A 54,490-nucleotide genomic window follows, 5' to 3' on the forward strand; every position below is an offset into this window, starting at 1 on the left:
CCCAAGGCCGGCGGCCCGCACGCGCTGCTGCGCTACGCCGTGGAGCGGGCCGTCAGCGTCAACATCACGGCCCAGGGCGGCGACCCCGCGTTGCTCAACCTGGACGCCTGAGACCGAGCTCTCCCCCGAGGAGGCCATCCCGGACCTGACCGCGCGGGCGGACGGGGCCGGGACGGCCGTCGGCGGATCAGAGCAGCCGCGACGGGCCGAGGTCGGCGGCGGTGACGCCTTGCGCCTTCAGCGCCGCGTGGATGTCGCCGGTCGTGGCCAGCGCGGCGGCGGCCATGGCGAGGGCCGGGGCGGTCTGGATGCCGTAGCCGCCCTGGCCCGCGAGCCACAGGAAGGCGGGCTCGCGCGGGTCGGGGCCGACGACGGGGATGCGGTCGGGCGCGAAGGTGCGCAGGCCGGCCCAGCGGTGGGCCACGCGGCGCACGGTCTCGGTCGTGGCCTGCTCGAAGGCGTCGACGGCGATGGCGACGTCCATCTCGTCGGGCTGGGCGTCGCAGGGCTCGCTGGGCGTCTCGTCGGCGGGCGACAGCATCAGGCCGCCGCCGTCGGGCCGGAAGTAGAACGTCTCCTCCACGTCGATGACGAAGGGCCAGTCGGCGAGGCCGTCCTTCATCGCCGGCTCGATCTTGAGCGCGGTGCGGCGGAGCGGCGTGAGCCCCAGGTCGCCGAGCCCCGCCAGGCGGCCGACCTCCCCCGCCCAGGCGCCGGCAGCGTTCACGACGGCGTCGGCCCGGAACTCGCCTACGGGCGTGCGCACGCGCCAGCCTCCGGCGACGCGGTCGAGCCCCGTGACGCGGGCCCCCGTGACGAGCTGCGCCCCGCGGGCCTTCGCCAGGCGCAGGAAGCCCTGCAGCACGGCGTCCACGTCGATGTCGGCGGTGGCCTCGTTGATCGCGCCCGACCAGTCGATCCCGGGCCGCAGGATCGGCGAGAGCCGCAGGATCTCCTCGCGCCCTACGGGGCGCAGCGCCGAACCGTGCGTCTCCAGCATGGCCGCCAGCGCTTCGGCCTGCTCGGGCCGGGCGATCTCGAGCTCGGCGCGCGGGCGCACCAGCGGGTGCTCTGCGAAGCCGGCCGGCGGGTTCCAGAAGAAGTCGCGGCTGGCGCGGGTGGCGGCGCAGACGATGGGGTGGCCGTAGGTGTCGATGTAGCTCGCGGCCGAGCGGCCGGTGGTGTGATAGCCAGGCTGGTCCTCGGCCTCGAGGATCGCGACCGGCCCGTGCTCGGCCAGGAAGGCGGCGGCCGAGGCGCCGGCCAGGCCCGCGCCGATGACGATGAAACGGCTCTGCATCCGTCCCTTCTGCGGCGCCGGCGCGCCCGCGTCCACGCAGCCGAACGGCTCCGCTTGCGTTGAACAGGTCGGGATAGTCGAGGGACAGGGATCTTGACGCTTCAGCAGGCGCTGGCGTTCGCGCTGGTGGGCGCGACGATCGTCGGCTTCATCTGGGGCCGCTGGCGCTACGACGCGGTCGCGCTCGGGGCGTTGCTGGTCGGCGTGGCGCTGAACGTCGTGCCGGCGAAGGCGGCGTTCGACGGGTTCAGGAACGACATCACCGTGATCATCGCCTGCGCCCTGGTGGTGAGCGCGGCGTTCGCCAAGTCGGGCGTGGTGGAGGCGGTGCTGCGGCCGATCCTCGGCCGGCTGAAGGGCCAGGCCTCGCAGGTGGCGCTGTTCGCCGGCGCCGTGACCCTGCTCTCCATGGTGACCAAGAACGTGGGCGCGCTCGCGATCATGCTGCCCATCGCGCTGTCGGTGGCGAAGCGGACGGGCACGCCGCCGTCGCGGCTGCTGATGCCGATGTCGTTCGGGGCGCTGCTGGGCGGCACGGTCACGCTGGTCGGCACCTCGCCCAACATCATCGTCAGCCAGGTGCGCGAGGAGGTGCTGGGCCGGCCGTTCGGCATGTACGACTACGCGCCGGTGGGCCTGGGCGTGACGGCGGCCGGGCTCGCGTTCCTGGTGGTGGGCTTCCGGCTGCTGCCGAAGCACCGGCCGACGCCGGAGACGATGGACGCCGCACTGGCGGCCAACCCCTACGTGACCGAGGTGGAGATCCCGGGAAGCTGGGACATGACGCGGGCGACCACCGTGGCCAAGCTGGGGCGCATCGCGCAGGGCGACGTGCGCGTGCTGGCGCTGCTGCGCGAGGGGGAGCGCCACGCCCCGCCGCACCCCAACGTGCGGCCGCGGACCGGCGACGTGCTGCTGCTGGAGGGCGAGCACCAGGCGCTGGACGACCTGATCGCGCGGCTGAAGCTCCGGATCACCCGCGCCGACCGCCCCATCGTGATCGAGACCCCCACCGAGGAGGCGCGGGTGGTCGAGGCGGTGATCGGGCCGGACTCGCCGCTGGTGGGCCATTCGGTGCGCGAGGCCGACCTGCACACGGCGCACGGGCTGAAGCTGCTGGCGGTGAGCCGCACCGGCTATCGCATCTCGAGCGCGCTGCGGACCCTGAAGCTGCGCGCTGGCGACATCGTGGTGCTGGAGGGCTCGGAACGGACGCTGCCGGGCGCGATGAAGATGCTGGGCTTCCTGCCGCTGGCCGAGCGCGAGGTGCGGCTGGGCGGCATCCGCCACACCTGGGGCCCGCCGCTGATCCTGGCCGGCGCCATGGTGCTGGTGGCGTTCCAGGCCGTGCCGGTGGCCATCGCCTTCTTCGCCGCGGCCATGCTGATGATCGCCATCGGCGCGATCCGGATGCGCGAGGCCTATGCGGCGCTGGACGGGCCGCTGCTGGTGCTGATCGCCGCGCTGATCCCGGTCTCGGACGCGATCCGCGCGACCGGCGGGGCGGACCTGATCGCCCAGACGCTGGCCCACCTGTTCCAGGGGCGTCCGCCGATCCTGGCGCTGGGCGCGGTGATGGCGGTGGCGATGGCGGCGACCCCGTTCCTGAACAATGCCGCCACGGTGCTGATCGTGGCCCCCATCGGGGCCAGCCTCGCCAAGCTGCTGGGCCTCAACCCCGATCCGTTCCTGATGGCGGTGGCGATGGGCGCGGCCTGCGACTTCCTCACGCCCATCGGCCACCAGTGCAACACCCTGGTCATGGCGCCGGGCGGCTACCGCTTCGGGGACTATCCACGCCTCGGCGCGCCGCTGACGCTGCTGGTGCTCGTCGCCGGCACGGCGCTGATCGCGCTGGTATGGCCACTGGCGGGGTAGGTGTTCACAAGCTCGTGAATCGGGTCGCCGTTAAGGAATCCCGTCCGAGACGGGCGGGGTGCGCGTTAAGGTCTCGTTAGCGAAAAAGTCTGTGCGCGAGCGGGCCCCCTCATTGACGAGTCAAACGACCAATGGCCCCATATGTGGGTTGTCGCGGCGCAGGCCGACACAACATGTAGGGGCTGGAGGCGGGCTGGGGAGACGACCCCGCTTCCGACGAGAGCGGGTCGAGGGACATGAGCGAAGCGGCGAAGGTTGGGATTGCCGAGACTTCTGAGCGGGTTGCGCCGTCGCAGCCGGTGCGGCCGCAACTGCAACTGGTGCGCAAGGTCGAGGTCGACCGGTCGCGCGACGCGCTGCTGACCGACTTCGGCAAGACCACGCTGGAGGATCGCTACCTGCTGCCCGGCGAGAGCTACCAGGACATGTTCGCCCGCGTCGCGACCGCGTTCGCCGACGACGCCGACCACGCCCAGCGCATCTACGACTACATCTCGCGCCTGTGGTTCATGCCGGCGACGCCGGTGCTGTCGAACGGCGGCGCCCAGCGGGGCCTGCCGATCTCCTGCTTCCTGAACGCGGTGCCCGACAACCTCGAAGGCATCGTCGGCGTCTGGAACGAGAACGTGGCGCTGGCCTCGAACGGCGGCGGCATCGGCACCTACTGGGGCGGCGTCCGCTCGATCGGCGAGAAGGTGAAGGGCGCGGGCCAGACCAGCGGCATCATCCCCTTCATCCGCGTGATGGACTCGCTCACGCTGGCGATCAGCCAGGGCTCGCTACGCCGTGGCTCGGCGGCGGTCTACCTCGACGTCCACCACCCCGAGATCGAGGAGTTCCTCGAAATCCGCAAGCCCAGCGGCGACTTCAACCGCAAGAGCCTGAACCTCCACCACGGCCTCAACATCACCGACGAGTTCATGGAGGCGGTGCGCGACGGGGCCATGTTCGGCCTGCGCTCGCCCAAGACCGGCGAGGTGATCCGCGAGGTCGACGCCCGCTCGCTCTGGCAGAAGATCCTGGAGATCCGCCTGCAGACCGGCGAGCCCTACCTGATCTTCTCCGACACCGTGAACCGCATGATGCCGCAGCACCAGCGCGATCTCGGCCTCACGGTACGCCAGTCGAACCTGTGCAGCGAGATCATGCTGCACACCGGCAAGGACCACCAGGGCCTGGAGCGGACCGCCGTCTGCTGCCTCTCGTCGGTCAACGCCGAGACCTTCCTGGAATGGCGCGACCATCCGACGTTCGTCGAGGACGTCATGCGCTTCCTCGACAACGTGCTGGAGGACTTCATCGTCCGCGCGCCCCCCGAGATGAAGAACGCGGTCTACGCCGCGCGCCGGGAACGGTCCGTGGGCCTCGGCCTCATGGGTTTCCACTCGTTCCTGCAGAGCCAGAACGTGCCCTTCGAGAGCGCGATGGCCAAGAGCTGGAACATGCGCCTCTTCAAGACGCTGCGCCGCCAGTGCGACGCGGCCTCGCGCAAGCTGGCCGCCGAGCGCGGCCCGTGCCCGGACGCGGCCGATCGCGGCGTGATGGAGCGCTTTTCCCACAAGCTGGCGATCGCGCCGACCGCCTCGATCTCGATCATCTGCGGCGGGACCTCGGCCGGCATCGAGCCGATCCCGGCCAACATCTACACGCACAAGACGCTCAGCGGCACCTTCGCGGTGAAGAACCCCTACCTGGAGAAGATCCTCGACGGGGTGGGCCAGAACACGCCCGCGACCTGGGACTCGATCCTGGCCCACGAGGGCTCGGTGCAGCACCTCGACTTCCTCGGCCAGGACGACAAGGACGTCTACAAGACGGCCTTCGAGATCGACCAGCGCTGGGTGGTGGAGCTCGCCGCCGACCGCACGCCCGACATCTGCCAGAGCCAGTCGGTGAACGTCTTCCTGCCCGGCGACGTCGACAAGTGGGACCTGCACATGCTGCACTGGACGGCGTGGGAGCGCGGCTGCAAGTCGCTCTACTACCTGCGCTCCAAGTCGGTGCAGCGGGCCAGCCACGCGGGCGGCGAAGAGGTCGCCGCCGTCGAGATGCAGGTCGAAGGCAGGACCGACTACGAGGAATGCCTGGCCTGCCAGTAGGCCGGCGGGTTCGGAGCGCGGCGAGGACACGCGAACGCCGTAGCCCGGGCGGCGCCTGCATCGATATTCCACGGGCCGCCGCCGGGCCGGCGCGCTAGGTTGACGCCCCGCCCCGACGCAGCCGACTGACGCCCCGTGAGCAAGACCCCGCGCGCCGCCCCGAAAGCCGCGACGAAACAGGGCGGCCTGATCCGCTCGTCGGCGATCTTCGCCGGGCTGACGATGGTCAGCCGGGTCATGGGCCTAGTGCGCGACCTCGTGATCACCGCGCGCCTGGGCGCCAGCCAGACCATCGCGGCCGACGCCTACTATACCGCGCTGGCCTTCCCGAACCTCTTCCGCCGCATCTTCGCCGAGGGCGCCTTCGCCGCGGCCTTCGTGCCGATGTACTCGCGGAAGCTCGCGGGCGCCCAGGGTGAGAAGGGGGGCGAAGAGGACGCCGACCGCTTCGCCTCCGACGCCGCGGCCACGGTCGCCGTCGCCACCGTCGCGGTGATGCTGGCCGCCCAGCTCGCGATGCCGTGGCTGATGTACGTGATCAACCCGGGCTACGCGGACGACCCGGCCAAGTTCCGGCTGTCCTGGATGCTGACCCAGGTGACCATGCCCTACCTGCCCTGCATGGCGCTGGCGGCGCTCTACTCCGGCGTCCTGAACGCGCGGGGCCGCTTCATCGTCTCCGCCGCCTATCCGACCATCCTCAACCTCGTCATGCTGGCGATGGTGCTGCCGCAGCACGACCCGGTGCAGGCGGCGTGGTGGGCCTCGGCGGGCGTGGTGATCGCCGGGATCGGGCAGGCGGGCATCTGCTGGTGGGGCGCGCGGCGCACCGGCGCGCGGCTGCGCCTGGTCCGGCCCCGCCTGACGCCCGAGATGCGGAGCCTGATCAGGCTCGCGGTGCCGGCGGCCGTCGCCAACAGCGCCACCCAGATCAACATCTTCATCTCCGGCATCCTCGCCTCGCAGATCGCCGGCATGCGCGTCTGGATGACGGTGGCCGACCGCCTCTACCAGCTCCCCATGAGCCTGGTGGGCGTCGCCATCGGCGTGGCCCTGCTGCCGCGCCTCTCGCAGTCCCTGCAACGCGACGACCACGACGACGCCCAGGCCGCCATGGACCAGGGCGTGGTCTTCGCGCTCGCCCTCAGCCTGCCCGCCGCCGCGGCCCTGATGGCGCTGCCCGTCTGGCTGATCGACGGCTTCTTCACCCGCGGCGAGTTCACGCTGAAGGACGCCGAGGCGACCGGCGCGCTGCTCTTCCACTACGGCTGGGGCGTGCCCGCCTTCGTGCTGCTGCGCATCCTCCAGCCCGCCTTCTTCGCGCGGCAGGACACGAAGACGCCGATGCGATTCTCGCTGATCTCGGTGGCGGTGAACATCGGCCTGGGCGTCGGCCTCTTCTGGCTGCTGGGCTTCCAGGGCGTGGCGATCGCCACCTCCGTGGCCGCCTGGGTCACGGTCGCACAGATGTGGGTCACGCTCACCCGTCGCGACGTCTGGAGACCCTCGGCCCGCGCCGCCGGCAAGATCGTGCGCGTGGCCGTGGCCAGCGCGGCGCTGGGCGCCATCCTCTTCGCCGCCGCCCTCTTCCGCCCGCAGATCGAGGGCGTCATCGGCGGCGTCCTGCCCGGCGGCCACGGCGCCAAGGAGATCGCCATCCTGCTGGTCTCGGCCATGGGCCTCGCGCTCTACCCGGCCCTCCTCTTCGCCTCCGGCGGCATCACCCCCGCCGAAGCCCGCGCCGCCTTCCGCCGCCGCAAGGGCGACCCGGCCGCGACGCCGGCGGACATGGGGTAGCAACCTCCTCTCCCTCCCGCCCCCTTCCGGAACGTCATCCCCGGCCCTGTGCCGGGGATCCATGGTTCAGCCGACTAGGCGCCCGGTATTGGGCCGCGCCGCGCGGCCCAACCCCCAACTCAAGGCCAGCGGACGGATGGATCCCCGGCACAGGGCCGGGGATGACGTTCCTTGGGGGTGTGGGTTGTGATCCTGCCCTCGACCCGCTATCCACCGCCCATGGTTCTTCTCACCTGGCGATGGCGCTGATCGGCTGACCCGTCCATTCGGGCCTTGCGCCCGCACGTCCGTTCCCTAGAGAAGCCAGTCCCATGACCGACCAAGCCCCAGCCCCCTACGCGGGTCCTGAACGCGTGCTCTCGGGCGTCCAGCCCACGGGCGACCTGCACCTCGGCAACTACCTCGGCGCGCTGGTGAAGTTCGCGCGCCTGCAGCACGAGATCGAGACCTTCATCTTCGTGGCCGACATGCACGCCATCACCGAGTTCCAGGACCCGGCGAAGCTGAAGAACCAGGTACGCGAGATCGCCGCCGCCTACCTGGCCACCGGCCTCGACCCCAAGGTCGCCACCATCTTCGCCCAGTCGGCCGTGCCCGAGCACGCCGAGCTGGCGTGGGTGTTCAACTGCGTCGCCCGCCTCGGCTGGGTCGACCGCATGACCCAGTTCAAGGACAAGGCCGGCAAGCACAAGGAGCGCTCGTCGGTGGGCCTCTACACCTACCCGGTGCTCCAGGCGGCCGACATCCTGATCTACAAGGCCACCAAGGTGCCGGTGGGCGAGGACCAGCGTCAGCACCTCGAACTCACCCGCGACATCGCCCAGAAGTTCAACAACGACTTCGGGGCTCCCGGCTACTTCCCGCTCCCCGAGGCCCTGACCCAGGGCCCTGGCGCGAGGGTGATGAGCCTGCGCGACGGCACGGCCAAGATGAGCAAGTCCGACCCGTCGGACCAGTCGCGCATCAACCTGACCGACGACGCCGACGCCATCGCCGCCAAGGTCCGCAAGGCCCGCACCGACCCCGATCCGCTACCCGAGACGACCGAGGGCCTGGAAGGCCGCGCCGAGGCGAAGAACCTCGTGGCGATCTACGCCGCCCTGGCCGGGACCACCGAAGCCGCGGTGCTCACCGAGTTCGCCGGCCAGGGCTTCGGCGCCTTCAAGCCCAGGCTCGCCGACCTGGCCGTCTCGGTCATGGGCCCCATCGGCGGCGAGATGCGCCGACTGCTGGCCGACCCGGCCGAGATCGACCGCATCCTCGGCGCCGGCGCGGCGCGGGCGCGCGAGCTGGCGGCCCCGACCATGGCCGAGGTGCGGAAGCTCGTCGGCTTCTGGGCGGGCTAATCCCCACCGGACGAGTGGGCTTGCGCGCGAACGCCGTCCGGCGCACCGTCCGGCCATGAGCGTGCGGCGCAAGTTCCTCGTGGTGGCGGATGAGACCCCGGAGTTCCAGACGGCGCTCCGGTTCGCCTGCCGCCGCGCGCGCTCCACGGGCGGCTATGTGGCGCTGCTGAAGGTGATCACCCCGGCCGTCTTCGAGCACTGGTCGGGCGTGCGCGAGGAGATCGCGCGGCAACTGCGCCAGGAGGCCGAGGCCGAGCTGCAGCAGGTGGCCGAGTACGTCCAGGCCGAGACCGGCCTGCCGCCCGAGTTCCTGATCAAGGAGGCCGACTCGACGCGCGCGGCACTGAAGGCCGTGCTGACCGACGATCCGGACATCAAGATCATGGTGCTCGCCGCCGCGGTCGGCGGCCGCGGCCCGGGCGCACTGGTCGGCGCCATCGCCAAGGACGGCGTCACCTTCGGCGCCCGCAAGGTTCCCGTGACCATCGTCCCGGGCGACCTCACCGACGACGAGATCGCCGACCTCGCCTGATTCCCTCCCTTAATGGGGAGGGACAGGCCGCGCAGCGGCCAGGGTGGGGCAGTGTGGGCCGGAACTGGGCGGGTTGAGGTTAGCCAATCCCCAAACGCCGGCGCTCAGGGTCAGGCTTCCCCACCCTGGCGCCTGCGGCGCCTGTCCCTCCCCATTAAGGGAGGGAAGACTTGATGTAGGCGTCGACCCGCGTCTCCAGCACGTCCAGCGGCAGGGCGCCGGCGGCCAGGACCGCCTCGTGGAAGGCCTTGATGTCGAACTTCGGCCCCAGCGCCGTCTCCGCCCTGGCGCGCAGTTCCGAGATCTTGAGCTGCCCGATCTTGTAGCTGGTCGCCTGGCCCGGCCCGGTGAAGTAGCGGTCGACCTCGCGCACGGTGTCGATGTCGGAATTCAGCGTGTTGGCCTTCATGTAGGCGATGGCCTGCTCGCGGGTCCAATGCTTGGCGTGGATGCCGGTGTCGAGCACCAGCCGCACCGCCCGCCAGATCTCCAGCGAGAGGCGGCCGAAGTCGTCGTAGGGGTCCTGGTAGAAGCCCGCCTCCTTGCCCAGCTTCTCGGCGTAGAGGCCCCAGCCCTCGGTGTAGGCGCCGAAGTACGAGAGCCGGCGGAACAGCGGCAGGTCGGCCTGGGCCTGGGCGCGGGCGATCTGGAAGTGATGCCCCGGCGCGCCCTCGTGGTAGGCGATGGCCGGCAACTGCACCTTCTGCACCTGGTTCATGTCGGTCAGGTTCACGTAGAAGATCCCCGGCCGCGACCCGTCCTGCGCGCCCGGGCTGTAGAAGGCGGTGGACGCGGTCTTCTCGCGGAACGGCTCGACGGCGCGCACCTCCAGTTGCTGCTTCGGCAGCACCGAGAACTGCCTGTCGGCCACCGTCATGTAGTCGGCGATGATCTTCTTGGCGTCGGCCAGGTACTGCTGCTTGCCGGCCTCGGTGTTCGGGTAGTGTGTCCTGGGGTCCTTCTGCACGAAGGCGAAGAAGTCCTCGAGCGTGCCCTTGAAGCCGACCTTGGCCTTCACGGCCTCCATCTCGCGGCGGATGCGCGCCACTTCGGCGAGGCCCGTCTGGTGGATCTGGTCCGGCGTCAGCTCGGTGGTCGTGAAGAACCGCACGGTGTCGGCGTAGAAGGCGTCGCCGTCGGGCAGCGCCCAGACGCCGTGTACGGTGGTGGCCTTCTTCTGCATCGCCTGCAACGAGGCGATGTAGCGTTCGTAGCCGCGCTTCCACGGCCCCTTCAGCGCCGCTTCCCCGTCGGCGAGCAGCTTCTGCTTCGTGGCGTCGTCGGCCTTCAGCGCGGCGACCTTGCCCTTGAAGTCGGCCCAGACCGGGTGGTCGGCCCCGCCGTCGAACGGCGCGCCCCTGATCTGGTTCTGGGCGTCGGGGATCACCCGGCCGAACACGAACGACGGCGGCAGGAAGCCCTTGGCGGTGCGCTGGTCGATGTCGTCGCTGACCTCGCCCGCGACGCGCTCGACGGCCTTCAGGCGCGAGACGTAGGCCTCGGCGTCGGCGACGCTCGCCACCTTGTGCGCGTTGATCAGCAGGATCGGCACGCCGTCCAGCGCGCTGCCGTTCGAGGTGACCGCGTAGGCCTGCCAGTACCACTTCAGCAGGGTCTGCTGGACCAGCACGTTGCGCGCGAAGAGGTCGTAGCTGAGCTGGCTGGCCGGCGAGAGCTTCGCGCGGTCGAAGTCGGCCTTCATCTTCGCGAGCTGCTTCTCGGCCAGCGCCACCGCCTTGACGTTGCCCTCGCGGGTGTAGTCGCCGAGCTCGCCGTAGCGCATCTTCACCCCGAACTGGGTCATCTGCTCGGGGCTGAGCATGCCGGCCTCCAGGAACGAGGCCTGGAAGAAGGCGGCGAGGCGCGCGTCCTCTGACTGTGCGGCGGCGGGCGCGGCGGCGGGCTGGGCGACGGCGGCCGGCGCGGCGATCAGGGCCGTGGCGAGGGCCAGGGCGGAGCAGGCGGTGCGGAACATGCGGTCCCCAACTTGTTCAGGCCCGAAGGCTTAGGGCCCGCCCCGGCCCGGCGTAAAGGCCTGCTGCGACGCGCGGCCGCTTGCGCGCGTCGCAGCGAAGCGCCACATCTCGGAGCATGTTCATCCAGACCGAAGCGACGCCGAACCCCGAGGTCCTGAAGTTCCTGCCCGGCCGCACCGTGCTCGGCGAGGGCACGCGCGACTTCCGCTCGCCCGAGGAGGCCGCCGCCTCGCCGCTGGCGGCCGAGCTGTTCGGCGTCACCGGCGTGACCCGGGTGTTCTACGGCCCCGACTTCATCACCGTCGGCAAGCACGCCTCGGTCGACTGGCCGCTGGTGAAGGCGCCGATCCTGGCGGCCATCATGGACCACTTCACCGCGGGCCGGCCCCTGTTCGCGGAGGGCGCGGAAGCCTCGGCCGGCGACCACGACGGCGGCGAGTACGAGGGCGAGACCGCCCAGATCGTCGCCGAGATCAAGGACCTGCTCGACACCCGCATCCGCCCGGCCGTGGCGCAGGACGGCGGCGACATCCTCTTCAACCGTTTCGACGTGGCGACCGGCGTCGTCTGGCTGAACATGCGCGGCGCCTGCTCGGGTTGCCCGTCCTCCTCGGCGACGCTGAAGGCCGGCGTCGAGAACATGCTGAAGCACTACGTTCCCGAGGTCACCGCGGTCGAGCAGGCGCTTTGACGCCGCGGGCGAACCGGCTACCCACCCCCTGAATGATCGTCCTCGGGCTCGACACCTGCCTGAACGCCTGCTCGGTCGCCGTCCTCGACGGCGAGCGCGTGCTGGCGCATGCGTCGGAGGCCATGGCCCGGGGCCACCAGGAGCGGCTGGCCCCCATGGCGCAGGCGGTGATGGCGCAGGCGGGCCTTGCCTTCGACCGGCTGGACCGCATCGGCGCCACGGTCGGGCCGGGCTCGTTCACCGGTCTGCGGGTCGGCGTCGCCTTCGCCAAGGGGCTGGGCTCGGCGCTCGGCGTCCCCGCCGTCGGCGTCGACACGCTGGAGGCCCTGGCCGCCGAGACCCGCGGCCTCGTCGCCGCCGCCCTCGATGCGCGCCGCGACCAGGTCTACCTGCAGGTCTTCGAGGACGGCCACGCCCTGATGGCGCCCGACGTGCTGCCGGTGGGGACCGCCCACGCCCGCGTCGCCGAGCTCGCCGCCGGCCGCGACCTGACGCTGGTGGGCTCCGGCGCGCCGATCCTGGCGCGGTCCGGCGACGCGACCCTCATCCCCGAGGGCTGCGACGCCCGCCATGTGGCTCGCCTGGCCGCCGCGAAGGCCGCGACGCCGATCCGGCCGCTCTACCTGCGCGCGCCCGACGCCAGGCTGCCGGGCGGGATCGCCCCGCCTTGAAGCTGACCGCCGCCACGCCCGCCGACGCCCCGGCCATGGCCTCGGCCCACGCCCAGGCCTTCGATACGCCCTGGGACGAGATGGACTTCGAGGACCTGCTCGACGGCGAGGGCGTCTTCGGCTTCCTCGTCCGGGGCGAGGACCCCGCCGGCGTCCTGATCTGCCGCGCCATCGCCGGCGAGGCCGAGATCCTGACCGTGGGCGTGGCCCCCTGGGCGCGGCGCCAGGGCGTGGCGCAGGCGCTGATGGCCGCCGCCATCGGTGCGGCGCGCGGCGCCGGCGCGGCCGACATGTTCCTGGAGGTCGACGTCGACAACGCCCCGGCCGTGACCCTCTACGAACGCCTCGGATTCGTGCGTACGGGCCTGCGCAGGGACTACTACGACCGCGGCGCGGCGGGTCGCGCCGACGCGCTCGTGATGCGTCTCGACCTTACGTCACAGGCCCTCTAGACCTATTCTCTGCGACTGGAGGAATCGGCACGTGTCGGACCGCATCGAGAAACTCTGCCTCGAAAAGAACATGCGCATGACCGAGCAGCGCCGGGTCATCGCGCGCGTGCTCTCCTCGGCCGACGACCACCCCGACGTGGAGGAACTGCACCGCCGCTCCCACGCCGTGGACCCGCACATCTCCATCGCCACGGTCTACCGCACGGTGCGCCTGTTCGAAGAGGCCGGCATCATCGACCGCCTCGATTTCCGCGACGGCCGCTCCCGCTACGAGGAGCACACCGACGAGCACCACGACCACCTGATCGACATGAAGACGGGCAAGGTCATCGAGTTCGTCGATCCCGAGATCGAGGCGCTGCAAGAGGTCATCGCCAAGAAGCTCGGCTACAAGCTGGTGGATCACCGGCTGGAGCTCTACGGGCTGCCGATCGAGGACTAGGACGACTCCACATTCAACGACCAAACCTCGGTCACCCGCGCCACCTTCTCCCGCAGGGGGAGAAGGAAAGTAGCAACTCTCGCTGAAAATGGACGGGTGCTAGCGCCGCGACCTTAGCAGGCCGCGGATGGAGTAGACGGCGAATGCGATGAAGGCCGCGTCCAGCAGGCCAATCTGAACCTGGATCGGGTTACGCTCGAAAAGCGATCGGTCGAGCAATGAGCCGGCCAGAAAGAGCGTACAGAAGCCTGCCCCGATGACGGCGACTATGGCCGCATAGGTCCCGCTCAGGCGAACTAGCCATGCGCTCCGCCGCTTCTGTTCCGGTGTCATGTGCAGCAATCTACCTTAGTCGCAGCCTAGATTCTGCTTGGCTGGTCCGCATCGCAGACATTGCGCGCGTCCCTTCGCGTCCCCATAACCCCGCCATGTCCGAGCCCGCGCCCGCAAAGCGCCTCTACATCAAGACGTACGGCTGTCAGATGAACGTCTACGACAGCGAGCGCATGGCCGACGTCCTTGCGCCGCTGGGTTATGGGATGACGGACGATCCCACCGACGCCGACCTGGTGGTGCTCAACACCTGCCACATCCGCGAGAAGGCGACCGAGAAGGTCTATTCCGAGCTCGGCAAGATCCGCGAGATGCGCGACGAGCGCATCGCCGGCGGCGGCGCGCGCATGACCATCGCGGTCGCCGGCTGCGTCGCCCAGGCCGAGGGCGAGGAGATCATGCGCCGCCAGCCGGCCGTGGACCTGGTCGTGGGCCCGCAGGCCTACCACCAGCTTCCCGAGCTGATCGCCCGCGCGCACCGCGCCCGCGGCGAGCGGCTGGCCGCCGATTTCGCGCCCGACGAGAAGTTCGACGCGCTCCCGGCCACGCGCCGGCCGACCGGCGTCTCGGCGTTCCTGACCGTGCAGGAAGGCTGCGACAAGTTCTGCACCTTCTGTGTCGTGCCCTACACCCGCGGCGGCGAGTGGAGCCGCCCCGCCGACGCCATCGAGGCCGAGGCCCGCGCCCTGGCCGCCAAGGGCGTCCGCGAGGTCACCCTCCTGGGCCAGAACGTCAACGCCTATGACGGTGAAGGGGGCCTCGCCGCCCTGGTCCGCCGGCTGGCCAGGATCGAGGGCCTCGACCGCATCCGCTACACCACCAGCCACCCGCGCGACATGGACGACGCCCTGATCGCCGCCCACGCGGACGTGCCGGAACTGATGCCCTACCTGCATCTTCCGGTGCAGGCGGGGTCGGACAAGGTGCTGAAGGCCATGAACCGCGCGCACACGGCCGAGAGCTACGTGCGCCTGATCGAGAGGATCCGCCGCCACCGGCCCGACATCGCCATCAGCGGCGACTTCATCGTGGGCTTCCCCGGCGAGCGCGACGCGGATTTCGAGGCGACGCTGCAGCTCGTCCGCGAGGTCGGCTATGCGAGCTGCTTCTCGTTCAAGTATTCGCGCCGCCCCGGCACGCCCGCCGCCGCCATGCCGGGCCAGGTCGCCGACGCGGTGAAGGACGAGCGCCTCGCCCGTCTGAACACCCTGCTGGACGAACAGCGGATGGCCTTCAACGCCGCCACGGCGGGCCGCACCGTGAACGTCCTCTTCGAGAAGGCCGGCCGCCATCCGGGCCAGCTCATCGGCAAGAGCCCCTACCTCCAGGCCGTCCACGTGACCGCGCCGGATCGCATGCTGGGCCGGATCGTTCCGGTGAAGGTGGAGGCCGCCAACCCGAACAGCCTGGCCGGCGTGCTCGAGATGGAACCCGCGTGAGCCGCGCCCCTGAATTCATCCAGCTCAGCGACGTCGCCGCGCGCGCGGTGGCGGGCGCCAACAGCCGCCATGCCGCCCTGATCGAGGACGCCTTCGGCGTGCTGGTCGAGACGCCGGGCGGCGGTGTCTCGCTGTCGGGCGATGCGAAGTCGCGCGGGCAGGCGAAGAAGGCCGTGCAGGCCATCGCCGCGCGCGCCGACCGGGGCCTGGAGATCGGCGAGGCCGACGTGCGCGTGGCCATCGGCCAGGCGCGGACCGGCGGCCAAGGGGGCGTAGGCGGCGGTGTGGGCGACCCGCTGCCCATCGGCCGCCGCGGCCAGGTGGCGCCGAAGACGCCGACCCAGGCGAACTACCTGAAGGCCCTGACCGAGTGCGAGCTGGTGTTCGGCCTCGGCCCCGCCGGCACCGGCAAGACCTTCCTGGCCGTCGCGCACGGCGCGGGCATGCTGCTGCGCGGCGCCGTCGACCGCCTGATCGTCTCGCGGCCGGCCGTCGAGGCGGGCGAGCGCCTGGGCTTCCTGCCCGGCGACATGAACGAGAAGGTCGACCCCTACATGGCGCCCGTGTGGGAGGCGCTGACCGACATCCTGGGCGCCGAGCAGCTACGACGCCGCCGCGAGAAGGGCGAGATCGAGGTCGCGCCGATCGCCTTCCTGCGCGGCCGCACGCTCAGCCACGCCTTCGTCATCGTCGACGAGGCCCAGAACGCCAGCCGCGCGCAGATGAAGATGGTGCTGACCCGCCTGGGCGAAGGCGCCCGCATGGCGGTGACCGGCGACCCGACCCAGATCGACCTGCCGAACCCGCGCGACTCCGGCCTGGCCCACGCGGTGGACCTGCTGGAGGGCGTGAAGGGCATCGGCGTCGTCCGCTTCGGGGCCGAGGACGTGGTCCGCCACCCGCTCGTCGAGCGGATCGTGCGCGCCTACGACGAGGACGCGGCCAGGCGCGGGCGCACGGTTTGATCGACGTCGAGATCGAGGACGAGGCCTGGGCGGCGGCGCTCCCGAACGCCGAGGTGCTCGCGCGCGGCTCGGCGCTGGCGGCGCTCGACGCCGAAGACGCCGCGCACGAAGGCGTCACCATCCTGCTGACCGACGACGAGAGCGTGCGCGCCCTGAACGCGCGGTTCCGCCAGCAGGACAAGCCGACGAACGTGCTCAGCTTCCCGGCGCCGCGGAACCCCGAGCTCCATCTCGGCGACCTGGCCCTGGCGTATGGCGTCTGCGCCCGCGAGGCGGCCGAACAGGGCAAGACCCTCGCCCACCACCTGCAGCACCTGGTGGTCCACGGCGTGCTCCATCTATGCGGACACGATCACATGGGCGATGATGAGGCCGAGGTCATGGAAGACCTCGAACGTGCGGTGCTGGCCAGCCTGGGGGTTCCCGACCCCTATGGGGACGCCCAGCCCGGCTAAGGAGAGCATGAGCGACCCTGACCCTTCCAGTCGCAGCGGCCGCCGACGGGGCGGTCTCCTGGGGCTGTTCGACCTGTTCCGGCGCACCGCGGAGGCGGCCGCCGACGAGCTTCCTGAGCCCAGCACCGAGGGTGGCGGCGAGCTGATCACCCAGGCGCGCGCCTTCCAGGACCTGCGCGTCGAAGACGTCATGAAGCCCCGCGCCGACATGGTTTGCGTCGAGCGCGGCTGTTCCTTCGAGGAACTGGTCGCCCGCTTCGTCGAGGCCGAGCACAGCCGCATGCCGGTCTACAGGGAGACGCTGGACGAGCCCGTGGGCGTGGTCCACGTGAAGGACGTCTTCAAGCTGCTGGCGCGCAAGACCCGCCAGCCCAAGCCCGAGGACAAGGTGCTCACCGGCCGCCACAGCCTGGTGCGCGAGGTGCTCTACGTGCCGCCGTCGATGACGGCCGAGCGGCTACTCGCCACCATGCGCGCCAAGCGCATCCACATGGCCCTCGTCATGGACGAGTTCGGCGGCGTCGACGGCCTCGTCACCCTGGAGGACCTGCTGGAATCCCTGGTCGGCGACATCGAGGACGAGCACGACGAGGAAGGCGACCTGGCCTACACGCCGATCGTCAGCGACGACGACGGCTGGATCGTCGACGGCCGCGCGCCGCTGGAGGAGCTGGAGCAGGCCATCGGCGAGGGCGTCGACCTGGCCTCCGAGGACCTCGACGAGGAGATCGACACGGTCGCGGGCCTCGTGAACGCCCTGGCCGGCCGGGTGCCGCAGAAGCGCGAGCGGATCGACCACCCCGACGGCTACACGCTGGAAGTGCTGGCCGCCGACCCGCGGCGGGTGAAGCGGGTGCGCGTGCGCCGCGCCCCGGCCGCCGAACCCACCGAGGCCTGAGGCCTTTGGCCGGGGACGCCAACGCGCCGGTCGGCCCGACGCCGGTTCGGCGGCAGCGCCCCCTCCACCACTTCGTGGTCCCCCTCCCCCGTACACGGGGGAGGTTCGAGACGTCGACCCAGCGAACCTCCCCTGCGAAGCGGGGGAGGGGGACCGCTTGCGGTGGAGGGGGCGCTGCGGCCACACCGGCGCCGGGCGTCCAACCATGAGCCGCTCGCGCTGGTACGCGCCGCTGACCGCCCTGCTGGGCGGGCTGGCCGCGGGCGTCGCGCACCCGCCGTTCGGCATGATCCTGGGCCTCCTGGGCTACAGCCTGATCCTGCTGCGGCTGGAGACGATCCAGGGTCCGAAACCGCTGCGCGCGGCCTTCGGGCTCGGATGGCTGGCGGGCCTCGGCTACTTCGGCGTCTCCACCTGGTGGATCGGCGAGCCGTTCCTGGTGGATTCGCGCACCTACGGCTGGATGGCGCCGTTCGCGATCGTGCTGATGGGCGGCGGGCTGGCGCTGTTCTGGGGCGCCGCCGGGGCGGCCTACCGGGCGCTCAGGCCCCGCAGCGCCTGGAAGCCGCTGGTGTTCGCGGGCGTCTTCGCCGCCGCCGAGTGGCTGCGCGGGCATGTCCTCACGGGCTTCCCCTGGGACCTGGTCGGCGAGAGCTGGCGGGCCGGCAGCGCGCCGTCGCAGGCGGCGGCGCTGGTCGGCGCCTACGGCCTCGGCTGGATCACGCTGGCCATCGCCTCGGCGCCTGCGACCCTGATGCTGCCGGTGCGGCGGCTGGCCCAGGCGGGGCTGATGATCGTCGCGGGCGTGGCGCTGACGGCGCTCTACGCGGGCGGCGCGGGCCGGCTCGCCGCGGCGGCGCGGCCGATCTACGCCAGGGACGCCCCGGTGATCCGCGTCGTGCAGGCCGACATCGACCAGAAGGAGAAGTGGCGGCCCGACAACCTGAACGCCGTCTTCGCCGACTACGAGCGCCTGAGCCAGACGCCGGCCAGGGTCCGCCCCGACATCGTGATCTGGCCCGAGGGCGCGCTGCCCGCGGTGATCGACGACCTGATCGCCGACCCGGGCTGGAGCCGCCGCCTGCGCGAGGTGGTCCAGCCGGGGCAGACGCTCCTGATGGGCGCCAACCGCGCCGAGGCCCACGCGGGCCGCTACCGCTACTACAACACCCTGATCGCCTTCCGGCGCGACGCCGAGGCGCTGCGCGTCTCCGGCTTCTACGACAAGCACCGGCTGGTGCCGTTCGGCGAGTACATGCCGCTGGGCGACTTCGCCCGCGCCATCGGCTTCCGCAGCCTCGTCCACATGGAGGACGACTTCACCGCCGGGCCGAAGCCCCGGCCGCTCGCCGCGCCGGGCCTGCCCGCCGTACAGCCGCTGATCTGCTACGAGGCGCTGTTCCCGGGCTTCGGCGCCGGCGGCAGGCAGCGGCCCCGCTGGATCCTCAACGTCTCGAACGACGCCTGGTTCGGCCGCACCAGCGGGCCGTGGCAGCACCTCAACATCGCCAGCTACCGCGCCATCGAGCAGGGCCTGCCCATCGTGCGCGCCACGCCCACGGGCGTCTCGGCGGTCATCGACGCCCAGGGCCGGGTCATGTCGGGCAAGCAGCTCGGCCTGGGCGGGTTCGGCGTCATCGACGCGCGCCTGCCCGAACCCACCGCGCCGACGCCCTACAGCCGGCTGGGGGACTGGCCGTTCGCGGGACTCCTGGTCCTCTCGGGCCTCGCATGGCTCGCCGGACGCCGGCGTCGGCGCCGCGTGGCCGAGCCTGCGGCGGACCGCACGCTTGGCGCCACATAAGGATTTCTTTATAGGCGGGCGACCCACGCCCCCGCGTCGCGTGCCGACCTGACTCTCCCGGAGCCCCAGCCTTGAGCCGTTCCAGCTACATCTTCACCAGCGAAAGCGTGTCCGAAGGCCACCCCGACAAGGTCGCCGACCGCATCTCGGACACCGTCGTCGACGCCTTCCTGAGCGTGCAGCCCGAGGCGCGCGTCGCCTGCGAGACGCTGGTGACCACCAACCGCATCGTGCTGGCGGGCGAAGTGCGCGCCGGCCAGCCGGGCGCGTCGAAGGGCGAGAACAAGGCGCTCACGAAGGAGATCGTGAAGAGCCTGGAGCCCAAGGTCCGCGCCGCGATCAAGGATATCGGCTACGAGCAGAAGGGCTTCCACTGGAACAAGGCCAAGTTCGCCTGCCACCTGCACGAACAGTCGGCCCACATCGCCCAGGGCGTCGACGCCACCGACAAGAAGGACGAGGGCGCCGGCGACCAGGGCATCATGTTCGGCTACGCCTGCGACGAGACCCCGGCGCTGATGCCGGCCACCCTGCAGTACAGCCACGACATCCTGAAGAAGCTGTCGGAAGTGCGCCACTCGGGCGAGTGCCCGGTGCTGGAGCCCGACGCCAAGAGCCAGGTCACCGTCCGCTACGAGGACGGCCGCCCGGTGGAGATCCTGCAGATCGTGGTGTCGACCCAGCACAAGAAGCGCCTGGGCCTGCACATCGCCACGCCGAAGCGCCTGGAGGGCGTGATCAAGCCCTACGTCGAGAGCGTCATCCCGGCGGGCCTGATCACCCGCAAGACCAAATGGCACATCAACCCGACCGGCCGCTTCGAGATCGGCGGGCCCGACGGCGACGCCGGCGTCACCGGCCGCAAGATCATCGTCGACACCTACGGCGGCGCGGCCCCGCACGGCGGCGGCGCGTTCTCGGGCAAGGACCCGACCAAGGTGGACCGCTCGGCCGCCTACGCCTGCCGCTACCTGGCCAAGAACGTGGTCGCCGCGGGCCTGGCGAAGAAATGCACCATCCAGATCAGCTACGCGATCGGCGTGGCCCAGCCGCTCTCCTTCTACGTCGACCTGCACAACACCGGCGAGATCGACCCGGCGAAGCTGGAAGTGGCCCTGCCGGAGCTGATCGGCGGCGCCACGCCGCGGGCGATCCGCGAGCACCTGCAGCTCAACCGCCCGATCTACGCCCGCACCGCGGCCTACGGCCACTTCGGCCGCCAGCCCGACAACGAAGGCGGCTTCTCCTGGGAACGCGCCGACCTCGTCGCGGAACTCCAGAAGCTGGCGTAGCCCCTATCTCTTGAACGTCATCCCCGGGCTTGTCCCGGGGATCCAGACGCGCCGGCGGTCAGGTCATGATCGCCGGCGTCGGCGTTTCTGGATGGCCCCCGGGCCGTGCCGAAGGAACGGCCCGCCCGGGGCAGGCTCCCAGGCCCGGCCATGACGATCTAAAGGTTGAGCATGACCGACCACCACCCGCCGCTCCGGTCGTTCGGCCGGCTGAAGTCGCGGCCGATCAAGCCGCGCCAGGCCGCGCTGATGGCGGCGCGGCTGCCCGGCCTGCGCATCCCCGCAGGCCCCGTCGATCCCGCGGCCCTCATGCCCGGCGCGGCCGAGGCCTGGCTGGAGATCGGCTTCGGCGGCGGCGAGCACATGGCCGCCCAGGCCGGCCGCCACCCCGGCGTGCTGATCCTGGGCGCCGAGCCCTTCGTCAACGGCGTGGCCAGCGCCGTGCGCCACATCGACGAGCAGGGGCTGGAGAACGTCCGCCTGCACGACGGCGACGTCCGCGACCTCGTCGCGCGCCTGCCCGACGCCGGCCTGGCGCGGATCTTCATCCTGTTCCCTGACCCGTGGCCCAAGGCCCGCCAGCAGAAGCGCCGCCTGGTCCAGCCCGAGCTGGTGGCCGACCTCGCGCGCACGCTGAAGCCCGGCGGCCGCCTGCGGTTCGCCAGCGACGTGGCGAGCTACGTGGACCAGGCCCTGGAGCGCTTCCTGGCCAACCCCGCCTTCGCCTGGCCCGCCGAACGCGCCGACGACTGGCGCCGCCCGCCCGCCGACCACGTCACCACGCGCTACGAGGAGAAGCGCCTGGGAGACTGCGCGCCGGTGTTCCTGGACTTCGTGCGCCTTCCCTTCCCATGAAATGGGAAGGGGGGACCGCTCGCCGAGGCCGGCGCCAGCCGGCCGTAGAGCGAGGGGTGGGAAGGGCAAGCGGCCGGCAGGGCCGTGGCGCCTGCTCAGGCGAGGCTTTCCCTTTCCACCGTCCGCTCTACAGCCGGCTGGCGCCGGCTTCGGCGGACGGTCCCCCTTTCCCGCAAGCGGGAAAGGAAGGTCAGCCCTTGTAGCGCTCGATCGACTGGCGGATGATGTCGGCGGCTTCCTCGGGGTCGGCCCAGCGGATGATGTCGACCGACTTGCCCTTCTCCAGGTCCTTGTAGTGCTTGAAGAAGTGGGCGATCTGCTCGGTCAGGATCGCGGGCAGCGAACGCCACGAGTCCACGCCCGCGTAGAACGGGTGCAGGGCGTCCACCGGCACCGCCAGGATCTTCTCGTCGCCGCCGGCCTCGTCGCGCATGATCAGCGCGCCCACCGGCCGCGCGCGGATGATCGCGCCGGGCACCACCGGGGTCGGGCCCACCACGATGATGTCCATCGGGTCGCCGTCGTCGGCGAGCGTGTGCGGGATGAAGCCGTAGTTGCCCGGATAGAACATCGCGGTGTGCAGGAAGCGGTCGACGTAGATCGCGCCGCTCTCCTTGTCGATTTCGTACTTCACCGGCTCCCCGCCCTGCGGGATCTCGATGAGCGCGTTGACGTCGTACGGCGGGTTCTTGCCGACGGGGATCTTGGAGAGGTCCATGGGGGTCCTTCGGGGGGCACACACAAGAGTGGCGCGCTCTCTGGACCAAGCGCCCGGCGGATTCAACCGCTCACGCCGTCGCGGCGAGTGGTTGACTTATTCATAGCTCTGTAGTTATGGATCAATTCATAGCCTGAGAGTTATGAGTTGACCGCCCCACACGACGAGATCTTCCGGACCCTGGCCGACCCGACGCGCCGCGCGCTGTTCGAGCGCCTGTGCCGGGAGGGCGAGCAGACGGTGGGCGCGCTGACCGCCCGGGCCGGCGTCTCCCAGCCGGCGGTGTCGAAGCACCTGGCGGCGCTGAAGAAGGCCGGGCTGGTGCGCGGCCGGCCCGACGGCCGCCAGACCCACTACAGCGCCCGGATCGGCGCCCTGGCCCCGCTGATCGGCTGGACCAGCCAGCTCGCGGCGTTCTGGGAACGCAAGTTCGACGACCTCGAAGACCTGATGCGGAGGATGGACCAGTGAGCGAGCCCCAACTGCGCAGCGTCGTCGTCGAGCGCGACATGCCCTTCCCGGCCGAGCGGCTGTGGCGGGCGCTGACCCAGCCGCACCTGATGGAGGCATGGCTGATGAAGAACGACTTCCATCCGGCCGTCGGCCACAGGTTCCAGCTCAGGGGCGAGTGGGGCGGCGTGCTGGACTGCGAGGTCCTCGCCATCGAGGACGGCCGGTCGCTCTCCTACACCTGGGACTTCGCCAGCGAAGACCCGGCCTTCGCCCTGAAGAGCGTGGTCACCTTCACCCTGACGCCCACGGCCGCCGGCACGCACCTGCGCATGGAGCAGTCCGGTTTCCGGCCCGGCCAGAAGCAGGCCTACGGCGGCGCGCGCCTCGGCTGGACCAGGTTCTTCGACAACCTGGAACAGGTCCTGGCGCGGACCGACGAGGAGGACGGCCGATGAGCCCCCTGATGCGACGGATCCACCGCTGGCTCTCGATGGCCTTCACGGCCGGCTTCATCGCCGTCTCGGTGGCGATGATCCTGGCGAAGGGCGGCCAGCCGCCGCAATGGGTATATTTCCTGGCGGTCGTCCCCCTGTTCGGCCTCTTCGGCACGGGCCTCTACCTCTTCGCCCTGCCCTACCTGGCCAAGGCGCGGCGCGCGGGCGGATGACCGACAGGCCTCGGGGGCGGGCCTGAGGCTTCCGCGGCTCCCGCGGACATTGCGCTCTCGAAACATCGGTACGGTGCGATTGACGTGGCGACCGACCTGAGGTTGGCTTCCCAAAACGGCGCCCATCAGAAGGCGCGATGGAGGACCCCGACCCATGACCACCGCGCCCGCCGCGGCCGATCGTCTGCCGCTCCGAACCAAGGTGGCCTTCGGAATCGGGAGCTCGGCCGAGATCATCGCACTCTACGCGGTCTCGAGCTTCGCGCTCATCTACTACAATCAGGTCCTGGGCGTGCCCGCGCACTGGATCGGCATCGCCATCTCGGTCAGCCTGGTCCTCGACGGCCTGACGGAGCCCCTGGTGGGGTCGTGGTCCGACCGGACGAAGAACTCGAAGCTGGGCCGCCGGCATCCGTGGATGTACGCCGCGCCGATCCCGATCGCGCTCACCTTCTACTTCATCTTCAATCCACCGGCGGGCCTCAGCCCCCTTGCCCTCACGATCTGGTGCGGCGCCTTCGTCTCGCTGCTGCGCCAGGTGATGACCTTCTTCCACACGCCGCACCTGGCGCTCGGCGCCGAGCTGTCGCCCAACTACATCGAGCGCTCGAAGGTGATGGCCTACAACAGCTTCTTCACCTGGGCGGGCGGCGCGTCGATGTCGTGGATCGCCTACAGCTACTTCTTCCCGTCGACCCCGCAGTACCCGCGCGGCCTGCTGAATCCGGCGCCCTGGCCCACCTTCGCGCTCACGATGGCGGTGACCATCGTCCTGGTGCTGTTCGCCTCGGCCTGGTTCACCCGCGACCGCATCCCGTTCCTGCCGCAGCCGCAGGCGGACGTGAAGAAGTTCAGCATGACGGAGTTCTTCGCCGACGTCTGGAAGGCGCTCCGGAACCACAACTACGTCTGGCTGCTGGTCGGCATCTTCTTCCTGTCGATGATGATCGGGCTGAAGGAAGGCCTGCGCCTCTACACCGCGACCTTCTACTGGGGCCTCAACAGCGAGCAGTTGCGCCTGTTCGTGATCGGCAGCTTCGCCGGCTACGCCACCGCCTTCGTCTTCGCCGCGCGCATGCACGGCAGGTTCGACAAGCGCGCGACCATGGTCTGGGGCGCGATCGCCTATTCGGTCACCACCGCCGCGCCCCTGGTCGCCGGCATCATGGGTGTCCTGACGCCGCAGACGCCGGGCCTCGTCTGGATGCTGATCGCATGGTCGGCGCTGTCCTACGGGTCGATGAGCGTGCTGCAGATCGGCGCCATGTCGGCGCTGGCCGACATCGCCGACGAGAACGAGCTGCGCTTCGGCGTGCGGCAGGAGGGCATCCTCTATTCCACGCGCGCGCTGGCGGCGAAGATCGACCAGGCCATCGGCTCGCTGCTGGCCGGCTTCGTGCTCTTCATCATCGCCTTCCCGGAGAAGGCCAGGCCCGGGGCGGTGGCGCACGACACACTGGTCAACCTGGCGCTCTGGGACGGCGTGCTGGCGGCCGTACCCGGCGTGATCGCCGCCATCTGCTATGGCCGCTACGCGATCGACCGGGCCAGCTACGAGGCGACCCGGGCGGCCATCCTGGCGCGTCGCGCCGCGGGCGCGCAGCCGCCCGAAGCGCCGGCGGTGAAGGATCCGCCCGGCGTCGTGGCCGCGACCCCGGCCGGGTAGGGCTCAGCCCGGCCGCATCGCCTCGATGAGGCTGCCGGTGTAGGCCGCGTGGCCCACGTGGGTCAGGCGCGCCGAGACGTCGGCCCAGATCTCGCCGCCCAGGTCGCGCCAGCGGCGGCAGAAGGCGTAGTCCTCGGAGAGGTACGCGCCCGTCTCGGGCTCGATCATGGTGTCGAACACCATGACGGTCTCGGCTGCCTGGTTGTCGGCCATGTCGCGCATGTTGGCGCGCAGCTCGGGGTGGGCGTCGAACAGGCGCTGCATCGCGGGCCGGCCGATCATCAGGAAGCCCGTGCCGCCGTAGGCGACCTTCGCATAGCCGTCGACGACCTCGATCGAATGGTCGGGCGTCGGGATGAAGCGCACCACGTAGCCGATCGAGGCGGCCTGCAGGTCCCTCACGTCGGCCTTGGCCGCGGCGCGCACCTTCTCCCAGTCGATCTTCTTCAGCGGGCAGACCGCGGCGATCACGTCCTTGTCGGCGTCCAGCAGGCGGAAGACGTTCTCCGGCGCAAACCCGATGTCGGCGTCGATGTAGAGGATGTGCGTGGCCTCGGGGTGGGCCAGGAACTGCGCCGCCAGCCGCGAGCGGCCGCGGGTGATCAGCGCCTCGCCGCCCATCATGTCCACGTACAGGCCGACGCCCCTGATGCGGCAGGCGTCCTGCAGCCGCAGCAGCGACTCCACGAAATAGAGGTTCAACTGGCCGCCGTAGCAGGGGACGGCGAGGTAGATGTAGGGCTTGGCGGCGTCCGGCATGATGCGCGCGACCATAGTGGCCGTGTCAGGCGCGCGCCATACGCCGCGCCGCGAGGTAGCCGGCGACCGCCAGGGCCACGCCGACGGCGTCGGCGGCGAAGTCCAGCGGGTCGGAGTGGCGCCCCGTCGGGGTCAGGCCCTGGAGGATCTCGATGAAGACGCCGAAGACCAGCGCGTAGGCCGGGATCGCCAGCGCGCGCTTCGGCGCGAGCAGGTAGCCGGTGACGGTCAGCACGAACCAGGCCGCCGCATGCTCGAACCGGTCGCCCGTGCCGGGATCGGGCAGGTCGGCGGTCGGCAGCACGCACAGGACGAGCAGGATCGCCGTGGCGAGCGCGTAGAGTCCGAGCCGCAGGGGTCTCGGGAGGCGGTCCGGGCGCGGAAAGCGGTGCTGAGGCATCGGCCTTACTTGCACGTCCGATTGCGGCTCTCTAGCGTCCGCGCCGCTGAGAATTGGTGCAGGAGCGGTGCGTGGCGGTCGAAGCGGTGATCTGGGATTTCGGCGGGGTCTTCACCTCTTCGCCGTTCGAGGCCTTCAACCGGCTGGAGGCCGAGCGCGGCCTGCCGAAGGACCTGATCCGGACGGTCAACGCGACCAACCCGGACACCAACGCCTGGGCCCTGTTCGAGCGCAACGAGATCGACGCTGCGGGCTTCGACGCGCTGTTCCTCGAGGAGTCGACGGCGCTGGGCCATCCGCTGCGCGGCGCCGACGTGCTGCCGAAGCTGTCGGGGGAACTGCGGCCCCGCATGGTCGAGGCGCTGAAGGCCTGCAAGGCGGCCGGCTTCAGGGTCGGCTGCATCACCAACAACGTGGTCTCCGAGCACTCGCCCGGCCAGGACGGCGCCCAGAAGGCGGCCGGCGCCATGGGCCAGGTGATGCCGCTGTTCGAGGCGATCATCGAGAGCAGCAAGGCCGGCGTCCGCAAGCCCGACCCGCGCATCTACCTGATGATGTGCGACCTGCTGGCCGTGAAGCCCGAGGCCTGCGTCTACCTCGACGACCTCGGCATCAACTGCAAGCCGGCCGCGGGCCTGGGCATGAAGGCCATCAAGGTGCTGGACGTCGACCAGACCCTGGGCGAGCTCTCCGCCGTCACCGGGCTCGCGTTCGCATGACCCTCCTTCGCCAGGGCTTCGGAGGGTTCATCGGAGGGGCTATCCTTCGTAGCGCCGGTAGGAGCGAAGCAGGATGACCCGGCCCGCGAAGATCGGCGCCGACGCGGCGCTGAAGGACCTGCCCGGCTGGAGCAGGCTGGAGGGCGAGCGCGACGCCATCCAGCGGACGTTCAGGTTCAAGGACTTCAACGCGGCCTTCGGCTTCATGACCCGCGTGGCGATCCGGGCCGAGCAGCTCGACCACCACCCCGAGTGGTTCAACGTCTACAACCGCGTCGAGGTCACGCTCGCGACCCACGACGCCGACGGGGTCACGGCGCTGGACGTGACGCTGGCGACCTTCATGAACGAGGTGGCCCACCTCTCCCCCGAGGCGTAGCCCGAGGGGAGAGGGTAGGGAGAGGGGCGGCTGGGCTTGCCAGCCTGAGTGAACGGTTGGTCGAGGGCCCTCGCTGAACCACCCGATGCGTCATACCGATCGGAGCCGCCCCTCTCCCTACCCTCTCCCCTCCCACTACGTGTGGGGGGAGAGGAAGTCTCAGTTGACGACGATGGCGCCCAGGAGGATGCGGGCGCCGGGGCGGCCGAGGATCGCGTCGGTCTGCCGCTGGAGCTGCTGGGCGATGTAGTCGGCGCTGGGCAGGGCGCCCGAGGCGAGGCCGGCCGCATAGGCCTGGACGGTCTGCACATAGGCGGCGCGCAGGCGCGGGATCGACTGTTCGGCGCGGGTCCTGAGCGCCGCGTCCGGCACGTCGAGGCCGCAGTCCACCGCCAGCACGCCGCGCGCGCCGCCGGACTTGAACGTCGCGCCCAGCAGGGTCTGGATCGGAACGTAGCTGCCGCCGCCCGACTTCTTCTTCTCTTCCGCCGCGCCGGCGGCGGCCGGGGCGAGCGCGGCGAGGCCCGTCAGGGCGAGGAAGACGCGGCGGTCCATGACGCCCGCGAGCCTCGCCGATCATGGTTAGCGGTCTCTTTACGCGGGCCTGAAAGAACAGGCGGGAGATTCGCCACCCACGCGGAGCGCCCCTTGGGCCGATTTGCGCCGACCAACCTCGACCTCGACGGCAAGGTCATCCTCGTCACCGGCGGCACCGGCTCGTTCGGCCGCCGCTTCATCGAGACCGTGCTGACGCGCGCCCGGCCGCGCAAGCTGATCGTCTATTCCCGCGACGAGCTGAAGCAGAGCGAGATGCAGATCGACCTCGCCGAGCGCTTCAGCGCCGAGCAGTTGCACGCGATGCGCTTCTTCCTGGGCGACGTTCGCGACCGCGAGCGGCTGAGCCTCGCGCTGCGCGGCGTCGACGTCGTGATCCACGCCGCGGCGCTGAAGCAGGTGCCGGCGGCCGAGTACAACCCGTCCGAATGCATCCACACCAACGTGCTGGGCGCCGAGAACGTGGTCTGGGGCTGCCTCGCCAACCGGGTGAAGCAGGTGGTGGCGCTCTCCACCGACAAGGCCTGCAACCCGATCAACCTCTACGGTGCGACGAAGCTCGCGTCGGACAAGACCTTCGTGGCGGCCAACAACCTCTCGGGCGACATCGGCACTCGCTTTTCCGTGGTGCGCTACGGTAACGTGGTGGGCTCGCGCGGCTCGGTCATCCCGTTCTTCCAGCGGCTGATGCAGCGCGGCGCGGCCGAGCTGCCGATCACCGATCCGCGCATGACACGGTTCCTGATCACCCTGGGCGAGGGCGTGGACTTCGTGCTCTCGTCGCTGGACCGCATGCACGGCGGCGAGATCTTCGTGCCCAAGATCCCGTCGATGAGGATCACCGACATCGCCGAGACCCTGGCGCCGGGCATGGCCACCCGGATCGTCGGCATCCGCCCCGGCGAGAAGCTGCACGAGATGATGATCTCGGCCGACGACGCGCGGAACACCGTCGACCTCGGCGACCGCTACGCCATCGAGCCCGCGTTCGTGGAGTACACCCGCGCGCCGCTGGAGGGCGCGGCCATCGCCGACGACTTCAGCTACGTCAGCGACACCAACCCCGAGTGGCTGGACGGGCCGGGCCTCCTGCGCATGCTGGACGAGGACAAGCCGCGCGACCGCCGCCGCAGGTCGAACGACTGATGCCCCCCTTCGCATGACAGACGGCGTCCTCCCCTACGGCCGCCAGACCATCGACGACGACGACATCGCCGCCGTGGCCGAGGCCCTGCGCGGCGACTTCCTGACGACCGGGCCGACGGTCGAGCGCTTCGAGCGGGCCTTCGCCGAGACGGTCGGCGCCCGGCACGCCGTCGCCTGCGCCAACGGCACCGCGGCCCTGCACCTGGCCATGCTGGCGCTGAAGGTGCAGCCCGGCGAGGCGGTGGTCGTCCCCTCGATCACCTTCCTGGCCACCGCCAACTGCGCCCGCTACGTCGGCGCCGACGTGGTTTTCGCCGACGTCGATCCCGACAGCGGCCTGATGACGCCGGCCACGCTGAAGGCGGCCATCGGCAAGCTGGCCGGCCGCCGGCTCCGCGCCGTCCTGCCGGTCCACCTGCGCGGCGACGCCTGCGACCTGCCCGAGCTGGAGAAGCTGGCCTACCAGCACCGCGCCGTTCTCGTCGAAGACGCGCCGCACGCCCTCGGAACGACGGCGAGGTTCGGCAACAGGACCGAAACGATCGGCGATGTGCGCCATTCGGCCATGGCCACCTTCTCGTTCCATCCGGTGAAGACCATCGCGACGGGCGAGGGGGGCATGGTCACCACCAACGACGCGAAGCTGGCCGAGCGCCTGCGCCTGCTGCGCTCGCACGGCATGGTGCGGCCGCCGAAGGCCGATCCGTGGTGGTACGAGATGCCCGAGCCGGGCTTCAACTACCGCCTGCCGGACATCCTGTGCGCGCTGGGCCTGTCGCAGCTCGCCAAGTTGCCGCGGTTCGCGGAACGGCGCCGGGCGCTGGCCGCCGCGTACAGCGAGGCCCTGGCCCCGCTGGCCCCCCTCGTCCGCCAGGCCGCCCAGCCCGCCTACAGCGATCCGGTGCTGCACCTGATGACCGTGCTGATCGACTTCGCCGCCGCCGGGACCAGCCGGCGCGAGGTGGTCGAGGCGCTGAAGGCGCAGGGCGTGCTGACCCAGGTCCACTACATCCCGGTCCATCGCCAGCCCTACTACCGCGGCCTCTACGGCGACCAGGACCTGCCCGGCGCCGACGCCTGGTACGCGCGCTGCCTCTCGCTCCCCCTCTACCCCGGCATGGCGGACGAGGACGTGGGGCGAGTGGTCGGCGCCCTGAAGGCGGCGTTGGGCCTCTAGTTCCTCCCCCCCCTTCGTAGTAGGGCCATCGCATATGGATGTGGGCGGCTTGTCCGCCCGATTCATGAACCGCAGAGATCGCGGAGATACGCAGAGAGGTCGCGGATCCACCGGACTCCTCCGCGTATCTCCGCGATCTCTGCGGTTTGACCAGGGGCCTGTCGGCCGCCCGCATCCATATGCGATGGCCCCGCCGTCATGGGGAGGTGTCCGCTCCAGACTGAAGGAAGCCCCCTCAGTCAGCAGTTCCCCCGATGGGGAGCGACTGACGGCCGCTACGCCGCCATCCCGGCCGCCTGGATCAGCTCGCGGACCTGGGCCATCTGGGTCGGGGAGGCGGCGAGTTCGGCGCGGGTGGCGTCCAGCTTGAAGAGCTTCAGCGCCTCGGAGCGGGCGCGGGCGGCGGCGGGGCCCTGGGGCGCGCTCTCGCCGGCGGCCAGCTTCAGGAGCAGGGTCAGGCGCTGGATCAACGGGGCGTTGGCGGCGGCCAGGCTCTGGGACAGCCTGGCGCGGCCCTCGACCTCGCCGCCGATCACGCCCAGCTTCTCCTGGATCGGCTGGTAGTCCTCGGTGACGAGGCCGCAGCGCGCGACCGCCCGCGACAGGCCCGCCAGCTTCGACAGCCGCTCGCCGGGGCTCTCGTGGCCGTCGGTCAGCTCCTTCTCGAACTTGAGCGAGTTCACGACCGCCTTCACCCAGCCGGCCGCCTGGCGCTTGTTGGCCGCGCCGATGATGTTCTCGGTCAGCCAGATCAGCGCCTCGACCTCCTCGAAGCTGGTGCGCTCCTGGCCGAGGTAGGCCTCCACGAAGTCGCCGGTGACCAGCATCCGCGAGCGGGCGGCGAAGGCGGCCTGCACGTCTTCCAGCGGCAGCAGGTTGCCCGCGGCGGCGGTCAGCGACATGGCGAGCGCGCGCAGCACGTCGATCTCGCGCTCGGCGTCGCCGGGGCACAGGCGCCGCGGACCCGTCAGCTCCCGCAGGATGCGACGGCCGATCGCGGCGCGCGTCTCCTTGAACTGCTCGCCCGACAGCCACTTCGCCAGCCGCAGCGCCAGCGGCGACAGTTCGGGCATCACCTTCTGCACCGACTTCTCGACCAGGATCAGCCTCTCGACCGCCTCGAAGGCCGCAAGCCGGGTCATCGCGGCGAGCGTCGCGCCCAGGTCGCGGCCCCGGCCCGTGACGTCGGTCATGCCCGACTTGGTCTCGAGGATCTCGGACAGCGGCTGCTGGATGACGTCGAGCGCGGCGTTGCGGCCGGGCCCCCTGGCCGGCGCCGCGTCGGCCAGGTCCATCAGGCGGGTGACCTTCCCGGACCACGTCGCGGCGGGGGCGATTGAGGCGGCGACGCCGGCGCCGAGCAGGTATCCGCGCTCAGGGTGCGCCGCCAGACGTTCGGCGGCGACCGCGAAGCCTTCCCGGTCGACGTCGGGCAGGAGGCCCTTCTTCTGGTCCTTGAGCAGGCGTTCGACCGCGCGCTCGATCAGCGCGTGGAACGCCCGGATCAGCTCATGCACGCTCATCGCGCGGGCATGCGCCTCGGGGACGGCGATCTTCTGGATGGCGTGCTGCAGGTCGGTCCCCGACGCCTCCAGCTTCTCCACCAGGTCCGGGCGATGCAGCAGCTCGAAGGGCGTGGCGTTGTTGCGGTCGAGCCAGCCTTCCAGCAGCCGGCCGATCCGCTCGCGGGCGTGGACGGTGTAGAGGTCCTGCGGCGTCACGCAGAGCGGCTGGGGTTCCTCGCGCGGCGTCGACTTGGCGGCCGTGTCGGCGGCCCCGAGCTTCTGGATGACCACCGAGTTGAACTCGCGGCTCTCCTCGTCGAAGACCTCCTTGGTCACCTTCACGGCGGCCACGCGGCCCTCGGCCATGAGATCCCGGGCGGTCTCGAGGGCGGTCGCGCGGTCCTCCGTGGCGAGGTTCAGCGTCCACGGCGCGCCGGCGATCTTCCGGACAAAGACTTCGAAATGCACTCTCGTCCCGCTCATCGCGAACGTCCGCCCCCCGCAGAGGGGAACCACGTTCGAGCAAACAGCTTAAGGCTGCGTTGACCTTCCCCGGCTTTCGGCCCAAGGCCCCATTGAGGCCATGGTGAAGGCCCAATAGGTTGCACGGGTTCGGTTAAGGAGAATTCCACCCCAGATGGCGAAGATCACCCTCGTCGACGATGACGAGAATATCGTGACGTCGGTCAGCCTGGCGCTCGAGAGCCACGGGCACACCGTGAAGGCCTACTACGACGGCGCCGCCGGCCTTGCCGCGCTGGAGAACGACCCGCCGGACGTCGCCATCCTCGACGTGAAGATGCCGCGCATGGACGGCATGGAGGTGCTGCGCCGCCTGCGCCGGACCTCCGAGGTGCCCGTGATCATCCTGACGTCGAAGGACGAGGAGATCGACGAGATCCTGGGGTTCAACCTGGGCGCCGACGACTACATGCACAAGCCGTTCAGCCAGCGCCTGCTGATCGAGCGCGTGAAGGCGGTGCTGCGCCGCGCGGGCCGCGGCGAGCCCGACGATCCGGCCAGCCCCGCGGCGGCCGCGGACGTGAATGCGCGGGCCCTGAAGCGCGGCAAGCTCACCCTGGACCCGGCGCGCCACGAGAGCCTGTGGGACGGCAAGCCGGTGAAGCTCACCGTCACCGAGTTCCTGCTGCTGCAGTCGCTGGCCCAGCGGCCTGGGTTCGTGAAGAGCCGCGACAACCTGATGGACGCGGCCTACGACGATCAGGTCTACGTCGATGACCGCACCATCGACAGCCACATCAAGCGCATGCGGAAGAAGTTCCGCGAGGTGGACCCTGAGTTCGACGCGATCGAAACCCTCTATGGCGTCGGCTACCGATACCGGGAGTCCTGAGACCGCCGCCGACGCGCCTCCCGAGCCGGGGGTCCTCGAGCGCACGGTCCGGGGCAAGACGACGCGGCCGCGGCTGAAGTTCACGGGGCTGCCGGGCTCGCGGCTCGGCCGCCTGATCCTGGCGTTCAACCTGCTGGGCCTGGCGATCCTGATCTCGGGGGCGCTGGTGCTGAACGAGCTGCGGCGCGGCCTCGTCAACGCGCGCATCGACAGCCTGTCGACCCAGGGCGAGCTGATCGCCTCGATCCTCAACCAGGCTGCCACGGTGGGCGAGCCCGAGCCGCAGATGGATGCGGCCTACGCCACCGAGCTGTTGCAGACGCTCTCCAACCCCAAGGCCCAGCGGGCGCGGCTGTTCGACAGCAAGGGCCGCCTCGTCGCCGATTCCGACTGGATGGCCGACGAGGTCCAGCAGCGCGACCTGCCGCCGGCCAGGCCGCGGGACGCCGCCCAGGGCCTCGACCTGATGCACAGGCCCGAGCCGTCGTCGCTGAAGGAGCGGCAGGCGGCGCTCCAGCGCGAGGTGGCGGCCGCGCTGCAGGGCGCCCGCTATGCGGGGCTGCGCCGCAACGCCGACGGCGACCGCGTGGTCTCGGTCTCGCTGCCGATCCGGCATGTGCGCGCCGTGCTGGGGGTGGTGACGCTGGAGGCCAGCGACGTCGACGCCATCATCGCGCGCGAGCGGGCCGCGCTGATCCCGTTCATCCTGATCGCCATCGCGGTGACGCTGGCCTCGTCGTTCCTGCTGAACAGCCTGGTCGCCCAGCCCGTGCTGCGCATGGCCCGCGCCGCCGACCGCGTGCGCCACGGCGGCGCCCGCGCCATCTCGCTGCCCGACCTGGCCAGGCGCGACGACGAGGTGGGCGACCTGACCCGCAGCCTGGAGGCCATGACCCAGGCGCTCAGCGAGCGCATGGACGCGATCGAATCGTTCGCCGCCGACGTGGCGCACGAGATCCGCAACCCGCTCACCTCGCTCCGCTCGGCGGTCGAGACGCTCGACCTCGTCGAGGAGGCGGGCGCCCGCGAGCGCCTGCTCTCGATCCTGAAGAACGACGTCCAGCGCCTGGACCGGCTGGTCACCGACATCTCGAACGCCTCGCGCCTCGACGCCGAGCTCTCGCGCGACCAGCCGAAGCTGGTGGACCTGAACCGCCTCGTGGGCGACGTGGTCTCGACCTATCAGAACGTCGCGCGCGCCGGGGACGTGAAGGTGGCCTTCAACGCCCACCAGGGCCTGGAAGCGATCACGGTGATCGGCCGGGAGGGGCCGCTGGGCCAGATCCTGCGCAACCTGATCGACAACGCCCGCTCGTTCAGCCCGCCCGGCGAGACGGTCTCCGTGGGGCTGTGGCGGGTGCAGGACGAGGCGATCGTCACCGTCTCCGACAACGGCCCGGGCATCCCGCCCGAGAACCTCGAGACCGTCTTCCAGCGCTTCTACACCTCGCGCCCGAAGGGCTCGGCGTTCGGCGGCAACTCGGGCCTCGGGCTCTCCATCGCCCGGCAGATCGCCGAGGCCCACGGCGGCACGCTCCGCGCCGAGAACCGCACCGGCGCCGAGGGTAGGGTCATCGGGGCGATGTTCACCCTCGTGCTGCCGGAGACCGGCGAGTGACCTCGTGATCGTGCATGCGGGGCTGATCGCCCGGCGGGTCGGCGGGCTCTGGCTCGGAATCCTGATCGAGGGGCCGTCCGGCGCCGGCAAGAGCGACCTGGCGCTGCGGGCCCTGGATCACGGCTTCCGGCTGGTGGCCGACGACCGGGTGCTGCTCTGGGCCGACGGCGGCCGGCTCTGGGGCCGCGCGCCGGATCCGCTGGCCGGCCTCATCGAGGTCCGCGGGCAGGGCGTGGTCCCCGTCGCGGCTGTCGCCTTCTCGGGCGTCGCGCTCAAGGTGCGGCTCGAACCGCCGGAGCGGATGCCCGATCCCGCGACCGAGACGGTTCTGGGGGTTGAGATCCCACTTATGGCGGCGGATCCGTTCGAGCTCTCGGCGCCTGCGAAACTAGGCCGCGCGCTGGAGGCCTTTGACGCGGCGCACAAGAGGCGTATCTAGCTCCGCTCGCGCCCCGTTCCGGCGCCGTCTCGGGTGGGGATACCCTTGGATCGTTGTCCGGCATGATCGGCCTCGTGATCGTGACTCACGGCCGTCTGGCGCAAGAGTTCGTCTACGCGATGGAGCACGTCGTCGGCCCGCAGGCTGCGGTCGAGGCCATCTGCATCGGCCCCGAAGACGACATGGAGAAGCGCCGCCTCGACATCTTGGCCGCCTGCGGGCGCGTCGACGCCGGCAAGGGCGTCATCCTGCTCACCGACATGTTCGGCGGCACGCCCTCCAACCTCGCCATCTCGGTGATGGAGCAGACCAAGGCCGAGGTCATCGCCGGCCTCAACCTGCCCATGCTGATCAAGCTCGCGTCCCTGCGCACCCGCGCGCCGCTCGAAGATGCGGTTGCAGCGGCGCAGGAAGCCGGGCGAAAGTACATCTCCGTGGCCTCCTACGTCCTGGCCGGAGAGAAGTGAGCTGAGCGAAGCCGTCCGCACCGTCGAGATCGTGAACAAGCGCGGCCTGCACGCCCGGGCCTCGGCCAAGTTCGTCAAGCTCGCCGCCACCTTCGACGCCGAGGTGAAGGTCTCCAAGGACGGCACGACCGTCGACGCCCGCTCGATCATGGGCCTGATGATGCTCGCCGCCGGCCCCGGCTGCGAAATCGACATCACCGCCGACGGCGCCGAAGCCGACATGGCGGTGGCGGCGCTGGTGGACCTGGTCGAAGGCCGTTTCGAGGAAGACGAGTAGCCTTCCCTCCCTTGATGGGGAGGGACAGGCCGCGCAGCGGCCAGGGTGAGGGAGTCATGACCGGAATGCCGGCGCTCCGGGACTGAACGCCTAGACGGCCTGCCGCCACTCCCTGGGGCTGAGGCCCGTCCAGCGCTTGAACGCGCGCGAGAAGGCGGCGGGGTCGGAGAAGCCCACGAGGTAGGCCGTCTCGTTGACGGAGACCTTGCGGCCCGACAGGTAGTGCTCGGAGAGGCGGCGGCGCAGGTCGTCCAGCAGGCCCTCGAACGTGACGCCCTCGGCTTTCAGGCGGCGGAACAGGGTCTGGCGGGAAACGCCCATCCGGCGCGCGACGGCGTCCATGCAGGCCTCACCGGTGTGCAGCCTCGGCATCAGCAGGCTCTCGACCCGGCCGCGGGTCGACTTGGCGGCCTCCAGCGTCTTCAGCAGGCCGTCGGCGCGTTCGGAGAGGACGCCGAAGACGTAGCGCGGCATGGCGGCGACGCGGTGGCTCGACCACGCCGGATCGATGCGCAGCGCGTTGCGCGCGGCCCCGAACGTGACCGGCGCGCCGAAGATGCGGGCGTATTCGGCGCCATAGCCCGGGTCGTCGTGCGTGACCTGGGCCTCCAGCACGAACGGGGTCTTGCCGAACTGGCGCGGGCCCCAGGCCATGCGGCCGAAGGTGGTCTCGGTGAGCTCGGGGAAGGCGTTGGGGTTCTGGCGCCGGTCGGTGACCCAGAGGCCGTCGCGCTCGCGCGTCACCTCGAAGCGGTCGCCGGCCCCGACGCCTTCGACCTCCACGGCCAGGCGGCCATAGCGGTTCATCTGGGCGAAGGCCTCCAGCATCGTCTCCGACGCCAGGGTGAGCAGGCCCACCACCGAGATCTCCGAGAAGTCGACGTGCTCGGCGTAGTGCAGGGCGAGCGCGGGATCGCCGGTCAGCGCCTTGGCCGCGCGCATCAGCACCACGTAACGCTCGAACGGCACGCGCCTGTCGGGATCGTCCAGGTCGGCGGGGTCGAGGCCGGCGCGGCCGGCCAGCGCGGCGGGGCTGGCGCCGCGGGCGACGGCGAACTTCAGCAGGCCGCGGGCGATGCCGGCCTCGATGGTGAGCTGCGGCGCGGGGCCGAGCGCCCTGCAACCGTCGGTCATGACTTTGAGCTGCGCCGTCATGTCCAGCGGCCCCTTGCTGGCTGAACCTGCCGCCCACCCGAGAGGGCGGACAACTTCGATGCGACATAGTGTTATAGTGTGGTATAACACCAATCAAGTAGATTCGCGGACGGCCCGGCCTCGGGCGGCCGCCAGCAGGACCGCATGGACCCGGATTGGAACGACAGCCAGCCGATCTATCGGCAGATCCGCGACCGGGTGGTGGCGATGATCCTCGACGGCCTGCTCAAGGAAGGCGATCCGGTCCCGTCCGTGCGCCAGGTGGCGGCGGAGTCGCGGGTGAACCCGCTGACGGTGATGAAGGCCTACCAGCAGCTCGACGACGACCGGCTGGTGGAGAAGCGCCGCGGCCTCGGCATGTTCGTGGCGGCGGGCGCCCGCGAGCTGCTGCTGCGCGCCGAGCGCGAGCGGTTCCTGAACGACCAATGGCCCGCGATCCGGGCGACGATCCAGCGGCTCGGCCTGGAGGCCGAGGACCTGTTGGCGCACGGAAGGGAGCGCTGATCATGGCGGTCATCGAGGCGCGGGGCCTGCGGAAGAGCTTCAAGGCGACGGTCGCCCTGGACGGCGTGGACCTCGCGACCGAGCCGGGGCGGATCGTGGGCCTGATCGGTCCCAACGGCGCGGGCAAGTCGACGGCGATGAGCGCCATCCTGGGCCTCACGCCCAGCGACGGGCGGCTGGCGGTGCTGGGCCTCGATCCCTGGACGCAGCGCGACCGGCTGATGCGCGAGGTCTCGTTCATCGCCGACGTGGCGGTGCTGCCGCGCTGGCTGCGGGTGAGCCAGGCGCTGGACTATGTGGCCGGCGTCCACCCGCGCTTCGACCGGGCCAAGGCGGAGGCCTTCCTGGACCGCACCGAGATCAAGCGGGCCAGCCGCGTGCGCGAGCTCTCCAAGGGCATGGTCACCCAGCTCCATCTCGCGCTGGTGATGGCCATCGACGCCAGGCTGCTGGTGCTGGACGAGCCCACCCTGGGCCTCGACCTGCTCTACCGGAAGGCCTTCTACGACAGCCTGCTGAACGACTGGTTCGAGAGCGACCGGGCGATCCTGGTCTCGACCCACCAGGTCGAGGAGATCCAGCACATCCTGACCGACGTGGTCTTCCTGAACCGCGGCAAGGTCGTGCTGAACGCCAGCATGGAGGCGCTGGAGGAGCGCTATCTGGAGGTGATGGTCGGGCCTGAGCAGGCGCCCGCCGCGCGGGCGCTGCGGCCGCTGCACGAGCGGCAGGTGTTCGGCCGCTCGATCCTGCTCTTCGACGGCGTGCCGCGTGCACAACTGGCGGCGTTCGGCGAGGTCCGGGCCGCCGGCCTCGCCGACCTCTTCGTCGCGCTGATGGGGCCGGCCCCGCGGGCGGAGACGGCGGCATGAACCGGGTGCGCCCCTTCTACTGGTCGGTCCGCCGCGAGCTCTGGGAGCACCGCGCGCTCTGGATCGCGCCGCTGGCCGTCGAGGCCGCGGTGCTGCTGGCCTACTTCATCGGCTCGTTCGCCCTGCCGCACGCCGTGGCGGTGGCGCAGACCGGCCAGCAGCTTCGGCTGCCCTACGCGGTCGCGGCCGGCGCGGCCTTCGCGATCAGCTTCTTCGTGGCCGTGTTCTACGCCCTGGGCGCGCTGCACAACGACCGGCGCGACCGCAGCCTCCTCTTCTGGAAGTCGCTGCCGGTTTCGGACCTCACGACGGTGCTTTCCAAGGCCGCGATCCCGCTGGTCGTGCAGCCGCTGATCGCCCTCGCCGTCGCGGCCGCGGCGCACCTGATCATGCTCGTCTGGGGCACGCTGGTCGTCGGCCTGAGCGGCGAGAGCCTGCCGGCCTACTGGGGCCACCTGCGCCTGCCGCTGACCTGGATCTTGCTGCCGTACGGCCTGGTGATGAACGCGCTCTGGGACCTGCCGTTCTGCGGCTGGCTGCTGCTGGTCTCGGCCGCGGCCAGGCGGGCGACCTTCGTCTGGGCGGTCGGGCCGTGGCTGGCGCTGATGCTGGTCGAGTTCATGCTGCTGGGCGGGAAGGCCGGCGGGCCGATCGCGAGGATGGTGGGCGACCGCATCTTCGGCGGCTTCGACCGCGCCTACGCCGTCGCCGGACAGAAGAACGTCGCCATCGCCTCGCTGAGCCAGGTCGACCCCATGCGCTTCCTCGGTGACCCCGGCTTCTGGGGCGGCCTCGCCGTGGGCGCCGCCTTCCTGGCCGCCTGCGTGTGGCTCCGGCGCCGCCAGGACCCGCTGTGAGGCCTCAGACCAGCGCCTCGAACTCGTCGACCAGGCGTTCCAACTGCTTGGTCCCCGCGGCCCAGAAGGCCTTCCTGCGCGGGTCCAGGCCGAAGGGCGCCAGCGCCTCGACGTAGGTCCTCGTGCCGCCGGCGCTGAGCAGCTTCTCGTAGACCGGCGCGAAGGCCTTCGGGTCGTCGCGGCGCTTCTCCATCAAGGCGCGGACCAGCAGGTCCCCGAAGGCGTAGGCGTAGACGTAGAACGGCGCGTGGACGAAGTGGCTGATGTAGGCCCAGTAGTGGCGGTAGCCCCTGTCCAGCCGCACGGCCGGCCCGAGGCTCTCGCTCATCATCTGCATCCAGAGCGCGCCGATCTCGTCGGCCGAGAGCTCGCCGTTGCGGCGCGCGTCGTGGAAGCGGGTCTCGAAGCGGTGGAAGGCGATCTGGCGGATGACGGTGTTGATCCCGTCCTCGATCTTGCCCGCGAGAAGCCCCCGCCGCTCGCCCTTCGACGCCTCGGCCAGCAGCTTCTCGAACACCAGGCCCTCGCCGAAGATCGAGGCGGTCTCGGCCAGCGTCAGCGGCGTGTCGGCGAGCAGCGTGCCCAGCGGCCGGCACAGCGTCTGGTGGACGGCGTGGCCCAGCTCGTGGGCCAGGGTCAGCACGTCGCGCCGCTCGCCCATGTAGTTCAGGAACACGTAGGGGTGCCGCTCGGCCGTCACCGAGTGCGAATAGGCGCCCATCTGCTTGCCGGGCCGCGGCCTGGCGTCGATCCAGGGCTGGGCGAAGAAGGTGCGCGCGGTGTCGGCGAACTGCGGCGCCAGCGCCTCGAAGCTGTCGAGCACGATGCCCTTGGCCTCGTCCCAGGTGTAGAGGCGCGGCGGGGCGCTATCGAGCGGGCTGTTGCGGTCCCAGTGGTCGAGGTGGGTGCGCCCCATCGCCCGGGCCTTCAGCGCATAGTACCGGTGGCTGACGGACTCGTAGGAATCGACCACCGCCGCTTCCAGGGCATCCACCGCCTCGGCGTCGACCTCGTTGGCGAGATGGCGGCCCGCGGCCGGGGTCGGGAACCTGCGCCAGCGGTCCTCGACCTGCTTCTCGAAGGCGAGCGTGTTGAGCGACAGGGCGAGCTGCGGCGCCCGCGCGCCCAGCGCCTTGGCGAGCGCGGCGGCGGCGGCCTTGCGGGCCTCGGCGTCCGGCCCCGACATGCGGTTCAGGAGGTCGTTCAGCGTCAGCGTCTCGCCGCCGACGCGGGCGCTCATCTTCGCCAGGGTCTCGTCGGTCAGGCGGCCCCAGTTGGCCACCGCGGGCGCCTTCTCGAGCAGCAGCTTCTCGAGGTCGGCGGAGAGTTCGTGCGGGCGGCCGGCGCGCACGCGGCGCAGCCAGGGCCGCCAGCGCTGGGCCGGCTTGTGGGCCTTCAGCGCCATCTCCAGCTCGTCGTCCTCCAGCCGGTTGATCTCCAGCGTGAAGAACAGGCTCAGCGAAGCGATCCGGGCCGAGCGCGTGCGCAGGTCGCTCTCGAACTTCGACCAGGCCGGATCGTCGCGGGCCACCGAGGCGGCCAGCGAGGCGTAGGCGCCCACGCCCCACATGGCGTTGGTGGCCTGCTCGTAGAGCTCGACGCCCCGGTCGAGGATGCCGCCCAGCTCGGCCGGCCGCGCCCGCGTCGCGATCAGGCGCCCCTCCAGCCGGGCCAGCTCGCCGTTGAGCTGTTCGGCGCGGTCCATGTCGGCGGCGATCCGCGGGTCCTCGCGACCGGCGTAGAGGTCGTCCAGCCGCCAGACGGGGAGCGTGTCGGTCTTGAAGGGCGCGTTCATGACGCAGGCATACTCCCGGCAGGGGCGCCCGGCCAACGGCGAACGGCGCACGCCCGGCCCGGCGGCCGCGCCTCCACGCGAAAGCCGGGAGGCCGCTACTCCCCCGCCATCCGCAGGATCGCCTTCCACTCGCCCGGCTTGACGGGGGAGACCGAGAGGCGGCCCTGGCGGACCATCTTGAGGTCCGCGAGCGAGGGTTCGGCCTTGAGGGCGGCGAGCGTCACGGGGGCCTTGAGCGGGCGCACGTATTTCAGCTCGACCGCCAGGAAGCGGCCCGTCTCGTCGCTGGCGTCAGGGAAGGATTCCCTTGCGACCTCGGCGACGCCGACGACCGCCTTGCTGTCGCCCGAGTGGTAGAACAGCACCTGGTCGCCCAGCTTCATCTCCTTGAGATGGCCCCGGGCCGCGAAGTTGCGCACGCCGTCCCAGACGGTCCGGCCGTCGCGCCTGAGGTCGTCGAACGCGTAGGTCTCGGGCTCGGACTTCACCAGGAAATAGCCGGGCATCGGCGCGCTCCTCCGTTCTCGCGGAGAGGACCATGCCACGGACGACCGGATTGGCCTAAGCGGCCTTGGCGTCGGCGTAGAGGGTGCGCACGTCGGCCAGGCCCGCGAGGATGCGCACGCGCTCCTTCCTGTCGGGCTTGCGGCTGACCATGAAGCGCCAGGCGCGGACGTGGACGGCGATGGCTTCGCGGTCGTAGGTCTGGTCGGCGAGGAAGTCGGCCAGCAGGCCCTTCAGGCTCGCCACCACCTCGCCCGCGCCGTCGCGGCCGATGTCGGGATAGCTCTCGGCGACGGTCTTCAGCACCTCGATGTCGCCCCGATCGAACGTCCTGCCCAGCGACATCAGCAGGCCCTCGGCGAGCGCCAGCACGTCGGCGTCGCCCGCGCGGCGGTGCGGCTTCTTCGGGGCGTTCTCGTCGGCGTCGACCATTAGGCCGCCAGTCTGGCCGGGGTAGTCTTAACGGGCGGCTACCCGGGCCGGACGAAAATGATCGACTCCGCCAACCGGCCGGCTATCCCAGCGCCTGCTCGAGGTCGGCGATCAGGTCGTCGGCGTTCTCGACGCCGACCGAGAGGCGGATCAGGCCGTCGGAGATGCCGATGCGGGCGCGGGTTTCGGCCGGGATCGAGGCGTGGGTCATGATGGCCGGGTGCTCGATCAGGCTCTCCACGCCGCCCAGGCTCTCGGCCAGGGTGAAGAGGCGCGTGCGTTCCAGCATCGCCTTGGTCCCCGACAGGTTGCGGTCGAGGACGGCGGTGATCATGCCGCCGAAGCCCGCCATCTGCTTCTTCGCCAGCGCGTGCTGCGGGTGGCTCGGAAGTCCCGGGTAGATGACCTTGGCGAGGTCGCGGCGCGCCTCCAGCCATTCGGCGATCCGCTGGCCGTTCTCGCAATGGCGCTGCATGCGCAGCGCCAGCGTCTTCATGCCCCGCAGCGTCAGGAAGCTGTCGAAGGGCGAGGCCACCGCGCCGATGGCGTTCTGCAGGAACGTCAGCCTGTCGCGCAGCTCGGCGTTGTCGCCCACCACCAGCGCGCCGCCGACCACGTCGGAGTGGCCGCCGATGTACTTGGTGGTCGAGTGCATCACTACGTCGAAGCCGAGCTCGATCGGGCGCTGGACGTAGGGGCTGGCGAAGGTGTTGTCGGCCGCCGCGATCAGCCCGCGCTTCCGGCAGAGCGCCGCGATGGCTTCGAGGTCGGCGAGCCGCAGCAGCGGGTTCGTGGGCGTCTCCACCCAGACCATCCGCGTCCTCGGCGTGACCGCGGCCTCGATGGCCGGGAGGTCGGCGAGATCGACGTAGGAGACGTTCAGCCCCGTCGACCGGGCGCGCACCTTGTCGAACAGGCGGAACGAGCCGCCGTAGAGGTCTTCGCTGGCGATGATGTGGTCGCCGGCGTCCAGCACCTCCAGCAGGGTCGCGATCGACGCCAGGCCCGAGGCGAAGGCGTAGCCCCTGGTCCCGCTTTCGAGATCGGCGATCCCGCGTTCGAAGGCGAACCGCGTCGGGTTCTGGCTGCGGGAATACTCGAAGCCGGTATGCACGCCCGGCGACGACTGGGCGTAGGTCGAGGTGGCGTAGATCGGCGGCATCACCGCGCCGGTGGTCGGGTCGTGCTCCTGGCCGCCGTGGATCGCGCGGGTCGCGAAGTCGAGCCGGTTCTTGCCGTGCCCGGGGTCGTCAGCCTTGTCGGTCACGCCGCGCGCCTCAGGTAGTTGATCAGGTCGATGCGGGTGATGAGGCCCAGGAAGTCCTTGCCCTCCATCACGATGGCCACCTCGTCCCGCTCGAATATGGGGAGCAGGTCCTCCAGCGGCGAGCCCGCCTGCAGGGTGCGGAGCTTAGCGGTCATGGCGGTGGAGACGGGCAGCCTGAAGCGCTGGTCCTGGTTGCGGTCCTCGATGGCTTCCAGCAGGTCGCTCTCGTCGATCAGGCCGATGAGGCGGCCGTCGTCCAGCACGGGCAGTTGGCTGACGTCGGCGGCGCGCATCCGGTTGTAGGCGGTGAGCAGCGTGTCGTCGGGGCCCACGGTCACGGCGTCGCCCGAGGACGTGCCGCGGGCGATCAGGTCGCGCAGGTCGCCGTGCAGCTCGCGGTCGACCAGCCCCTGCTCGGCGACCCAGCTATCGTTGTAGACCTTGGACAGATACCGGCTGCCGGTGTCGCAGACGAGGGTGACGACCCGCTTCGGCTCGGTCTGGTCGCGGCAGTAACGCAGCGCGCCGGCCAGCAGGGTGCCCGACGACGAGCCGCCCAGGATGCCCGCCTTCACCAGCAGCATCCGCGCGGCGGCGATGCTCTCCGAGTCCGGGATCTCGTAGGCCTTGGCGACGAGGTCCAGGTCGCAGTTGTCGGGAACGAAGTCCTCGCCGATGCCTTCGACCACCCACGAGCCGGGCTCGACCGCCTCGCCCCGCTCGACCAGCGGCGCCAGGATCGAGCCGACCGGGTCGGCCAGCACCATGCGCGTCTTGGGGCTGGCCTTCCGGAAGAACCGGCCAAGGCCGGTCAGGGTGCCGCCCGAGCCGACGCCCACCACGACCGCGTCCACGTCGCCCTGCATCTGCTCGAGAATCTCGGGGCCGGTGGTGGTCTCGTGGGCCAGCGGGTTCGCCGGATTGGAGAACTGGTTGATGTAGACGCCGCCCTCCAGCTTCGACGCGAGGGCGGCGGCCATGTCCTGGTAATACTCGGGGTGGCCCTTGCCGACGTCGCTGCGGGTGATGCGCACGTCGACGCCCATGGCGCGCAGGTGCTGGATCTTCTCGCGCGCCATCTTGTCGGGCACGACCAGCAGCAGCCTGTAGCCCTTCAGGACGCCCACCTGCGCGAGGCCGAGGCCGGTGTTGCCGGCGGTGGCCTCCACGATCGTGCCCCCGGGCTTCAGCGAGCCGTCCTTCTCGGCCGCCTCGATCATCGAGCGGGCGATGCGGTCCTTGATGGAGCCGCCCGGATTGGCGCTCTCCAGCTTCACGAACAGGCGGCAGGGACCGGCGTCGAAGCCCGTCAGCTCCACCATCGGCGTGCGGCCGATGAGGTCGAGGGCGGTGGCCGCGGGAGGCGGCAGGGGCTGGGCGGTCAAGGGGACCTCGCGCGGGAACGGCGAACCCTGTGGCAAACGGGCGTACGATTGCCGGGGTTTCAGCCTGCCGAGGTAGACATCAGCCGCTACGCCGACGCAAGGCGCGTTTTCCTGCCCTCAAGCTTGGCCGCCAGGGGCATGTCCGATCGACGGGGGCCGGCGCCGGGGCGCCGTTCTCCACCCTACGCCCTCGGAGGGGCCGGCAAGACGGGGCCCGCCTATCCCGAGAAGCGCGCGCCGCATTGTAACGGCGCCGCTACGGTTCAGTACGGTGCACGGCGCGCAAAGCCCCGCTAGGTTGGCGGCCTGCGAGACGGAGTTCGCCCTTGAGACATCTGATCCTGTTTGCGGCGGCCGCCGCCCTGCTGACCGCCTGTTCGCCCGGCAAGCCGGCGGCGCCCAAGGCCGGCGCCGAGGCCAAGTTCAACACCGACCTGCCGATGACCGAATTCATGGGCCACTTCGTCGACCCGGCCGCCTTCCTGTACTGGAAGAACTCCGGGACGATGGTCGACGAGAAGGGCGAGCATTCGCTCTATCCGACCACGGACGAGGGCTGGGACGTGCTGGTCAACGGCGCGACGATGCTGATGGAGGCCGGCAACGCGCTGCAACTCCCGGGCCGCACCCGCGCCCCCGAGGCCGACTGGAACAAGTACGCCCAGATGCTGACCGCGCGTGCGGCGCTGGCCCGCGCGGCGGCCGAGAAGCATGACGAGAAGGCGGTCTTCGACGAGGGCGGACGGGTCTACGAGGTCTGCGTCGCCTGCCACGAGCAGTTCGTCATCCAGCCCGACCTCAAGGCCAACGGCCCCGCCAAGGGCGACCCGCTGCCCGCCCTACCCGACACGAAGAAGAAGTAGCCGCGGCGCCTACACACAGACCTCGCGGACGCAGCCCCGGAACCAGCGATGGGCCGGGTCGGCGTCGAGCCGCGGGCTCCAGAGCATCGAGACGGCGAACCCGCCCGTCGGCATCGGCAGCGGGAAGCCGACCATGCCCTCGCGCAAGGCCGCCGTGTGGCGCTCCGGGACGGTGGCGACCAGATCCGCCGTCCGCGCCAGCGCCAGGGCGGGCGCGAAGCCGCCGACCGCGACCACGACCCGGCGCGCAAAGCCCGCCGGCAGGAAGGGCCGGTCGACTGCGTCGTCGTCGTGGCCGGTGCGCGAGACGATGACGTGCCCGGCGGCGGCGTAGCGCTCGGCCGTGACCTCGCCGCCCGCGAGCGGATGCCCCGCGCGCACCGCGCCCACCAGCCGGTCGCGGAACAGCGCCTGGCTGCGCAGCTCGGGGCCCGTCCGGGGCTCGATCACGCCCGTCTCCAGGTCGACGCGGCCTTCCCGCAGCGGCGCGCTCTCCTTGTCGGGCTTCTGCAGGAAGTTCAGCCGCACGTTCGGCGCCTCGGCGGCGACGCGCGCCAGCAGGCGCGGGCCGAAGTTCTCGACGAACCCGTCGCTGGTGCGCAGCGTGAAGGTGCGGGCCAGGGTCTCGGGATCGTGGCGCCCGGCCGGGCGCAGCAGCGCCTGCGCCTCCTCGACCAACTGGTGCGCCTGGTCCCGTAGCGCCTCGCCGCGGGGCGTCGCGACGAGGCCGCGGCCTGCCCGCGCCAGCAGCGGGTCGCCCGTCACGTCGCGAAGGCGCGCCAGGGTCCGGCTCATCGCCGAGGGGCTGAGGCGCAGGCGGCGCGCCGCGCCGGCCACGCTGCCCTCGGCCAGCAGGACATCGAGGGCGATGAGCAGGTTGAGGTCCGGGGACGTCATCCGTCATATATAGCGTAGAACGCATGTATGGCGTGCAAATGCTGCGTGTTCCGCCGCATATCGGCGGCTTCTACCCTTCGCAAGTCACGCCCTTGCGAAGGAGCCCGCCATGCCCGCCAGCACTCTCGACACGTTCATCGCGGCCATCCGCGACGCCTGGGGCCCGCTGACGAGCGACCTCGTCGGAACCTGTCGCCGGGCGTCGGAACGGCTCGCCCGCGCGCCCTCGTCCGAGCCATGGCTGGCCGCGCTCCTCACCGGACAGCCCGCAGCGGAAGAGCTTCACCGCGACGCGGAAAGGGGCTTCGTCCTGCTCGCCCACACCGAGCAGGCCGGGCTCTACCGGCCGCCGCACGATCACGGCCGCGCCTGGGTGGTTTATGCGGTGCAGCGCGGCGAGGTGGAGATGCGCACCTTCGCCCGGATCGCGGCGCCCGACGGCGGGGTTCGCCTGGTCCAGCGCGACAGCGTCGTGGCGCGGGCCGGCCAGGCGCTGGCGTACCTGCCGGGCGACATCCACGACACGCGCTGCCTGAGCGAGACGGCGCTCCTGTTCCGCTTCACCGAGCGCGACCTGAAGCACGAGGACCGCGTCGAAAGCCGGGTCGCCCGCTACGCGGCGCCGGAAGACGGCTGGGCGAGCGGCCGATGACCGCGGCTGCGATCGGGGGTTCGGGCGCGGGCCAGCGCGCCGTCGCGATCTTCGCCGTCCTGTCGGCCATGACGCTGGTGGTGCTGGACGCCGGCGTCGCCAACGTGGCGCTGCCCGCCCTGGGCGACGCGCTGGGCGCGGCGCCCGATCGGGCCATGCTCGTGGTCACCGCCTATCAGGCGGGCCTCGTCATGGCGCTGTTGCCGGCGGGCGCGCTGGGCGAACGGTTCGGGCGCCGGCGCGTGTTCGCGCTCGGGGTGGGCGTCTTCGCCGGGGCGTCCGCGCTGTGCGCGCTCGCCCCGTCGCTGCCGTGGCTGGTCGCCGCACGGCTCCTCCAGGGCCTGGGCGGCGCGGCGATCATGGCCCTGGGCGTCGCGCTCCTGCGGCTGTCGGTCCCGGCGGGACGTCTGGGCGCCGCCATCGGCTGGAACGCGCTGACGGTCGCGCTGGCCTCGGCCGCCGCCCCCAGCCTCGGTGCGGCGATCCTGTCGGTCGCCGACTGGCCCGCCCTGTTCGCGGTCAACCTGCCGCTGGCGGCGGCGACCCTCGCCGCGTCGCGGGCGCTGCCGTCCAGCCCGCCTTCGGCGACGGCGCCCGACGCCATCAGCATGGGCCTGAACGCGGCGGCGTTAGGCGCGCTGGTCCTCGCCGCCGAGTCGGCGCTCACGGCGCCCCGCATGGCGGTGGCGCTGCTGGCCGGCGGCGCCGGCGGCCTGACGCTGCTCATGCGGCGAGAGGCGCCGAAGGCCGAGCCGCTGGTCCCGCTGGACCTCCTGCGATCCGAGCCGTTCCGGCTCTCGGTCGTCGCCTCGGTCTGCTGCTTCGCAGCTCAGTCGGCGGGCCTTCTGGCGCTGCCCTTCCTGCTGCAGCACGGCTTCGGCCGCAGCCCGCTGGAGGCCGGCCTCCTGATCACGGTCTGGCCGCTGAGCGTCGCCATCGCCGCCGTCGCCGCCGGAAGGCTGTCCGACCGCCTGCCGACGGCTTGGCTCTGCGCCCTCGGGGGCGCCCTGCTGTCCGCGGGCCTGGCCGGCGCGGGCGCAGGGCCGCCGGAGATCGGGCCGGCGCGGCTCGTCCCCTTCCTGGCGCTGGCCGGGATCGGGTTCGGCCTTTTCCAGTCGCCCAACAACCGCAACCTGCTTCTCTCCGCGCCGGCCGGGCGCAGCGGCGCGGCGGGCGGCATGCAGGGGACGGCGCGCGTCACCGGCCAGACCGTGGGTTCGGTGGGGACGGCGCTGCTCTTCAGCCTCGCGGCGCCCGTGGCCGCGCCGCAGATCGCGCTGATGGCGGCGGCGGCCTTCGCCCTCGCGGCCGGGCTCGTCAGCCTGTTCCGGATCCTGGCCTAGCGGCTAGGGCAGAGGCCGCGCGCAGCGGCCGGCGGGACCGTCGAAGGTGGCGTCGAGGGGACGCGGCGTCATCTGCTCGAGGTCGCAGCGCTGGGCGTCGCGGACGCCGAAGCGCAGGTCGGCGCCGACGCTGCGGTGGCCCTCGAAGCGGTCGCCCCAGCGGGCGTTCTTCGTGTCGCTGAAGGCGATGCTGAGGCGGCCGCTCTCGCCGATCGGCATGTCACTGCGCATGTAGAGGCTGCGGTAGCCGCCCGTGCCGATGCCGACGGCGACCTCGCCGTGGACCTGGCGGTCGTCGCGGGGGGTGACGCCCTGGACGCCGTCGTCGTCGATCCGGGCGGCGGGCGAGGTGCGGAGGTATTCGGCGATCTGGTCGGCGACTCCCGCCTGCGGGGCGGTCGCCTGCGCCTCCTCGGCGAGCGCGGGGGTGGCGATCAGGGCGGCGAGGGCCAGGGCGGCTGTACGCATGGGGGAACTCCTGTCGCCGGCAGGAGGCCCACAGATTATGGCGAGGGTGTTGCAGGCCGGGCCATCTCGGGCCGCGCCATCTCGGGCCGCGCCTGGGCCGCCGGCACGTTCGCGACGATCCCGGCCTCGTTGCCCGGCTGGCCGCCGGGGATCAGCTCGTAGAAGCCGGCGAGCCGGAGGCGGACCACCACGGGCTTCTCCGCCGAGTTGGAGAACTGCCAGCCCTGGATGCCGTCGAAGGGCGCGGTCAGCGCCCCCTGCTGCTTCAGCCCGAACGCCTGCCTGTAGGTGGCGACCTGCATCGGCTGGCCGGGGGCGGGCGTGGTGTGGCCGTGCTGGTCGAAGTGGAAGTCGCGCGGGTCGGCGGCGCCCACCACTTCCCAGGCGTAGATGAGGGTGGCGTCCTTCGCCATCCTCACCTTGTACTCGAGCTCGGACGTCTCGACGCCGTCCAGGAAACCGCCCAGCGGGATCTCGACGACGTCGGTGCGGAACGGCGTGGCGTACTCGCGGGCCCGCGCCGCATCGGCCCTGCCCACGTCGACCTTCACGTCGTCGGGCGCCCAGAGCCGCGACAGCCCCGAGAGCCTGCCGACGCCCAGCGGGTCGCGGTTGAACTCGGCCGGCAGCACCGCGCCCAGCACGATCAGGGCGGCCAGGCCCAGCGTCCCGCCGGTGGCGAGCAGCAGCCTGCCGCGGGAGAGGGGCGCCTGGTCGCTCATGAAACCGCTCCGCCGAAGATGTAGCCCGCCACCTGCTGGCCGGCGAGGACGAAGCCCGCCAGCATCAGGAGCACGTTGGCCGCCGTGGCCGTCCGCCCGAACGCCGCCGTCCGCCGCCAGAGGGTCATGGCGATCAGGATCAGCGACAGCGCCAGCACCTGGCCGATCTCCACGCCGATGTTGAACGACACCAGGTTCACCAGCAGGCCGTCGGGGTTGAGGTGCAGCGCCTGCAGCTTGGTGGCCAGGCCGAAGCCGTGGATCAGGCCGAAGCCGAAGACCGCGGCGCGCGTGTCGGGCTGGCCCCCGAACAGGGTGCGGAAGCCGCCCAGGTTGTCGAAGGCCTTGTAGGCCACCGACAGGCCGATCACGGCGTCCACCAGGTGGGGCTCGACCTTCAGGCCGAAGAAGACGCCGGCCAGCAGGGTGATCGAATGGCCCAGCGAGAACAGGCTGACGTAGAGCGCGATCTCCCTCAGCCGGAACAGGAAGAAGATCACCCCCACCAGGAACAGCAGGTGGTCGTAGCCGGTCACCATGTGCTTGGCGCCGAGGTAGGCGAAGGGGATCGGATCCGGCCCCCGCGTGGCGGCCACGAAGGCCGCATCGGTCCCGCCGATGTTGTGCGCCGAGGCGGCGCCCGCCCACGCCAGAACCGTCAGCGCCGACGCGATCGCCGCGGCCCGTGAGACGCCCTTCCCCATGGCGCCGGCATACCGGGGTTCGGGGCGATCGGCGAGAGCCGCCGGGCGGTCAGATCGCCGCTCTAGAACGTCAGCTTGATCCCGCCGACGATGCTGCTGTCGTAGAGCTTGCCCAACTCGTGGGCGTCGGTGTCGTGGTAGCGTAGGTCGAGGCTGACGTTGTCGGTCAGCGCATAGCCCACGCCGACGTTCCAGGTCGTGTAGTCGTCGGGGCCCCGGACCTCCTGTCGGCCCAGCGCCGCCGAGACCGAGACCCTGGTCTGCGGGATCGTCACCGCGGCGTTGGCCTCGTAGTAGACGGCGTCGCCGGTCTTGCCGAAATTCTCCGGCGACCAGAACACGCCGGCCCCCAGGGTCGCGGGGCCGAGCGGCATCGAGCCCGTCGCCTTGAATTCCCAGTAGTCCTCGTGGCTGCCGGCCGGCTGGTCGACGTAGCCGTAGTAGAGGACGCCGAGGTCAAGCGTGACCGCGCCGACCTGCGGCTGGACGCCGGCGTAGAGGTCGAACTCGGCGTCTGTGCCGTTGCCGAAGTCGACGTTGGAGACCCAGACCCCGGCGTAGCCGGCGCCCAGCGACACGTCGGCCCCGGCATAGACCTGCGGGTCCCTGTCCGTCTGCGAGACGCCCCGGAAGACGTAGTCGCTGGCCGCGCCCGCGTTGAAGGCGACCGACGGCTTCTCCTGCGCCAGCGCCGGCGAGGCGGCGAGAACCAGGAGAAGCGCGGCGAGCGGCGCGGAGAGCGGGGGCACGGGCATCGGGCGGGGCCTTCCGGGTGACGGGCGCCCCACGATAGGCCGCCTTGCCTAACGAGCCCTAACCGCGAGCGGGTCGCGCCAGCTAGGCCGGCCCGGGGCGGCGTGCTATCCGCCCGGCGCCCACCGGATGCAACCCGTCGCCCCCGCCAGGACCATGCGATTCGCCTACCAGAACCCGGACCTCGAGCGGCGCCTGGCGTCGGCCCGGACGTTCGACGAGCTTGAGGCGGCGCTGCAGGAGGTCACGCGGCTCGTTCCCAGTTTCCTCGCACCCGGGATCTACGGCCGGCAGGTGTACTGCAAGGGGCTGGACGCGGTCATACCGACCCTGCTCGGCAAGCTGCGCCTGCCGACGATCGAGCTCGAACCCTCGAACGCCGACGTCTGCGTGCTGGCGACCCGCTTCTACGACACCGGCGGGCACAGCAAGGTCGCCGCCGACATCTGCGCGAAGCTCGGCGCTGAACGCGTCACCATCGCGTTCACCGACCTCTATCGCCAGCTCAAGTACCGGCAGCAGATCAACGAGGACCGCGCGACGTCGCGCTTCCCGCGCCGCGCCCTGGTCCTCCTGAACGCGCAGACCCTCATCGAGAAGATCATCGAGCTGCACGCCATCCTGTCGGCGATGCGCCCGAGCCGGATCCTGCTGCTCTGCAACCACATGGACATCGTGGCGGTGACGGGCGCCTGGGCCTTCCGCTCGGTGACCGAGTTCATCCACCACGCGGACCATCTGCCGGCCCTCGGGGCGACCCTGCCGTTCTCACGGCACGTGGACCTCAACTACCCGATCCACATGGCCTGCCTGGAGGCCGGGCTCGCCCCGACCTATGCCGCCATGGCGGTCCAGCGGCCTGCAGCGCCCGTCGCGCCGGCGCGGGATGGGCGGCTGCGGATCGCCACCTGCGGCAGCCTCATCAAGTATCGCCAGCCCGGGCGCTATCGCTGGGTCGACTACGTCAGGGCCGCGCTGCAGGCGCCGGACTCCGAGCTGATCCATATCGGCCCCGTCGACGACGCCTTCCGGGCCGAGGTCTCCACCGCCCTGGCCGAGGCGGGGATCGACCCGGCGCGCTACGTCTACGCCGGCGTGGTCCCCAACCTGATGGCGGAGCTGGCCGCCCGCGGCGTGGACGTGTTCCTGGGCAGCTACCCGACCTCCGGCGGCCGGGCGAACCTGGAGGCCATGGCGGCGGGCCTGCCCACGATCGTGGCGCACGACCCCGACGCGCCGCCGCTCGTCCCCGACCGTTGGCCCCTGCCGCAGTTCACCGCCGTGTCCGCGCCCGAGGAGCTGCCGCCGCTGCTCGCCCGCCTCGACGAGCTTTCCCGGAGCGCCCGCAGCCCGGCCGCGCTGGCCAGCGTCGAAGCCCAGCTCGGCCGCTTCGACGACTACATCGCGGGCAAGGCGCTCCTGCCGCTGGAGGACGTGGGCACGCTTCCCGACTGAGCGCCCTCAGCGGGGCGGGATCTCGAGCTCGTAGCAGGGGAAGACGACGGCGCGGGCGCCGAACATCTCCTTCTGCGCCGCCAGGCCCTCGTTGAGGCGCCGGCCGCCGTCCTCGGTGGAGATGCCGAAGCTGAGCCGGCGCCGGTCGGCGTAGGCCACGTGCTGCAGGTGGGCGACGATCGCGTCCAGCGCCCCGCAGGTCCGGCCTTCCGCGTTGCTCGCCATGTACTGGGTATGCACCGTCTCGCCGCTGTCGAAGACGAGGACGTAGGCCAGCGGCGTCGCGTCCGGCGCATGCGCCGCGAACAGCGCGATCCGGTCCGGAAACCGGCCGGCGAGCAGCCGCAGCTCGGCCACGCTGTGCGTCGGCTGCGCCCCATGCCGCGCCAGGACCTCGGCGAGGAGGGCGTGGAACGCGGCGAGGTCGCCGCTCCGGGCCACCGTCACGCCGGCCGCGCGCGCCTTGGTCAGCCCCTGCCGCTTGCTCTTGCTCCAGTTGGCCGGCCGGCCGAGATCGACGACCGAGCCGAGGTCCGAGCGCACCAGCCGCGCCCCGCACCGGAAGAGGGCGTAGAGATCCTCCTCCGCCGGCTCGCGGTGGTAGCAGGACGGCGCCGCCTTGTAGCGCAGGCGCGAGACGCCCTCGTCCGCGAGCCTTTCGCGAAGCATCTCGAACAGCCGCAGCATCCAGGCCGCCGTCATCCGGCCGTCAGTGATCCAGCCGCCGAATGTCAGGCCCGCGTGGCTCACCACCTGGTCTTCCCCGTCCGCGCGAAGTCGGCAGGCGGGCAGGAGCGCGACGGGGTTGTCGCGCCCCGGCCCCTGGAACGCGACCAGGGAGGCGTCCTCGAACCGGTCGGCGTGGTAGTCCATGAACCCGCGTTCGAAGAGGAGCGCGCCGTTCTTGCTGGCGCGCACGAAGGCGTCCCAGCGCGGCGCGAAGTCCGGCGTATGGGCTTCGAGCCGCAGGCGGTCCGCCGTCATCGCGCGCGCCGGGCGTTGACGAAGATCTCCGAGCCGTGGGCCGGCATATGACGGGCCAGGCCCCAGAGCCCCTCCAGCATCGTCTCCGTCAGGAAGCCGGCGCGACGCAACTCGTCCATCTGGGCGTGGGTGAAGGGCTTGATGAAGTAGCTGCCGGCCTCGGAGACCGAGAAGCCGGCCTTCCCGATCTCGTCCTGCAGCGTCTCCGGCGTGTAGGTCCGGAACTGCTGGAACCGCTGCTGCGTCTCCGACAGCGCCTCGGGCGCCGTCAGGGCGCCCATCTCGACGCCGAGCAGGCGGTGCATCGAGAGCGCGTTCGGGACATTGACATGCACCGTCGTGGCGTCGCCACACAGGCCATGCACCTGCTGCAGGAGCCCACCCGGATCCGACACCTCCTGGAGGAGGCCGCTCAGCACGATCAGGTCGAAGGACCGCCCGGCGAGACGAGGGGCCGCGTCCTGCAGGAACCCCTCGATCACCTCGACGCCGGCGACGTTCGCCGTGTCCCGACGGGCCGTCTCGGCGAAACCCGGCGCGGGTTCGACGACGGTGAAGGCGCTCGCGATCGTCCAGTGGTTGGCCAGGGTGTCCGAACCGCAGCCCACTTCGAGGATGCGCGCCGGGCGTGTCCGCTCCATCAGTTCGAGAATGATCCGCTTCCTCAGCCGCGCCTGGATCACCTCGAAGGCGTGCGCGCCGTAGTCGGCCTCGTAGGCGGCCAGGTCCCTCGCGCCGGAAGCGTCCCGGGGATCGCTCACGGCTGGTAGCCCATTCGCTGCATGATCGGGGCGCAAATGGCGGCCACACCCTCCCGGAACTCCGGCGCGAGCGGCGACAGGCGCGACGTGAGGTCGATGGCGCGATTGTACTTCGGCGAGCCCCACGCGTCGTCGTCGACCTTGTCGGCCGAGGCGCCCCACATCCGCGACGTGTCGAACCCTTGCAGGCCGGCGAAGGCCGCCAGCCTGGCGCGCAGGCCGTCCGAGTTGAGATCCTCGTAGCGGAACATGAAGTGACGGCCCCCGAACCCGTGGCGCAGCACGGCCTGGTAGTAGCTCACGTACTCCCTGGCGACCGCCGACGCGTCGCCGACGGTGAACGGCCGCCCCAGACCCGACTTGTCATGCACCTCCTGCCGCGAACGGACCACGTCGTACGGGTGGCGGCAGACCGTCACGAACCGGGCCTTGTCGGGATAGAGAAGGTTCAGGTCCGGGAAGAACGGCGTCAGGTGCGGGTCCTTGACCGCGAGGATGGAACGGCCCCCCAGCGCCGTCCAGATGCGGCGGAGCGCCAGGTCGCTGGTCTCGCGGATCAGGTCGCGGAAGTCGTCCCGGTCGCGGAAGTAGGC

58 protein-coding genes (1 of these 58 cut by a window edge) are annotated in these 54,490 nt (G+C 71.2%); 36 read left to right on the forward strand and 22 right to left on the reverse strand.

Going from position 1 to position 54,490, the window contains the following annotated elements:
• Nucleotides 1–187 precede the first annotated feature (187 nt).
• Nucleotides 188–1,300, reverse strand: a complete 1,113-nt coding sequence (locus KF737_RS04655; protein WP_296450835.1) for an FAD-binding oxidoreductase — start codon at nt 1,298–1,300, stop codon at nt 188–190.
• 93 nt (nt 1,301–1,393) lie between these two features.
• On the opposite strand from KF737_RS04655, the gene KF737_RS04660 reads away from it, so the two are divergent.
• The 5 genes from KF737_RS04660 to KF737_RS04680 all read left to right on the forward strand — a co-directional run bounded on the left by KF737_RS04660 (nt 1,394) and on the right by KF737_RS04680 (nt 8,952).
• Nucleotides 1,394–3,178 carry an SLC13 family permease gene (locus KF737_RS04660; protein ID WP_296450837.1) on the forward strand — a complete coding sequence of 595 codons (1,785 nt, stop codon included), beginning with the start codon at nt 1,394–1,396 and terminating at the stop codon, nt 3,176–3,178.
• Between the two features lie 236 nt (nt 3,179–3,414).
• On the forward strand, nt 3,415–5,277 hold the full coding sequence (locus tag KF737_RS04665; RefSeq protein ID WP_296450839.1) for a ribonucleoside-diphosphate reductase subunit alpha: 1,863 nt from the start codon (nt 3,415–3,417) through the stop codon (nt 5,275–5,277).
• A 135-nt stretch (nt 5,278–5,412) separates the two neighbouring features.
• On the forward strand, nt 5,413–7,074 hold the full coding sequence (gene murJ, locus KF737_RS04670) for a murein biosynthesis integral membrane protein MurJ (protein WP_296450841.1): 1,662 nt from the start codon (nt 5,413–5,415) through the stop codon (nt 7,072–7,074).
• Between the two features lie 311 nt (nt 7,075–7,385).
• On the forward strand, nt 7,386–8,420 hold the full coding sequence (gene trpS / locus KF737_RS04675) for a tryptophan--tRNA ligase (protein ID WP_296450842.1): 1,035 nt from the start codon (nt 7,386–7,388) through the stop codon (nt 8,418–8,420).
• Nucleotides 8,421–8,475: 55 nt separating this feature from the next.
• Nucleotides 8,476–8,952, forward strand: coding sequence for a universal stress protein (locus KF737_RS04680; RefSeq protein WP_296450844.1), 477 nt, complete (start codon nt 8,476–8,478; stop codon nt 8,950–8,952).
• Nucleotides 8,953–9,106: 154 nt separating this feature from the next.
• Here the strand turns inward: KF737_RS04680 and KF737_RS04685 are convergent, their stop codons facing one another.
• Nucleotides 9,107–10,927, reverse strand: a complete 1,821-nt coding sequence (locus tag KF737_RS04685; protein ID WP_296450846.1) for a DUF885 family protein — start codon at nt 10,925–10,927, stop codon at nt 9,107–9,109.
• Between the two features lie 116 nt (nt 10,928–11,043).
• On the opposite strand from KF737_RS04685, the gene KF737_RS04690 reads away from it, so the two are divergent.
• The 4 genes from KF737_RS04690 (at nt 11,044) to KF737_RS04705 (ending at nt 13,184) form a co-directional block, all read left to right on the forward strand.
• Nucleotides 11,044–11,619 (forward strand): NifU family protein, encoded by a 576-nt coding sequence (locus tag KF737_RS04690; RefSeq protein ID WP_296450848.1) that lies wholly within the window; start codon nt 11,044–11,046, stop codon nt 11,617–11,619.
• Between the two features lie 35 nt (nt 11,620–11,654).
• The gene (gene tsaB / locus KF737_RS04695; RefSeq protein ID WP_296451248.1) at nt 11,655–12,290 is read left to right on the forward strand and encodes a tRNA (adenosine(37)-N6)-threonylcarbamoyltransferase complex dimerization subunit type 1 TsaB; all 636 of its coding nucleotides are present in this window, start codon (nt 11,655–11,657) and stop codon (nt 12,288–12,290) included.
• Nucleotides 12,287–12,742 carry a GNAT family N-acetyltransferase gene (locus tag KF737_RS04700; RefSeq protein WP_296450850.1) on the forward strand — a complete coding sequence of 152 codons (456 nt, stop codon included), beginning with the start codon at nt 12,287–12,289 and terminating at the stop codon, nt 12,740–12,742. Before tsaB ends, KF737_RS04700 begins: the two co-directional genes overlap by 4 nt.
• 70 nt (nt 12,743–12,812) lie before the next feature.
• Entirely contained in the window at nt 12,813–13,184 is a 372-nt protein-coding gene (locus tag KF737_RS04705; protein ID WP_296451250.1) for a Fur family transcriptional regulator, read from the forward strand.
• A 99-nt stretch (nt 13,185–13,283) separates the two neighbouring features.
• Here KF737_RS04705 and KF737_RS04710 read toward each other — a convergent pair whose 3' ends face one another.
• Nucleotides 13,284–13,517, reverse strand: a complete 234-nt coding sequence (locus KF737_RS04710; RefSeq protein ID WP_296450853.1) for a hypothetical protein — start codon at nt 13,515–13,517, stop codon at nt 13,284–13,286.
• 95 nt (nt 13,518–13,612) lie between these two features.
• Between KF737_RS04710 and miaB the strand changes: the two genes are divergently transcribed.
• The 7 genes from miaB to trmB all read left to right on the forward strand — a co-directional run bounded on the left by miaB (nt 13,613) and on the right by trmB (nt 21,225).
• Nucleotides 13,613–14,956 (forward strand): tRNA (N6-isopentenyl adenosine(37)-C2)-methylthiotransferase MiaB, encoded by a 1,344-nt coding sequence (gene miaB, locus KF737_RS04715; RefSeq protein WP_296450855.1) that lies wholly within the window; start codon nt 13,613–13,615, stop codon nt 14,954–14,956.
• On the forward strand, nt 14,953–15,921 hold the full coding sequence (locus KF737_RS04720; protein WP_296450857.1) for a PhoH family protein: 969 nt from the start codon (nt 14,953–14,955) through the stop codon (nt 15,919–15,921). Before miaB ends, KF737_RS04720 begins: the two co-directional genes overlap by 4 nt.
• Nucleotides 15,918–16,376, forward strand: a complete 459-nt coding sequence (ybeY, locus tag KF737_RS04725; protein ID WP_296450859.1) for an rRNA maturation RNase YbeY — start codon at nt 15,918–15,920, stop codon at nt 16,374–16,376. The genes KF737_RS04720 and ybeY overlap by 4 nt, the downstream gene beginning before the upstream one ends.
• Before the next feature lie 7 nt (nt 16,377–16,383).
• The gene (locus KF737_RS04730) at nt 16,384–17,274 is read left to right on the forward strand and encodes a hemolysin family protein (protein WP_296450861.1); all 891 of its coding nucleotides are present in this window, start codon (nt 16,384–16,386) and stop codon (nt 17,272–17,274) included.
• A gap of 205 nt (nt 17,275–17,479) precedes the next feature.
• Nucleotides 17,480–19,078, forward strand: coding sequence for an apolipoprotein N-acyltransferase (lnt, locus tag KF737_RS04735; protein ID WP_296450865.1), 1,599 nt, complete (start codon nt 17,480–17,482; stop codon nt 19,076–19,078).
• Between the two features lie 71 nt (nt 19,079–19,149).
• Nucleotides 19,150–20,370, forward strand: coding sequence for a methionine adenosyltransferase (metK, locus tag KF737_RS04740; RefSeq protein WP_296450867.1), 1,221 nt, complete (start codon nt 19,150–19,152; stop codon nt 20,368–20,370).
• 171 nt (nt 20,371–20,541) lie between these two features.
• Entirely contained in the window at nt 20,542–21,225 is a 684-nt protein-coding gene (gene trmB, locus KF737_RS04745) for a tRNA (guanosine(46)-N7)-methyltransferase TrmB (protein ID WP_296450869.1), read from the forward strand.
• Between the two features lie 190 nt (nt 21,226–21,415).
• On the opposite strand, the gene ppa is transcribed toward trmB, so the two are convergent.
• The gene (gene ppa / locus KF737_RS04750; protein WP_296450871.1) at nt 21,416–21,943 is read right to left on the reverse strand and encodes an inorganic diphosphatase; all 528 of its coding nucleotides are present in this window, start codon (nt 21,941–21,943) and stop codon (nt 21,416–21,418) included.
• A 147-nt stretch (nt 21,944–22,090) separates the two neighbouring features.
• Here ppa and KF737_RS04755 point away from each other — a divergent pair, with 147 nt between their 5' ends.
• The 4 genes from KF737_RS04755 (at nt 22,091) to KF737_RS04770 (ending at nt 24,729) form a co-directional block, all read left to right on the forward strand.
• Complete coding sequence (locus KF737_RS04755) at nt 22,091–22,414, forward strand: helix-turn-helix transcriptional regulator (RefSeq protein WP_296450873.1); 324 nt, start codon at nt 22,091–22,093, stop codon at nt 22,412–22,414.
• Nucleotides 22,411–22,851 carry an SRPBCC domain-containing protein gene (locus KF737_RS04760; RefSeq protein WP_296450875.1) on the forward strand — a complete coding sequence of 147 codons (441 nt, stop codon included), beginning with the start codon at nt 22,411–22,413 and terminating at the stop codon, nt 22,849–22,851. Before KF737_RS04755 ends, KF737_RS04760 begins: the two co-directional genes overlap by 4 nt.
• On the forward strand, nt 22,848–23,063 hold the full coding sequence (locus KF737_RS04765) for a hypothetical protein (RefSeq protein WP_296450877.1): 216 nt from the start codon (nt 22,848–22,850) through the stop codon (nt 23,061–23,063). The genes KF737_RS04760 and KF737_RS04765 overlap by 4 nt, the downstream gene beginning before the upstream one ends.
• A 154-nt stretch (nt 23,064–23,217) precedes the next feature.
• On the forward strand, nt 23,218–24,729 hold the full coding sequence (locus KF737_RS04770) for an MFS transporter (protein WP_296450879.1): 1,512 nt from the start codon (nt 23,218–23,220) through the stop codon (nt 24,727–24,729).
• A gap of 3 nt (nt 24,730–24,732) precedes the next feature.
• Here KF737_RS04770 and KF737_RS04775 read toward each other — a convergent pair whose 3' ends face one another.
• Complete coding sequence (locus tag KF737_RS04775; protein ID WP_296450881.1) at nt 24,733–25,503, reverse strand: hypothetical protein; 771 nt, start codon at nt 25,501–25,503, stop codon at nt 24,733–24,735.
• A 10-nt stretch (nt 25,504–25,513) separates the two neighbouring features.
• Nucleotides 25,514–25,888 carry a hypothetical protein gene (locus KF737_RS04780; protein WP_296450883.1) on the reverse strand — a complete coding sequence of 125 codons (375 nt, stop codon included), beginning with the start codon at nt 25,886–25,888 and terminating at the stop codon, nt 25,514–25,516.
• 71 nt (nt 25,889–25,959) lie between these two features.
• Between KF737_RS04780 and KF737_RS04785 the strand changes: the two genes are divergently transcribed.
• Both KF737_RS04785 and KF737_RS04790 read left to right on the forward strand, forming a co-directional pair.
• Entirely contained in the window at nt 25,960–26,607 is a 648-nt protein-coding gene (locus tag KF737_RS04785; RefSeq protein WP_296450886.1) for an HAD-IA family hydrolase, read from the forward strand.
• A 73-nt stretch (nt 26,608–26,680) separates the two neighbouring features.
• On the forward strand, nt 26,681–26,986 hold the full coding sequence (locus tag KF737_RS04790) for a 4a-hydroxytetrahydrobiopterin dehydratase (RefSeq protein WP_296450888.1): 306 nt from the start codon (nt 26,681–26,683) through the stop codon (nt 26,984–26,986).
• Nucleotides 26,987–27,145: 159 nt separating this feature from the next.
• Here the strand turns inward: KF737_RS04790 and KF737_RS04795 are convergent, their stop codons facing one another.
• On the reverse strand, nt 27,146–27,541 hold the full coding sequence (locus tag KF737_RS04795; RefSeq protein ID WP_296450890.1) for a Tat pathway signal protein: 396 nt from the start codon (nt 27,539–27,541) through the stop codon (nt 27,146–27,148).
• Between the two features lie 93 nt (nt 27,542–27,634).
• Between KF737_RS04795 and pseB the strand changes: the two genes are divergently transcribed.
• Together pseB and pseC are read left to right on the forward strand one after the other, a co-directional pair.
• Nucleotides 27,635–28,687 (forward strand): UDP-N-acetylglucosamine 4,6-dehydratase (inverting), encoded by a 1,053-nt coding sequence (gene pseB, locus KF737_RS04800; RefSeq protein WP_296450891.1) that lies wholly within the window; start codon nt 27,635–27,637, stop codon nt 28,685–28,687.
• Between the two features lie 13 nt (nt 28,688–28,700).
• On the forward strand, nt 28,701–29,864 hold the full coding sequence (pseC, locus tag KF737_RS04805; protein WP_296450893.1) for a UDP-4-amino-4,6-dideoxy-N-acetyl-beta-L-altrosamine transaminase: 1,164 nt from the start codon (nt 28,701–28,703) through the stop codon (nt 29,862–29,864).
• A gap of 275 nt (nt 29,865–30,139) precedes the next feature.
• On the opposite strand, the gene KF737_RS04810 is transcribed toward pseC, so the two are convergent.
• Entirely contained in the window at nt 30,140–31,852 is a 1,713-nt protein-coding gene (locus tag KF737_RS04810) for a hypothetical protein (RefSeq protein WP_296450895.1), read from the reverse strand.
• A gap of 154 nt (nt 31,853–32,006) precedes the next feature.
• Between KF737_RS04810 and KF737_RS04815 the strand changes: the two genes are divergently transcribed.
• The 5 genes from KF737_RS04815 (at nt 32,007) to KF737_RS04835 (ending at nt 35,524) form a co-directional block, all read left to right on the forward strand.
• Nucleotides 32,007–32,723 (forward strand): response regulator transcription factor, encoded by a 717-nt coding sequence (locus KF737_RS04815; protein ID WP_296450897.1) that lies wholly within the window; start codon nt 32,007–32,009, stop codon nt 32,721–32,723.
• Nucleotides 32,692–34,341, forward strand: coding sequence for a stimulus-sensing domain-containing protein (locus KF737_RS04820; RefSeq protein WP_296450898.1), 1,650 nt, complete (start codon nt 32,692–32,694; stop codon nt 34,339–34,341). Before KF737_RS04815 ends, KF737_RS04820 begins: the two co-directional genes overlap by 32 nt.
• A gap of 4 nt (nt 34,342–34,345) precedes the next feature.
• Nucleotides 34,346–34,780, forward strand: a complete 435-nt coding sequence (locus KF737_RS04825; RefSeq protein ID WP_296450900.1) for an HPr kinase/phosphorylase — start codon at nt 34,346–34,348, stop codon at nt 34,778–34,780.
• Nucleotides 34,781–34,842: 62 nt separating this feature from the next.
• Nucleotides 34,843–35,247, forward strand: coding sequence for a PTS sugar transporter subunit IIA (locus tag KF737_RS04830; RefSeq protein ID WP_296450902.1), 405 nt, complete (start codon nt 34,843–34,845; stop codon nt 35,245–35,247).
• A gap of 1 nt (nt 35,248) precedes the next feature.
• Nucleotides 35,249–35,524, forward strand: coding sequence for an HPr family phosphocarrier protein (locus tag KF737_RS04835; protein WP_296451253.1), 276 nt, complete (start codon nt 35,249–35,251; stop codon nt 35,522–35,524).
• Between the two features lie 90 nt (nt 35,525–35,614).
• Here KF737_RS04835 and KF737_RS04840 read toward each other — a convergent pair whose 3' ends face one another.
• The gene (locus KF737_RS04840; RefSeq protein ID WP_296450905.1) at nt 35,615–36,679 is read right to left on the reverse strand and encodes an AraC family transcriptional regulator; all 1,065 of its coding nucleotides are present in this window, start codon (nt 36,677–36,679) and stop codon (nt 35,615–35,617) included.
• A gap of 144 nt (nt 36,680–36,823) precedes the next feature.
• Here KF737_RS04840 and KF737_RS04845 point away from each other — a divergent pair, with 144 nt between their 5' ends.
• Genes KF737_RS04845 through KF737_RS04855 form a run of 3 tightly spaced genes read left to right on the forward strand, consistent with a single transcriptional unit; the run spans nt 36,824 to nt 38,912 of the window.
• The gene (locus KF737_RS04845; RefSeq protein WP_296450908.1) at nt 36,824–37,183 is read left to right on the forward strand and encodes a GntR family transcriptional regulator; all 360 of its coding nucleotides are present in this window, start codon (nt 36,824–36,826) and stop codon (nt 37,181–37,183) included.
• Between the two features lie 2 nt (nt 37,184–37,185).
• Nucleotides 37,186–38,055 (forward strand): ABC transporter ATP-binding protein, encoded by an 870-nt coding sequence (locus tag KF737_RS04850; RefSeq protein WP_296450910.1) that lies wholly within the window; start codon nt 37,186–37,188, stop codon nt 38,053–38,055.
• A complete protein-coding gene (locus KF737_RS04855) occupies nt 38,052–38,912 on the forward strand; it encodes a hypothetical protein (RefSeq protein ID WP_296450911.1) in 861 nt (286 codons plus the stop codon). Before KF737_RS04850 ends, KF737_RS04855 begins: the two co-directional genes overlap by 4 nt.
• A gap of 4 nt (nt 38,913–38,916) precedes the next feature.
• Here KF737_RS04855 and KF737_RS04860 read toward each other — a convergent pair whose 3' ends face one another.
• From KF737_RS04860 to KF737_RS04880, 5 genes are all read right to left on the reverse strand, one after another.
• Nucleotides 38,917–40,707, reverse strand: a complete 1,791-nt coding sequence (locus KF737_RS04860) for a M3 family oligoendopeptidase (protein ID WP_296450913.1) — start codon at nt 40,705–40,707, stop codon at nt 38,917–38,919.
• A 95-nt stretch (nt 40,708–40,802) separates the two neighbouring features.
• Nucleotides 40,803–41,213: an EVE domain-containing protein gene (locus tag KF737_RS04865; RefSeq protein WP_296450915.1), complete on the reverse strand. Its 411-nt coding sequence runs from the start codon at nt 41,211–41,213 to the stop codon at nt 40,803–40,805.
• A 55-nt stretch (nt 41,214–41,268) separates the two neighbouring features.
• Nucleotides 41,269–41,643 (reverse strand): hypothetical protein, encoded by a 375-nt coding sequence (locus KF737_RS04870; protein ID WP_296450917.1) that lies wholly within the window; start codon nt 41,641–41,643, stop codon nt 41,269–41,271.
• A gap of 82 nt (nt 41,644–41,725) precedes the next feature.
• Nucleotides 41,726–42,910: a cystathionine gamma-synthase gene (locus tag KF737_RS04875; RefSeq protein ID WP_296450918.1), complete on the reverse strand. Its 1,185-nt coding sequence runs from the start codon at nt 42,908–42,910 to the stop codon at nt 41,726–41,728.
• Entirely contained in the window at nt 42,907–44,295 is a 1,389-nt protein-coding gene (locus tag KF737_RS04880) for a cystathionine beta-synthase (protein ID WP_296450920.1), read from the reverse strand. The genes KF737_RS04875 and KF737_RS04880 overlap by 4 nt, the downstream gene beginning before the upstream one ends.
• Before the next feature lie 326 nt (nt 44,296–44,621).
• Here KF737_RS04880 and KF737_RS04885 point away from each other — a divergent pair, with 326 nt between their 5' ends.
• The gene (locus KF737_RS04885) at nt 44,622–45,158 is read left to right on the forward strand and encodes a hypothetical protein (RefSeq protein ID WP_296450922.1); all 537 of its coding nucleotides are present in this window, start codon (nt 44,622–44,624) and stop codon (nt 45,156–45,158) included.
• A gap of 9 nt (nt 45,159–45,167) precedes the next feature.
• On the opposite strand, the gene KF737_RS04890 is transcribed toward KF737_RS04885, so the two are convergent.
• Entirely contained in the window at nt 45,168–46,055 is an 888-nt protein-coding gene (locus tag KF737_RS04890) for a LysR family transcriptional regulator (RefSeq protein ID WP_296450924.1), read from the reverse strand.
• Nucleotides 46,056–46,164: 109 nt separating this feature from the next.
• Here KF737_RS04890 and KF737_RS04895 point away from each other — a divergent pair, with 109 nt between their 5' ends.
• Together KF737_RS04895 and KF737_RS04900 are read left to right on the forward strand one after the other, a co-directional pair.
• The gene (locus tag KF737_RS04895; protein WP_296450925.1) at nt 46,165–46,707 is read left to right on the forward strand and encodes a hypothetical protein; all 543 of its coding nucleotides are present in this window, start codon (nt 46,165–46,167) and stop codon (nt 46,705–46,707) included.
• On the forward strand, nt 46,704–48,050 hold the full coding sequence (locus KF737_RS04900) for an MFS transporter (protein ID WP_296450927.1): 1,347 nt from the start codon (nt 46,704–46,706) through the stop codon (nt 48,048–48,050). Before KF737_RS04895 ends, KF737_RS04900 begins: the two co-directional genes overlap by 4 nt.
• 3 nt (nt 48,051–48,053) lie before the next feature.
• Here the strand turns inward: KF737_RS04900 and KF737_RS04905 are convergent, their stop codons facing one another.
• The 4 genes from KF737_RS04905 to KF737_RS04920 all read right to left on the reverse strand — a co-directional run bounded on the left by KF737_RS04905 (nt 48,054) and on the right by KF737_RS04920 (nt 50,699).
• On the reverse strand, nt 48,054–48,518 hold the full coding sequence (locus KF737_RS04905; protein WP_296450929.1) for a hypothetical protein: 465 nt from the start codon (nt 48,516–48,518) through the stop codon (nt 48,054–48,056).
• 35 nt (nt 48,519–48,553) lie between these two features.
• Complete coding sequence (locus KF737_RS04910) at nt 48,554–49,240, reverse strand: hypothetical protein (RefSeq protein WP_296450931.1); 687 nt, start codon at nt 49,238–49,240, stop codon at nt 48,554–48,556.
• The gene (locus KF737_RS04915) at nt 49,237–49,944 is read right to left on the reverse strand and encodes a HupE/UreJ family protein (RefSeq protein ID WP_296450933.1); all 708 of its coding nucleotides are present in this window, start codon (nt 49,942–49,944) and stop codon (nt 49,237–49,239) included. Before KF737_RS04915 ends, KF737_RS04910 begins: the two co-directional genes overlap by 4 nt.
• A gap of 62 nt (nt 49,945–50,006) precedes the next feature.
• The gene (locus tag KF737_RS04920; RefSeq protein ID WP_296450934.1) at nt 50,007–50,699 is read right to left on the reverse strand and encodes a TorF family putative porin; all 693 of its coding nucleotides are present in this window, start codon (nt 50,697–50,699) and stop codon (nt 50,007–50,009) included.
• Between the two features lie 154 nt (nt 50,700–50,853).
• Between KF737_RS04920 and KF737_RS04925 the strand changes: the two genes are divergently transcribed.
• The gene (locus KF737_RS04925) at nt 50,854–52,152 is read left to right on the forward strand and encodes a glycosyltransferase (RefSeq protein WP_296450936.1); all 1,299 of its coding nucleotides are present in this window, start codon (nt 50,854–50,856) and stop codon (nt 52,150–52,152) included.
• Between the two features lie 6 nt (nt 52,153–52,158).
• Here KF737_RS04925 and KF737_RS04930 read toward each other — a convergent pair whose 3' ends face one another.
• The 3 genes in view from KF737_RS04930 to KF737_RS04940 are tightly spaced (each overlapping or abutting the next) and all read right to left on the reverse strand, a layout consistent with a single transcriptional unit that may run on beyond the window.
• The gene (locus KF737_RS04930; protein WP_296450938.1) at nt 52,159–53,136 is read right to left on the reverse strand and encodes a GNAT family N-acetyltransferase; all 978 of its coding nucleotides are present in this window, start codon (nt 53,134–53,136) and stop codon (nt 52,159–52,161) included.
• Nucleotides 53,133–53,897, reverse strand: coding sequence for a methyltransferase domain-containing protein (locus KF737_RS04935; RefSeq protein ID WP_296450940.1), 765 nt, complete (start codon nt 53,895–53,897; stop codon nt 53,133–53,135). The genes KF737_RS04930 and KF737_RS04935 overlap by 4 nt, the downstream gene beginning before the upstream one ends.
• On the reverse strand, nt 53,894–54,490 hold the 3' portion of the coding sequence (locus tag KF737_RS04940) for a sulfotransferase (protein WP_296450943.1). Its footprint extends 183 nt past the window's final position; only the last 597 of its 780 coding nucleotides appear in the window; its start codon lies beyond the right edge, outside the window; the stop codon is at nt 53,894–53,896. Before KF737_RS04940 ends, KF737_RS04935 begins: the two co-directional genes overlap by 4 nt.

This window comes from Phenylobacterium sp., from assembly GCF_019636135.1.
In the GTDB taxonomy this organism is placed as follows: Bacteria; Pseudomonadota; Alphaproteobacteria; order Caulobacterales; family Caulobacteraceae; genus Phenylobacterium.

What these genes read in the sequence shown, in the direction of transcription:
- KF737_RS04930 (WP_296450938.1), bottom strand. Translation starts at nt 53,136, where the DNA reads ATGACGGCGGACCGCCTGCGGCTCGAAGCCCATACGCCGGACTTCGCG.
- KF737_RS04855 (WP_296450911.1), top strand. Translation starts at nt 38,052, where the DNA reads ATGAACCGGGTGCGCCCCTTCTACTGGTCGGTCCGCCGCGAGCTCTGG.
- lnt (WP_296450865.1), top strand. Translation starts at nt 17,480, where the DNA reads ATGAGCCGCTCGCGCTGGTACGCGCCGCTGACCGCCCTGCTGGGCGGG.
- KF737_RS04820 (WP_296450898.1), top strand. Translation starts at nt 32,692, where the DNA reads ATGGCGTCGGCTACCGATACCGGGAGTCCTGAGACCGCCGCCGACGCG.
- KF737_RS04680 (WP_296450844.1), top strand. Translation starts at nt 8,476, where the DNA reads ATGAGCGTGCGGCGCAAGTTCCTCGTGGTGGCGGATGAGACCCCGGAG.
- KF737_RS04830 (WP_296450902.1), top strand. Translation starts at nt 34,843, where the DNA reads ATGATCGGCCTCGTGATCGTGACTCACGGCCGTCTGGCGCAAGAGTTC.
- KF737_RS04685 (WP_296450846.1), bottom strand. Translation starts at nt 10,927, where the DNA reads ATGTTCCGCACCGCCTGCTCCGCCCTGGCCCTCGCCACGGCCCTGATC.
- KF737_RS04790 (WP_296450888.1), top strand. Translation starts at nt 26,681, where the DNA reads ATGACCCGGCCCGCGAAGATCGGCGCCGACGCGGCGCTGAAGGACCTG.
- KF737_RS04690 (WP_296450848.1), top strand. Translation starts at nt 11,044, where the DNA reads ATGTTCATCCAGACCGAAGCGACGCCGAACCCCGAGGTCCTGAAGTTC.
- KF737_RS04850 (WP_296450910.1), top strand. Translation starts at nt 37,186, where the DNA reads ATGGCGGTCATCGAGGCGCGGGGCCTGCGGAAGAGCTTCAAGGCGACG.
- KF737_RS04705 (WP_296451250.1), top strand. Translation starts at nt 12,813, where the DNA reads ATGCGCATGACCGAGCAGCGCCGGGTCATCGCGCGCGTGCTCTCCTCG.
- KF737_RS04710 (WP_296450853.1), bottom strand. Translation starts at nt 13,517, where the DNA reads ATGACACCGGAACAGAAGCGGCGGAGCGCATGGCTAGTTCGCCTGAGC.
- KF737_RS04810 (WP_296450895.1), bottom strand. Translation starts at nt 31,852, where the DNA reads ATGAGCGGGACGAGAGTGCATTTCGAAGTCTTTGTCCGGAAGATCGCC.
- KF737_RS04870 (WP_296450917.1), bottom strand. Translation starts at nt 41,643, where the DNA reads ATGGTCGACGCCGACGAGAACGCCCCGAAGAAGCCGCACCGCCGCGCG.
- KF737_RS04655 (WP_296450835.1), bottom strand. Translation starts at nt 1,300, where the DNA reads ATGCAGAGCCGTTTCATCGTCATCGGCGCGGGCCTGGCCGGCGCCTCG.
- KF737_RS04840 (WP_296450905.1), bottom strand. Translation starts at nt 36,679, where the DNA reads ATGACGGCGCAGCTCAAAGTCATGACCGACGGTTGCAGGGCGCTCGGC.
- trmB (WP_296450869.1), top strand. Translation starts at nt 20,542, where the DNA reads ATGACCGACCACCACCCGCCGCTCCGGTCGTTCGGCCGGCTGAAGTCG.
- ppa (WP_296450871.1), bottom strand. Translation starts at nt 21,943, where the DNA reads ATGGACCTCTCCAAGATCCCCGTCGGCAAGAACCCGCCGTACGACGTC.
- KF737_RS04765 (WP_296450877.1), top strand. Translation starts at nt 22,848, where the DNA reads ATGAGCCCCCTGATGCGACGGATCCACCGCTGGCTCTCGATGGCCTTC.
- KF737_RS04920 (WP_296450934.1), bottom strand. Translation starts at nt 50,699, where the DNA reads ATGCCCGTGCCCCCGCTCTCCGCGCCGCTCGCCGCGCTTCTCCTGGTT.
- KF737_RS04815 (WP_296450897.1), top strand. Translation starts at nt 32,007, where the DNA reads ATGGCGAAGATCACCCTCGTCGACGATGACGAGAATATCGTGACGTCG.
- KF737_RS04770 (WP_296450879.1), top strand. Translation starts at nt 23,218, where the DNA reads ATGACCACCGCGCCCGCCGCGGCCGATCGTCTGCCGCTCCGAACCAAG.
- KF737_RS04780 (WP_296450883.1), bottom strand. Translation starts at nt 25,888, where the DNA reads ATGCCTCAGCACCGCTTTCCGCGCCCGGACCGCCTCCCGAGACCCCTG.
- KF737_RS04730 (WP_296450861.1), top strand. Translation starts at nt 16,384, where the DNA reads ATGAGCGACCCTGACCCTTCCAGTCGCAGCGGCCGCCGACGGGGCGGT.
- KF737_RS04860 (WP_296450913.1), bottom strand. Translation starts at nt 40,707, where the DNA reads ATGAACGCGCCCTTCAAGACCGACACGCTCCCCGTCTGGCGGCTGGAC.
- pseC (WP_296450893.1), top strand. Translation starts at nt 28,701, where the DNA reads ATGACAGACGGCGTCCTCCCCTACGGCCGCCAGACCATCGACGACGAC.
- KF737_RS04890 (WP_296450924.1), bottom strand. Translation starts at nt 46,055, where the DNA reads ATGACGTCCCCGGACCTCAACCTGCTCATCGCCCTCGATGTCCTGCTG.
- KF737_RS04900 (WP_296450927.1), top strand. Translation starts at nt 46,704, where the DNA reads ATGACCGCGGCTGCGATCGGGGGTTCGGGCGCGGGCCAGCGCGCCGTC.
- KF737_RS04905 (WP_296450929.1), bottom strand. Translation starts at nt 48,518, where the DNA reads ATGCGTACAGCCGCCCTGGCCCTCGCCGCCCTGATCGCCACCCCCGCG.
- trpS (WP_296450842.1), top strand. Translation starts at nt 7,386, where the DNA reads ATGACCGACCAAGCCCCAGCCCCCTACGCGGGTCCTGAACGCGTGCTC.
- KF737_RS04925 (WP_296450936.1), top strand. Translation starts at nt 50,854, where the DNA reads ATGCGATTCGCCTACCAGAACCCGGACCTCGAGCGGCGCCTGGCGTCG.
- KF737_RS04865 (WP_296450915.1), bottom strand. Translation starts at nt 41,213, where the DNA reads ATGCCCGGCTATTTCCTGGTGAAGTCCGAGCCCGAGACCTACGCGTTC.
- KF737_RS04665 (WP_296450839.1), top strand. Translation starts at nt 3,415, where the DNA reads ATGAGCGAAGCGGCGAAGGTTGGGATTGCCGAGACTTCTGAGCGGGTT.
- KF737_RS04795 (WP_296450890.1), bottom strand. Translation starts at nt 27,541, where the DNA reads ATGGACCGCCGCGTCTTCCTCGCCCTGACGGGCCTCGCCGCGCTCGCC.
- KF737_RS04775 (WP_296450881.1), bottom strand. Translation starts at nt 25,503, where the DNA reads ATGGTCGCGCGCATCATGCCGGACGCCGCCAAGCCCTACATCTACCTC.
- KF737_RS04915 (WP_296450933.1), bottom strand. Translation starts at nt 49,944, where the DNA reads ATGGGGAAGGGCGTCTCACGGGCCGCGGCGATCGCGTCGGCGCTGACG.
- miaB (WP_296450855.1), top strand. Translation starts at nt 13,613, where the DNA reads ATGTCCGAGCCCGCGCCCGCAAAGCGCCTCTACATCAAGACGTACGGC.
- KF737_RS04910 (WP_296450931.1), bottom strand. Translation starts at nt 49,240, where the DNA reads ATGAGCGACCAGGCGCCCCTCTCCCGCGGCAGGCTGCTGCTCGCCACC.
- KF737_RS04895 (WP_296450925.1), top strand. Translation starts at nt 46,165, where the DNA reads ATGCCCGCCAGCACTCTCGACACGTTCATCGCGGCCATCCGCGACGCC.
- KF737_RS04845 (WP_296450908.1), top strand. Translation starts at nt 36,824, where the DNA reads ATGGACCCGGATTGGAACGACAGCCAGCCGATCTATCGGCAGATCCGC.